This is a genomic window from uncultured Nitrospira sp. (genome assembly GCA_902500695.1).
Lineage (GTDB): Bacteria > Nitrospirota > Nitrospiria > Nitrospirales > UBA8639 > Nitrospira_E.
Window position 1 is genome coordinate 1 of record CABVRQ010000033.1, and the last position, 44,211, is coordinate 44,211.

Consider the following 44,211-nt stretch of genomic DNA (forward strand, 5'->3'; position numbering starts at 1 on the left):
ACAAGAGATTGTGACGCTTAAAGCCGGAACTTTTACCGTTGTTCAGCCGGAAATTCATTCCTACTTTCCCAAAGAAGCCGGCTTGGATGAGGTCGTGACTATTACCGGCAAAGGATTCGGTGAATTCCTCAAAATTTCAGAAGCAACTCGCTTATCACTCAACCAGGATGCTCATGACTGGAAAATCTACGACCTAGGGCAAGATGTATCTCGTAGTGAGGTTTTGGTGAGCGGCGTTGCCACGCACATCGAGACATGGACCGATACCCAGATCACGATCCGTGTCCCTCGCCGGCCGGCTTATGGTTTTGGAAATCCAAAGGGTTTTAACGACGATCTGAGCAAAGGGGAACTGATTCTGAAACGAGGGTCATGGGATATGCTCGATACCGGCGAATGTTGTACGCCTAAAAAGTATATTTCGATCGTTGCTGGGCCATTTTCGATTTTGCAGAGAGGCCTTCCTAACAAGGATTATTGGAAGGAAAAGGGCGAGCGCAGAAATGACTAATGGCATAACTTGGAATCATGATCTTATGAAAACTTTCCATTCGTGGGACCACAAGGTGAAAGGTCTGTGTGTGTTGGGAGCCCTTGCGAGTTTAGGCTTTTTTGTAAATCCTCAACCAGCCTTTCCTCAAGCAACTCCGTCTGCTCTCTCACTTCAAGCCAGTCCTACCAAGGTGACGTTTCTTGGTGTGCATTTCCTGAACGCCCGCAAGGGCTGGATCGTTGGAGCAGGTGGGACCGTTCTCGATACCGACGATGGCGGAGCCTCATGGAAGTCGAGCCCACGCCGGACCAACGCATTATTGACGGCGGTGACATTTGCGGATGTGATGCATGGATGGATTCTTGGACAAAACGGAACGGTGTTGCATACTGTCGACGGTGGCAAGCAGTGGGTTCCACAGGATAGTGGGACAAATGGAACGCTTTACGCGGCTGATTTTCTTACAACCGATCATGGGTGGGTCGTTGGTTCCCGCGGGGTAATTCTGCACACGGAAGACGGGGGAGAGAGCTGGGCTGATCAAGTCAGTGGGACGACAGCAGATCTCTTCGGCGTCCATTTTCTGAATGAAAAACGGGGATGGGCCGTGGGTGCCCTTGGTGTCATATTGGCAACTACTGACGGGGGAAAGAGTTGGGGGCTCCAGACCACCAATAATCCCGCAACATTCTTTGATATTGTGTTTACAGATAATGTGGCGGGATGGGCTGTTGGGACGCAGGGAGCTATCTTCCAAACGTTGAATGGAGGGGAAGTATGGGTGGATCACACTCGATCCTGTGGAAGTCCATGCATTAAGCCGGCTGATTTGGTCAATATTCAGTTTTTGAATTCACTGGTTGGTCGCATTGTTGGTGAGCGTGGGACGATTTTAGAGACTCAAGATGCTGGATTTACCTGGCAGGAAATCGAACCATTAAACTCTGAAACCCTTTATGCCCAATCGTTTCCTGACCCTTCTCATGGGTTTGCGGTGGGAGACCATGGGACGATAATTCATTTTGAAACCGCCACACCACAACCCTAAATGTGGGCCCATCCGTCGTTGGTATCAGAGATAATTGAGTCTGGCCTGGAGAATGGCCAATGAAGCCAGGCTAGCAGTTTCTGCTCTCAAAACTCCCTTCCCTAACGTGGCAAAAACTACATTTAGAGATTGTGCCGCATGCCGTTCCTCTTTCGTCCAACCGCCTTCTGGGCCGATGAAAACAGTGATTCCGCCTTGAATCTCCGATGGTAATGGTATTTTTGAAAGAGAAACGTTCTCCTGCCGTTCAGCTAACATGATTGGTAACCCTCCATTTTCCCGCTGCAAAAATTTCTGAAATGTTTGAATGGGAAGTATGGTTGGCATGCTCCATCGCTCACTTTGTTGCGCTGCTTCCAAGGCAATTCGATCCCATCTTTCCTGAAATTTGGCTGCGTGTATTGGCGACACTCGAGGAATGATCCTCTCTGTCACGAGTGGCGCAATCGTATTGACTCCGAGTTCCGTCGCTTTTTGGATAACCCAGGCCATTTTCTCTCCTTTTAAAAGAGCTTGAGCCAAGGTAATGGGCGGAGTAGAAGATGGTGGGGATTTTTCAATGCTCCGAACATTGGCATAGATAGCCTGTTTGGTTATCTGATGGATGATTGTATGGTACCGTCGACCTCTATCATCATTGAGAATCAGCAGGTCTCCAGGTCTCGTTCGTAAACTTTTTGATAGATGAGTGAATAAAGGGTCGCCTATCATGACCATTTCATCCTCAACCTGTGTTGAATGGATGAAGTAAACTGGCATATGTTTTAGTCGTAATGGGGGGAGGAAAAGGGCAGGAAGGTTAATCGAACATATTCTTAACTTTATCGAACAGGCCTTCTCCTTGTGCGTCCGTAGAAATCCCGCACTCCTCCGCATAGGCGGTAAGGAGTTCGTGTTGCTTTGGAGTCAGTTTGGTAGGAATTTCAATTTTAGTCCGAATCAGTTGATCCCCACGATTTTGGGATTTAAGCCCAGGGGCGCCTAAACCTTTAAGGCGGAGAATTTGATCATGTTGGGTTCCTCCAGGAATCTTCACCATAGTGGTTCCATTTAATGTTGGGACTTCAACTTTTCCTCCAAGAGTCGCTGTGACGAAATCCAAGCGTAAGTCATAAAGGATCTCTTGGCCTTTCCGTTGAAAGTGTGGATGTGGCCTTACATTGAGTGCCACATACAAATCCCCAGGGGGGCCGCCATTCATCCCATGCTCCCCTTCGTGGGAAAGGCGAAGTCTCATGCCTGTTTCGACCCCAGCTGGAATGGTCACCGCCAAGAGCCGTTCCTTGTGAACGCGTCTTTGCCCCCTACAGGTTTTGCATGGGTCGGCAATAACCTGTCCTGATCCTTGGCATTGCCCACAGGTCCGATTGATGGTGAAAAATCCTTGTTGCAAGCGAATTTGTCCAGCCCCACGGCATGCAGAACAGGGTTTGACGGCTTGATCAGATTTCGCGCCGGTTCCATGGCAGGTTTCACAGACTTCCCAACGAGGAATCTTGAGTTTGGCTTCCTTGCCATTGATGGCCTCTTCAAAAGAGATCTCTAGGTTATATTGAAGATCATTGCCTTGTTCGGCACGATTTTGACCTCTGCCACCACCGAAGAAATCTTCAAAAATATCTCCAAACACATCTCCAAAGCCGCCTCCCCCAAACCCGAATCCGTCGGCTCCTCCTCCTTGGCCAGCCGCTGCGTGTCCGAACATGTCGTACTTTTTTCGGCGATCCGAATCGCTGAGCACTTCATAGGCCTCTCCGGCTTCCTTGAACTTTTCTTCGGCTGTTTTTTTATGATTTGGGTCGGCATGCAAATCCGGGTGGTGTTGCCTGGCCAGCTTTCTAAAGCCTTTTTTAATCTCCTCTTCCGAGGCATTGCGGTCCACCCCGAGAATTTCGTAATAATCTCGTTTTCCGGTCTGTGCCATCAGCGTTATCCAACCAAGGATGGAAAAATTTGCCAGTAATGTATGAGCATGCGCATCAGTCTGCTCGAAGAATTTTTAATTCTTGCCTTTATCAACTTCTTCAAATTCGGCATCTACAACTTTTTCCTCATTACCAGCGCCTTCACCACCAGAGGTTCCAGGGCCGTCTTCCGGCCCGGTTCCACCTGACGAGGCGTCAGTGGAGGCCTTCTTATACATTTCTTCGGCTAATTTATGTGAGGCTGTGGTGAGGCTTTGCATGGCGGTTTTAATCGCTTCCAGGTCGGTTTCCTCCATGGCTTTACGGAGTGCGTCCACTGCCCCTGTGATGTTTGATTTCTCCGACTCCTCAATCTTGTCTCCATGTTCACTTAAATTCTTTTCTGTACTATAAATAAGAGTATCGGCCTGATTTTTGACTTCGACCAATTCCCGTTTCTTTTTGTCTTCTTCGGTATGACTTTGAGCTTCCTTAACGAGACGCTCAACTTCTTCCTTACTTAATCCACTAGATGCCGTGATCTTGATCGATTGTTCTTTCTGTGTCGCCATATCTTTGGCTGAGACATGCACAATTCCATTTGCGTCAATGTCAAAGGTGACTTCAACTTGCGGAACACCTCTTGGAGCCATAGGAAGCCCCACTAAATCAAACTGTCCCAATAGCTTATTGTCATTGGCCATTTCCCGCTCACCTTGGAAGACTCTTATGGTCACAGCAGTTTGGTTGTCGGCTGCGGTGGAAAAAATTTGGCTTTTTTTGGTGGGTATTGTGGTATTGCGTTCGATGAGTTTCGTGAAGATTCCACCTAATGTTTCAATGCCGAGTGAAAGCGGGGTGACATCCAGCAACAGGACATCTTTGACATCTCCTTTCAAGACACCACCTTGAATGGCCGCACCGATTGCGACCACTTCATCGGGATTCACACCACGATGGGGTTCTTTCCCGAAAAATTGCTTGACCCGTTCAATGACTTTTGGCATCCGAGTCATCCCACCCACCAAGACGATTTCATTGATGTCGCTGGTGGTCATGTCAGCATCGGCAAGAGCTTTTTTGCAGGGTTCCATTGTCCGCTCAATTAAATCATTCACCAGTTGCTCGTATTTTGATCTGGTGAGTTTAAGCACCAAGTGTTTTGGTCCACTGGCATCCGCGGTAATGAAGGGTAAATTGATTTCGGTTTCTTGGGAAGAGGAGAGTTCAATTTTTGCCCGTTCGGCTGCTTCTTTAAGTCGTTGAAGGGCCATTCGATCATTGCGTAAATCTATTCCCTGATCTTTTTTGAATTCTTCAACCAACCAATCCATCACGCGAAGGTCAAAGTCGTCTCCGCCCAAAAATGTATCACCATTAGTGGATTTGACTTCAAAGACGCCTTCTCCGATTTCTAGGATTGAAACGTCAAAGGTTCCACCACCTAGATCGTAGACAGCAATACGTTCATCTTTTTTCTTATCGAGTCCATAGGCGAGTGACGCTGCCGTCGGCTCATTAATGATGCGCAAGACATTTAATCCCGCGATCTTTCCTGCGTCCTTGGTGGCTTGCCGTTGGCTATCATCAAAATAGGCGGGAACCGTTATGACAGCATCTGTCACCTTTTCCCCTAAATAATCTTCAGCCGTTTGTTTCATTTTTTGGAGGATCATGGCTGAAACTTCTGCTGGACTATAGCTTTTTCCTCTGATGATGACGTGGGCATCCCCATTAGGGCCTTCCGCTGTTTTATAGGAGAGCCGTGTTGCTGCATTTTTGACTTCAGGGGAAGAATGCTTTCTCCCCATCAGGCGCTTTACCGAGTAAATAGTGTTTTCTGGGTTGGTAATGGCTTGCCGTTTGGCAATCTGTCCGACCAATCGTTCGTCTTTGTCGGTCAAGGCCACGACCGATGGTGTGGTCCGTCCGCCTTCTGAGTTGGCGATGACCGTTGGGTCTCCCCCACTCATCACCGCAACGCAAGAATTTGTTGTTCCTAAGTCAATCCCAATAATTTTGCTCATACGTGTATTCCTCCCTCTTCACCAGATTCTTCAGTAGAACACGGTTCTGCCATTTCTGATTTTTCTTTCGCTACGCTTACCATTGCCGGGCGTAAAATGCGGTCGTGCAATAAATATCCTTTTTGAAATTCTTCGATGACCGTGTTTGGATCCACACCTTCAGATTCCACCTGGGCCACTGCTTGATGGATAGCAGGATCAAAAGAGTTTCCCGTGGTGGATAGTTGTCGAACGCCAACTTTACCCACGGTTTCCAGGAATTGTTTATGGGTAAGCTCTACCCCCTCCAGTAATGGGCCGCTGGTTCCTGCATCTTTTGCGCACTGTATGGCTCGCTCAAGATTATCTATAATAGGAAGCAAATTTTTTAGTAACGATTCACTGCCAAATCGAATAGAATCGCTCTGATCCCGCTGGGCGCGACGTTTGTAGTTTTCAAATTCTGCAGCCAGACGCAGGTATTTATCTTGGGAAATTTGGAGTTCTTCTTCTGGCGTTCCGTCACACTCAGAAGTATTTCCTGTTGTGTCCTCTGTTGAATGTTCTTGAGGACCGACTTCTTCTGCAGTCGCTTCTTCAGTAGTTTCCTCATTGGAGAACATGGATTTACCTTTTCCCGTTTGTTGCGTCATGAATGACCAATAAGAAGAGAGAGACATTTCAAGTTACTTATCAAAGTTAGATAGTCACTTCCTCTGGCAAGTCAACCCATCCTCTTAAATTTCTTATGATTTTTGGTTAACAAAAAAAATAGACGATATCGAAAAAAGTTATCCACAGGAAAGGGTCATGCGATCATAAAGGAGCTTTAACCCCTCTAATGTCAGGTTTGGTCTAACCTCCTGAATTGTGCGAGAAATTGGAACAATCGTTTGAGCCAGTCCACCTGTTGCGATGACAAGTGCCGAATCTCCGATTTCCTGTTGTATTCTCCTCACGATTTCATCAACCAATCCAGCATATCCATACATGATTCCTGCCTGCATGCTGGAGGTTGTGTCTTTGCCAATTACGGAGGTCGGAACAGCCAGATCAACTTTCGGAAGCTTGGCTGTTTTTGTGTGAAGAGTATCTGCTGCGCTTTTTAAGCCAGGGGCAATGGTTCCACCTAGGTACTCGCCAAGTTTGGTGACGATACAAAATGTGGTGGCGGTCCCAAAGTCTACAATAATCAGATATCGTCGATAGCGGGCAAAGGCCGCAGCCGCATTGACGAGACGGTCTGTCCCAATTTCATCGGGATTACTGTATTGGAGGATGAGCCCATGAGGACATGCGCTCGTGACGATAAGGGGTTGTTGGCCGAGTAATGATTGGGCCAACATGTCAAAAATATGCGTGAGAGGGGGGACCACACTCGTGACAATACAGCCTGAAATATTTTCTGGCAGGATTTTATGAAATTGAAGGAGCGAGCGAAGAACAATGCTGTATTCATCAGGGGTCTTGGAATGGTCGGTGGATAAGCGCCAGTGTGAGATCAGCATGCTGTCTTGAAAAATGCCACAGACAATATGTGAGTTACCAATGTCGATGGCTAAAAGCATAAAAAAGGCACTCCTCTTAAGCCATCCTTCAGAGATGGGTCATTTTGGGGCGGTTGTGCGTAGATGAAAGATTTCCCCTGAATGAATATCTCGCATCCTAGTCGATTGTTTGTTTGGGTCGGAAGGGGATGGGATGACTTGAAGTTGGCCATGTTCTCCTATGGAATGGGCCAGTCCCTGTAGTTGGCTTCCATCGGGGAACTGAACCTGAATCGTCTGTCCAATGGTGGCACACCAATGTGTGTATTCTACAAGTAAAGATTGAGGACCATTGGAACTCAGGTTTTCCCAATTTTCTTCCAAGGATGTGATCACTTTGATGATCAGTGCTTCTCTATCCAGAGGGCAATGACATTGGATATGCAGAGAAGTCGCGCTGGCTTGAAGCGCTGATGGGAATTCGGATTGAGTAATGTTAACGTTAATCCCGAATCCGATCACCACGCATGTCTGGTGCCCTGAATTCCGAAAGGAATCACATAACACGCCCCCAAGTTTACGTCCTCCTATTAATAAGTCATTGGGCCACTTGAGATCGATACGAATTCCTGTCTGTTGTTCAAGTGCCTGGGCAATGGCCACCCCGGCCATGTGGGGAATCCATCCTAAATATTGAATAGTTGTTTCAGGAACCAAAAGGAGAGATCCGTAAATATTGGCCTTGCCTGGTGAAAACCAAGACCGATCTAGTCGACCTCGCCCCGCGGTTTGTCTGTCGGCCAGAACGACGGTTCCAGAAAGTGCCTGGTCCTTGGCCCTTTCCATGGCAAACGCATTGGTTGAGCCTAACTCGTCAAAAATATACAGGGTCTCGCCAATTTTTTTTAAGGGAAGAAGGGCGGCTAGTTTTTTGGAGGATAACACGGATAAGGCAGGGGGTTAGAGTAAAAGTCAGGCTCGGTATTTTCGCTTTTGAGGACCTGTTTTGGTTTGGAGCGGAGCGATGTCCATCGATAGGTCCATGGACGGGGCGGAATGTGTGAGTGCCCCAATCGAGATGAAATCCGGTCCGGCTTCTGCCATATCTCGAACATTGTCCAAGGTCATGCCTCCTGATACTTCCACCAAGGCCTGCTTTTGAATGATGTCTATGGCCTGTCTGACATGATCGGGGGTCATGTTATCCAATAAAAGGACATCGGCTTTTCCCTTCAAGGCCTGTCGGACCTGAGCAATCGTTTCGACTTCCACGCAAATTCGAAGGCCATGCGGGGCATGTTGCCTGGCCCATAGACAAGTCTGGGTGATGTTCATCCGTTGGGATGCCATAACCATCAAGTGGTTATCTTTAATGAGCATGCCATCATGGAGGGAGAAGCGATGATTTTTTCCCCCGCCAAGGCGGACGGCCCATTTTTCTAAGGCCCGGAGTCCCGGGGTGGTTTTCCGTGTGTCCACTATTGCGACCGGATAATCGCGAACAGCCTCGCAGAACTGATGGGTGAGCGTGCTGATCCCCGAAAGCCGTTGGAGGAAGTTCAAGGCGATACGTTCGCCCTGAAGGAGGGATTGCGCCTTCCCTTTTATGCTGAGGATCGTGGTTGACGGGCGCACCATGGTTCCATCGTCAGTATGAGTGGTAAGTTCAATGGAGGAATCGACTGCATGAAATACCTGTCTGGCAACGGCCACGCCTGCCACGATCATGTGGCCTTTCGCTTTGATTTCGGCGCGAGCTAACAGGGTTGGTGGAATGAGAAGGGTCGAGGTCAGGTCTCCGTAGGCAAGGTCTTCTTCCAGGGCAGCGCTGATTACGCGCCGCATAGCGGAAAGAGGAGGAGGCGAGGCGAAAGCAGGTACACCCATCAGGTCGTCATGGAAACCAGTTGTTGTTCGGTCATATTCAGAATTCCCAGCTCATCGATTAGTTTGGTACGACGGTCTTCTGATTCCTGGATCACGGAAGACTCCGCCTTCTCCCTGAATTCAGGAGAGGATAACCGACTGCCAAGGCGTTGCACTTCCTTCTCTTTTTCTCCAATTTGTTTCTGGATTTTTTTGACAACTTCATGGAGGTCAATCTCATTGGGAACAGGAATGCCAATGGTACTGAAATGACCTGAAGGTAATTGTAATGTGCGGAGAGGTGGAATCGCCTGGTCTGTGATGACCGATGAGCGAAGAATCGACTCGATATAGGGGGTGAGGAAGCCCATGGTTGCCGTGTCGTGGGCATGGGCACACACTCCATAAATTGAAGGTGCTTGAGATGGGGAAATATTCAGGAAAGCTCGTCCGGTTCTCGCCGTGTTGACAAACGCTTGGAGAAGTGAAAAAGCCTGTTCGGCTTCAGCATTGGTCCATTCCGGTTTTTCAGTGGGAAAGTTTTGCGTCATGATTGATGGCCCTTCATGCGGGAAGGATTGCCATATCTCTTCTGTAATAAACGGCATCACGGGGTGTAACAGCCGTTGGATGATTTCAAATGATTCCAAAAGCGTCTGGCGGGTGGCGGGCGCATCAGGATGGTTTTCCTGTTGGAGACAGGCTTTGGCGAGTTCTATGAACCAATCACAATATTCATGCCATATGAATTGATAGAGCGCGGAGGCGGCTTGGTCAAAGCGATAGTCTTCAAACGCTTTGGTTACTTCATGGATCGTATGGTTCAGTCGGCTAAGAATCCACCGATCCGGAAAAGGACGGAGTTCTACGGAGAGTGATACGCGTGGTCCGTCCGCGTACAGATGAATGAAGCGCGCCGCATTCCAAAGTTTTGTGACAAAATTTCGATATCCTTCGATGCGTTCTTCGGCCAGCTTAATGTCTCGTCCCGGTGAGGCCATTGAGGCCAGGGTAAACCTCAGCGCATCCGTTCCATATTGGCGCATTTTGGTCAAGGGATCAATCACATTTCCTTTCGATTTGCTCATCTTCTGGCCCTCAGCGTCCCGAACCAAGGCATGGATGTACACATCGCGGAATGGGACTTTCCCTGTAAATTTCAGGCCCATCATGATCATTCTGGCAACCCAAAAGAACAGGATGTCCAATCCAGTGACTAGAGTCGCTGTTGGATAAAAGGTTTTCAGGTCTTCTGTATTTTCTGGCCACCCGAGTGTAGAAAATGGCCAGAGAGCGGAGGAAAACCAGGTATCCAATACATCAGGATCTTGAAAAAGGTTGGTCCCTCCACATGTGGGACATGATTGTGGTGGAGTTCTTGATACGATGGGTTGAGCATCTGAGGCTATAAAGCAGCTTCTTGTGAGCTGGGCGGAAGGAATACCCTTCTGGTCAGGTGCTTCGCCAGCCTGGCTGGTTTTGGGCAAATGGTCCTTGTTGCAGTTTCGACAATACCAGGCGGGGATTTGATGCCCCCACCAGATTTGGCGAGAAATACACCAATCTTTGATCTGGCGCATCCAGCCCAGATAATTATTTTTCCATCCATCGGGAATAATACGAATGTCACCCGCTTCAACCGCTTGGATAGCTGGAGTCGCCAAGGGTTGTATTTTGACGAACCATTGAGGTGAAAGGTATGGCTCAGTAACAGTTTTGCATCGGTAGCATTTGCCAATGGCCATGGCGTGATCTTCGACCTTGGAGAGTAATTCCTGCCTTTCCAGGGCTTCTATCACAATGGCTCTGGCTTCCTGGACGGACTTGAAGTTGAGTTCCGCTTGAAGTGTGGGATCGGCCTGGGCCTCCTGGAGTCCCATTGGGCTCATACGAGCTTGAAAGTCGAGTATACCCAGGCGTGGAAGGCCGTGTCGCTCGCCTGCTTCAAAATCATTGAAGTCATGCGCAGGGGTAATTTTTACGGCCCCGGTTCCAAATTCCCGGTCAACTAATATCGGATCAGCCACAACCGGAATGGTCCGTGTCGTCAAAGGGACCTGAACTTCTTGCCCAATGTACTTCTGGTAGCGAGGGTCCTCAGGGTGGACGGCCACTGCGGTATCTCCCAGAATGGTCTCTGGTCTGGTTGTGGCCACTATGAGAAATTCCGTGGGATCGTCCACGAGGAAGTACGGAATGTGATAGAGCTTTCCCTTTGTTGGTTCATGTTCAACTTCAATGTCAGAAAGGGCTGTCAGGCAGCGAGAGCACCAATTAATTAAACGTTCCCCACGGTAAATGAGGCCTTCCTCGTACAGCCGAACAAACACTTCTCGAACCGCCAGGGAAAGTCCTTCATCCATGGTAAATCGAAGGCGAGTCCAATCACAGGATGCCCCCAACTGTTTGAGTTGTTCGATAATGGTATCTCCGGATTGATGCCTCCACTTCCACACCCGGTCGATGAAGGCCGGGCGCCCAAGGTGTTCTCGTGTTTGACCTTCTTGCGCGAGTTGCCGTTCAACCACATTTTGGGTCGCAATCCCTGCATGGTCTGTCCCGGGGATCCATAAGGTGTTCAATCCCTGCATGCGTCGCCAACGAACGATAATGTCCTGGATAGTTGTATTGAGTGCATGTCCTATGTGGAGGGATCCCGTCACGTTGGGCGGGGGAATGACCAGACTAAAGGAAGGAGCAAGGTTGGTTGGGTCAGGCTGGAAGAATTGGTGTTCAATCCAGTATGACCCCCATCGGTTCTCGACTTCACCGGGATTGTACGTTTTTTCTAATTGTGAAGAGGCCATATTGGTATTTTTGAATTGGCGAAAAAAGTCCGATGTTATCACGGGTCCTATGGCCCTGCAAATACAACCTCTTGTTCCCCTCATGTTGCCTATGGTAAAAGTGGGGTCACTGGAGTTTTAACAATCTCATTTAACTCAGGAGAATCGCTCATGCCACGTGGTCGGCAAAAAGATCGTGATTTGCGAAGAAAACATCGAAAAAATCAACAACGGGTAAAAGGATTGGAAGTTGCCCGGCGCGAAAAAGGCAAAAAGAAATAATAGACTAATTTCTTGCGGTGGTCCTTGTCGTGTTACAAAATGATCGCTTCACCTCCTAATTCTCCTTCCTTGCGTTCGTTCTGATTGAACAACTCAATTAAACCTTTGGTTCGAGGTAAGGGTCCGGCCACTAACCTTTTGGCCTTGATGCTCTGTTCACTCAACTTTCTTCTATGACATCTCCCATAAAAGTCATTTTTTTTGATGCTGTAGGGACCTTATTTGATGTGAAGGGATCAGTAGGGGAGGTGTATTTAACCTATGCCAAAAAATACGGGGTTCCAGACACAGAACAGACCCTTCAGGCCTTAAATGCAGCTTTTAAGCAAACGATGAAAGACATGCCTCCCCCTGTTTTCTCAGTGGAGCGGCCGGAAAAACTCAAACAATGCGAGCGGTTGTGGTGGTTTGATGTTGTACATGCCGTTTTTTATCGGGTGGGTATGTTCGAGGGGTTCGATGATTTTTTCGAAGAGGTATTTGAGGCGTTTGGGCAGTCTATCCATTGGGAACTGTTCCCTGATACATACGAAGTCTTAGGTCATCTCAAGCGGCAGGGATTTGAACTCGGAATCATTTCCAATTTTGATAGCCGGTTTTTTCAGGTTTCCCGGGCGCTTGGTCTCAACACATTTTTTGATTCTGTGACCATTTCCAGCTTGGTCGGAGCTGCCAAGCCAGCTCAAAAGATTTTTTGTCATGCACTTGATGAACACATGGTGGTTCCTCAAGAAGCTCTTCATGTGGGAGATCACCCTATTGAGGATTTGGAGGGGGCTCTACAAGCTGGTCTTCATGCTCTCCTGATTGATCGTTCTACGCCTAGCCTCCCTCATCCAAGAACACTTTCAAGTTTGACCCAACTGGCTTCGTCTGACCTCTTGTATCCCTAGGATACCTATCCCTTCCTTTAGGATTTCTTTCCCAATCACTCCCTATTGAGAGTCCGAGACTGGGCTTTCGGGGATTTCCCAAACTGACGGGTAAAAATGGACTCCCAATAGTTCAAGGGCCGACCGGTGGGTGGGCACCCCGAACGCAGAGATGTCCTGCATGATCCTGAGGGACCTAGGAGCCCCCAGTAATTCAAAAGTGGGCATACTTGACCATTTTGACCATTCAGGGTACGGTTTAAAATCAAATTAGACCCCTCTAGGCTGGTGCGGCCTTTTTTTGACATGGTGACTTTTTCCCAGGTTCCGAACCTTAAGTTAATACTCCTCCGTCGATAACACGAAACTCGTGGAATTTTTTGCCATCAGTGGATTGTTGAATGGATTGGCCGCTAGCGGGCTGGCCTCCTTTGTCTACTTTCGCGCTCCCAAGGATCCCAGACATTGGACATTTGGGTTATTTGGTATTGCCACTGCCTTATGGAGTTTTGGGTATTTTGCTTGGCAAGTCTCCGATACTGATTTTTTTGCGCTTCTCAATCTTCGCATCTTAATGGCAGGAGCCATCTTTATTCCCATTACCTTTTTGCATCATATTCTGTATTTACTTGGGAAGGAGAATACTTTTAGCGCGACTATTAAGTGGAATTACCTCGTCGGTGGGGTTTTTCTACTTGCCGATTTTACTCCTTTATTTATTCAAGGTGTCCGCCAGATCTCTGTCTTTCCGTTTTGGGGTGTGCCGGGCTTGGTTTTTCATTTTTGTTTGATTTGGTGGGCCGGTCTTGTAATCTTTGCTCATCTTCTTCTCATCCAGGCCTATACGAAGGAAAGGGGATTGCGTCGAAGGCAATTTTTGTATCTGCTCATAGGCTCTGGAATTGGATACATAGGTGGGGCGACTAATTATCCCCTGTGGTATGGGATTGAAATATTACCCTACGGGACTATTGGCTTTGCGGTATATATTTCAATCGTAGCCTATACCTTGTTGCGATTCCACTGGTTGGAATTTTCAGTGTATGTTGAAAAAGGATTGTCCTATTTTGCTATTTTATTGTTTGTGTCACAGCCTGTTTACCCGATGCTGCTCCTTGCGCAGAAATCCCTTCTTGGTGGCATTAATGTCAGGTTTTCCGTCGTGCAACTTGTGCTTCACCTCTTGACGGTTGTGGGTGTTTATCAAATGAGAGTCGGAACGAAGGGCGCGGTGGCGAGAACCATACTTAAAGGCAGGGAATTGAGGACTCAAGCTCTCTCCAGATTTTCTTCGAAAGTCGCTAACATGCAAAATATTGAAGATTTGGGGCAGGCCATTCTAGAAACGGTAGGAAGAAGCGCTGGAGCATCAAAAGCCGCTATCTTTGTTTTGCAGGTTGAAGAAAATCGGTATAGGGCTGTTTCAAGTTTCGGGTTTTCTCATGATCATCCTGTTATCCAAAATGGATGGGCAATCTCCGATAATCTGCCACAATTATTACTATTCACCCAGTCAAGGGTCTCTATTAAGGACTTAAAGGGGGTAGACTCCAATGAAGGCGAGATGCGCATTGCTGAAATCTTAGAAGAAGCCGGATTAGAGTTGTTTTATCCGATTTTTGGGAATAACCAGTTATTGGGTGTTTTGGCGCTTGGCCCTACGTCTAGTAAAGCTATTCGGATGATGGGTGGGCAAACATTTTGGAATACCATTATTCAGGAATCTGCTCTAGCATTAGAAAATGCTATTTTGCGAGAAGAAATTCACCGTTCTCAAAATTTGCTTTGCCAAGTGGATCGCCTACGGTCCCTTGAGGCCATGGCCAATGGATTGACTCAGGAACTACATAGCCCATTAGTCTCAATTAAAGCTTTTGTTCAAGTGGCTGAATTACGACGTCATGACGGGGAATTTATGGATAGGCTTCATCGTATAGTTGGAGAAGATCTTGCAAAAATAGAAGCCTTAACAAAAGAGATCAGAGAATATGTCAAGCCCTTATCGGGATCATTGAATACAAAAACCCATGTCCATGAAATCATTGATTCCTGTCTGTTGTTTGTGGCAAGCAATCCTTCTTATTATAAAACAATGATTGAGAAGATATTTAGTCCGGATGTCCCGATGATCTCTGTAGATCGACAAGGGCTCATGCAAGCCATTTTTAATGGCCTGCTATTTCTCTTAAAGGATCAATCGCAATTGTCTGGAACTTTGCGAATTGAAACAAAAGCCGATCGACATGCCATGGGACAAAATTGGCTTCAAGTATCAGTGTCGTGGAAAGCTCCAATAGCGTCAATGAATTCCGAGCTGGTTTCAATAGAGGAATGGGATTTTGATGATGTACTTATTGATGAGCCTGATCCGTCCGCTGCGCAAGGGTTAATCCTTGCTCATCAAATTATTCAACGCCATTCTGGATATTTTCATCTTTTGACCAATGAGCGTGGTATTCTTGGATTTCAAATCCAACTGCCCCTCAGTCTCCCTTATGCCAATGAGTACTCCTTGACTTCCTTTCGTAATCCCGCCATTGCTCTTAAGCAAGTGAAGGTAACACCAGACCCTGGCCGTCTTTTTTCGTAGAAAAAATTGGTAGAATTCTTTTTTTAGGTGCTGACTCTTGCTGAGTCAGATCGTTAGTTGCATTGGGTTGTACTTCATTTATGAATAGCTTCTCGCGAAATGAGGATTCCGTTTTTGACCATGTACCATTGGTTGTTTATCGGTGTACTCAACGGGGGATTGATCGAAAGTTTGAATTTGTGACTCCGTTCGTCCATTCCTTGCTAGACCTAACTCCTGAGCAACTAACCCAAGATTCAAAAGCGTTTTTCTCTCGAATACATCCGGAAGATCGGAATATGTGTTTGAGAGGTTGGGAGAATCACACTCATCTGCCCGTGACCATTCGGTTAGAGTATCGAATGTTCGGTGAAGGAAATCGTGTGGTTTGGGTTCAAGAAAATAGTGTGGTGTCTGCTGGGAGCCTCGAAAATGAAATGGTCTGCCACGGGGTGTTAATAGAAATCCCTAATCACCAACAGATCAAAGAGGAATTGCATCGGTGGGACCGAGAGCTTCAATCCTTGACCAGCAATCTTCCCGATATTATTGGACGCTTTGATCGCAAAAATCGTGTGATGTATTTAAATCGGTGGTGGGATAGTGTTGACCCCTTTCCCCCGGAAAAATATTTAGGTAAGCAACTCATAGAGTTGGGAGTCTCCAAAAAGGTCGCAGATATTTTTGAGGAGAAAATTCAATCAGTTTGGAGTAAAGGCATCTCAGAATCTTTGGAAATTTCCCATCCTACTGGACAAGGGCTTAAAAATTTTGAAATTCGATTTTGCCCCGAGCCAACTATTGGTGGACAAATTTTAACTGTATTGTTGATCTGTCGTGATGTAACAAACGTTCGTATGGCTGAGTTGGCTTTTAGGGACAGTGATGAAAAATTTCGCCAATTAGCTGAAACTGTGGATAGTGTATTTTGGATATGGGAGGTAGACCTACAACAAATAGTCTATGTAAGTCCCGCTTACAAACGCCTTTGGGGCGGGGATCCCCAAAAACTCATGAATAATCCCTTTGATTGGCTGACCATCGTTTTTCAAGAAGATCAGTCCAAGGTTGAAAATTTGTTCTTGAAGAGAATTGATGCGAAAGGCCTTGATATTGAATACCGAATTGTTACTCGTCACCATGAGCTACGCTGGGTTCATAACCGAACCTTTCCGGTGAAGGATGCATCAGGGATGATTCACCGGGTCATTGGGATTGCTCAGGATGTGACGGAAAGAAAAAAATGGGAGGAGGAAAGGTTGAGGGGGGCCAAGCTCGAGTCACTTGGTCTTTTGGCTGGAGGACTTGCCCATGATTTCAATAACTTGCTCACGGCAATTTTAGGGCAACTGTCGCTAGCGAAATTTACACTGGACTCATCCAGTCCTCTGTTTAATCGGATTTCTGAGGCTGAACACGCTTCTTTAAGAGCGCAAGATATTGCACGGCAACTTCTAACCTTTTCTAAGGGCGGGGCTCCGGTAAAAAAGACTGTCCTTTTGCAAGAGATAATAAAAGAGAATGTCCAGTTGGTATTGTCCGGATCTAATGTCCGTCCAATCTTTAATGTTGCTGATGATCTGTGGCCAGTCACGATCGATGCAGGCCAAATTTGCCAAGTGATTCATAACCTTGTGATCAATGCCCGGCAGGCGATGGAAGACGGAGGGGAATGTATCATTCAAGCTCACAATGTTAAGGGAGATATGGTCGAACATTCGGATTTTGGACAAATGACTTTGCATGCTCAAGATTGGGTTGAAATCCGATTCAAGGACAAAGGGGTTGGGATTTCTAAGGAAAATCTAGAGAAAATATTTGATCCATATTTTACGACAAAGTCCACAGGGTCAGGGCTCGGCCTTGCAACGTCCTACTCCATCGTTAGGAATCATGGAGGAGTGTTGACTGTGAATTCAGCGCTCGGGGAGGGTAGTACTTTTTCTTTATTTCTCCCAGCTATCCCCATTCAAGAAATGGCTTATGAAGTGCAGGAAAGGCGCGTAAAAATGGGGCATGGCAAAATTCTGATTATGGATGATGAAATTCAAATCCGGAAAGTTCTAGGTGAGATGGTGGAAACGTGTGGATACAGTTACGAGACAGCGAAAGACGGTGAAGAAGCTTTGAGGAATTTTTTCGAGGCATGGGAGGTTGGTTCTCCATTTTCAGCGGTCATTCTTGATTTAACCGTACCTGGAGGACTAGGAGGGAAGGAAGTCCTCAGTCGGCTGTTAACTATAGACCCCCAAGTCAAAGCTATTGTGGTGAGTGGTTATTCAAATGACCCTGTCCTTGCCAATTATCAAGAATATGGTTTCAAGGGTAGAGTGGCAAAGCCCTTTAATCTTGTGGACCTCAGTGTTGTGCTGCAATCCGTTTTAGAGTAAACGACCTCATGCGCCTCGGCCTAGGTGAAGTCCAGGGTATTTGAATAGTTGTTCCTCAAAAAAGGGGAATCCTCATTGGTGATGGATTCCCCCTTTTTTTGTGGCCACTGATTTTAGCAATGCCCTGCCTACGGTTTTTGAAGATAGGTAATGAGCTTCGCTTGCTGATTAATTCTTTATGACAACCAAAAATAAGTTGACACCTTCAGGCTCCTGTTCAATGCGGATTTGATTCTCTGTAAACCCGCATTCCTGGGCAAGCCTGCGAAGGTGCATTTTGCTCCGATGAAATAAATCCCATTTGAAAAGTTCCATGTAGCCGCGACTGGGATTTTCAATAGTAAAATTTCCAATTACCATTTTTCCATTTGGTTTGAGAAGACCGAAGAACCTTTTTAAGGTTCGCTTGAAGATCTCGTCATTGAAATAATCAAATAAACCAGCCGACCAAATCAGGTGGTATGTTTTATTCGGTGAAAAACGAAACACATTCTTGTGCGTAAATTGAATGTGAGCAAGGAAGTCACGACAAAGGTCCTTGGCATAATTGATGGCATTCGCGTCCTGATCAACGCAATCGATCTCAATTTTTGATGTCCCAAGAACCTTGAGGGCTTCATACATATCCCGACCAGGGCCGGAGGCTAGGTTGAGAATATGGCTGGTGGAGGGGGTTTCCATTTTTGTTTTCCATAATTGGTCAAGGAAAAATGACAATCGATTTCTGACTGCCTTAGGTGCTTTTTGGGCATGAAAATACTGATCCCACTTTATTAAAGATGGGTTCGATGATGTGTAGTAATTGTATATTTTTTCAATGATTTGATAATCGCCTGCATATCCTAACGGTTTATGGTACGCCCAACCTTGAATGGTTTCGGGCGAAAGGGCTTCTCCGAAAGCAGCTCGAATTGAATTTAATTGATCAGCGGAAAATATCTTGTGTATGTTTCCACCAGAAAACTGTTGCAGGAGTGTATTCAGCATGGGATAGTCTGTTGGGTCTGGCCCTCCTTTTTTTGAGAATCTGGAAATGAGTTCAGACGTGCCTTGGGCAAGTTTTTGAATTTCTGTGGCACTGTTTGGGAAAAACTGGGAAAGTGGGATAGTGTGTGGAAACATAGGAAACCTCCTTTTGGTGTTTAAAGGAAACAGATGGTTGAAAATGTCCCGGAACGTCAAAGACGGTAGGGATGGGGATGCACAGCGTGAGAATGGGAAAAGATTGTGAACGAAAGAATATCTTAATGTTCCCCTGATGGGGGGACTGGGGAAGGGTAATTCCTGGTCCGGAATTCGTCCGCATAGTTGGACAAAGACCCGGGATTCCTGAAGGTTGACCGCTAAAAGAGGTTTGGAGATTTCATCGGACTGTGTCTATTCCTCCAAATCTTATAAAATGAAGGGACATGTGGAGGGGGAGCACATGAAAAGGAATAAAACGGTCCTGCTTAGTGGACGGGACATTACCCGATCTTAAAGACGCGTGTCTAGAAAAACTAATGTGACGTTTCCGTAGAATTTCATGTAATGGATTACATTCTTGCGACTGCTAGATTAAATTGATCTTTTGGTTTATCTTTTAATTGGTTCGTAGCATGGAAAGATTGTCGTGATTGGGATGGAGGCTTGCGCTATGGTGGCTAGGATTCAATCTTTAAAAATTATTCTTGTCGATGACAAAGATGAAAAAAACTCCAGGTAAAAAAAAATCTAAGCCTTCTGCCAAGGTTGTGCATGGCATTCCAAAAAATAAAAAAGAAAAGTTTCAGAAACGCCTACTGGCATGGTATGGGGAATTCGGTCGGGATCTTCCATGGAGGAGAACATCCGATCCATATAAGATTCTGGTTTCTGAGGTCATGTTGCAACAAACGCAAGTGGATAGGGTTATTCCTAAATTCCACGAGTTTCTTGGAAAATATCCCACTCTGAAGGATCTGGCGGAAGCTCAGCCAGATGATGTTCGAAAGACGTGGTATCCCCTAGGGTACAACATTCGACCATACCGTCTTCATGGCATTGCCTGTGAGACGATTGAGCGGTATGGCGGAGCTATTCCCAATAAACCTGAAGAACTCCTCTCCCTAAAAGGCATTGGTCGGTATACCGCAGGAGCCATCAGGTCATTTGCCTTTAATAAAGATGCGGCTATTTTAGACACCAATGTGATGCGGGTATTGCATCGGATATTTATTGGGAAAGGGGAGGCCAAGAAGCAAAAGGCGGAGTTATGGTTACTCTCTGAAAAACTTATTCCTAGGGGCAAAGGATATGACTTCAACCAGGCGTTAATGGACTTTGGGGCCATGATGTGTACGGCCAGAAAGCCCATTTGTTTATTGTGTCCCATGCGGAATATCTGCCTTACCGTTTCTTCTGATGAAAAGTAATGAGGCTCAGGAGTCGCCACCTATTGTTGTGGCGGCCGCAATTATCTGGCAGAAGGATAGGATTCTCTTGTCAAGGAGAAAGCCGGAGTCCTATCTAGGGGGGCTTTGGGAATTTCCTGGAGGAAAAAAGGAATTTGGAGAAACTCTGGAAGATTGCTTGCGCAGAGAGGTGAAAGAGGAGTTAGGGGTGGAGATAAGTGAACCCGTTTGGTTCCATGCTCTTCATTACCAGTATCCGGAAAAAATGGTGGAGTTGTATTTTTATACCTGTTCCATCATTCTGGGGATTCCTCAAGCGTTAGAGTGCGCTGAAGTCGCCTGGGTTCACAAGCATGATTTGATTTCCTATGAGTTTCCTCCTGCAGATATTCCGGTCATACGCAAAATCATTCAAGTTTGAAATTCGGAGGAGTCAGTATATAGCAGTTCATAATATGGTTTTATCAGGACATGAAGATTATCATTCCTATCGAACCTGCTCGCGCTATTCAGCCGGAATGAACGAAATTGTTAGGGATTGACTTCGTTCCCCCACCCGTGGCCGCTCCTTACCCTGTGCTTGCCCTGTCTGTCTATTCGAAATACAGAGAAGAATGCATCCAGAAGGAAAAGGAGCTGTGAACGTTCAATATTTGCTGAAACCTTCATTCTAATTGTGGTCATTGCCATCTGAGTATTCTTAGATGGCATGGTTCCTCATGTGGGGAGGGTCTGGAATGGCAACAATGACCTGAAGGTGATTCGCCAGTTTTGGGACCGCATGGGTCAGCCTCATCCGCTCATATCATTACTCACAATGGACTGGGCTTTGATTTGTCGCTTTAAGAAAAAAACGGTCCATGATTCATCAAGTAATACCACCCTTTGATGTCAAACTTGCAGAATTTCGACTGAACTCGTGTGCGAAATGATGCCCAGGCCGGAATGAATTCATTCATCGCAGTAAATAAAGTGATGCAGACAAATATTTATTCTATGGAGAGGAGCTGTCCTGAAGTCGTCGAATTTCTTCAGCTTGTTGGTCTACTATTTTTTGAAGATCTCGTAACTGGGAATTCAGTGAATCCATTGTCACGGGTGGTTCAGCTTTTTTATTAGGGGTTGTCTGTGGGCCAGGTTGAGTTAGTTGATTCTTTTTGCTGTTTGGATTTGAAGGGTCGAGACTTTGATAATCGATGCCAATCCAATGATAGGTTGATGGAACTGTCATGAAGGCTTGGACTTCTTCAGTCCTTATGACAGCTTCCTGGTGGAAAAAAGTCAAAGAGGTTGCCTGGCTCTTACGAGAGGAACGTTGCATTTTGGGAGATTCCGCAGGGTAGGGTGTCAAATTTTTTAAAGTCAGCAGTAGAAAGGATGGAGGAAAAACGGCGAGCGTTCCCTGGGCAGAAAAGAAAGGCTCATCAGTCGGTGAACACTTGAAATGGATAATTTCCTCCGGTGTGACCTGAGAAAATGCCATGGATATATGATGTGCCAAAAAATCTATTTGTGAGGGAGAGAATGGTGAAACGGGGTGGTGAGTTGAAAGCAGTAATTGTTGGAGTATGCCTTCCTCTTGATTTATGGCTATTCCCTTTAAAATTTTGGCGATAAGAGATTCTGAAAGAAGTACTGGATGTCTGGGGGTCTTCTTAAGAGTGTGGGAGGTTTTTAGGGAAATAATGCACTCAGGCCCATCCTGGAGAACTGTTTCTACTTCAGGAGTCCAAGAGCACTGCAGGTTGAAGGTCGTCAGGGTAGCGACAATCAGGCATCGTCCGGTAAATCCTATCGGTTTGAAATGACGTAAAGACGGAGTGAATGAATGTAGAAGTGCTTGGATCACTTCGCCAGTTGTTCAGGAGTCAAGAGCCAGAATTTTCCGGACAGCAATGGAGAAGGTAAATTGATGGTGATTAAATCTGTCGAATTCCACAGGCACGGGCAATTCCCTCCTGATAGCGTGACCACAAGTTCAGCGTCTCTTCTAGGAGAGAGAGAACCTTGATCTGATCACTGCTTTCATCTGTGTGATGGGTAACCATGTCATAGACAGTTTTGCGGGATCCTGCGGAAAACATATGTTGTGCGCGAATATAATCCATAAATGCTGGTGATAAGCCTTGGTGCTGACTTAAATAATGTTTCCGGACGATATCTTCGATCTCCTCCTGGTTTTGTGCCGGCTTCGGGTAGAGCACTTCTTCCGGATCGTTGGCAGTTCCTTTAATGAAAATTGAGAGCACCGCCGCTCCCACCGACCAGTCTTCATCCTGGCATATTTGATTTAACCATTCTCGATATCCCCGGCTCGATGCCAACAGTTCCACATCCCGAAACCCCGCCCGATCAAATCCAAGTCCATTCATCATGTGGAGAAAAAGTTCTTGGTGAGGTTGCCCAAGTGAAAACCCACCGGTTTCTTCTTCATAAATTATTGTGGCGAGCAGCCGGCGAGCTTCCCATGGAGGATTTTTCCCGAGAATTTGAGCGAGAAGCACAGAGAAATCTCTAACATAGACGACGTATTCCTGATGAAAGTAAATATTCAATTTTTCTTTGGTAATTGTGCTTCCTTCCAAAAATGGAGTGGCCCAATGGTGTTTTCGGCGAAGCACATCAAATATGCGGTCACGAAATTGTTCTGGTGAAAGTTTTCTCATATAGAGGGGTTATCCCTTATCTCGGTCTATTTTCATGAAAAGAAAAGGTAGGGTTTTGAAAAGGTATGAGATTATGATAGACAGTGTAAGTGCCTATGTAATGAAATTATATTATCACATATTAAAGGAGTCAGTAACAATGCAACCCATTAACCTTGCCGATCCTGCGGCCATTTTAGAATTTTTAGCGGACGTGACTCTGCGTGGCGAAGGGGTCACTGCAGAAAATCTAATGGAATATGTGATGGACGAAGGATTTACCGAGCCAACCTACTTGAGTGCCAAAGGGGAAGATCCTCTGGCATTCTACCAGGGGCAACCGAATGCTTGGGGAATTTATCAAATCCGTGAATGGAAACGAGTCTTAGTTATTTCTGGAGGAGCAGGAAAGGAAAGGCGAGCTCAAATTACAGAAACTCCTTAAGCAAATCCCAATTATGAGTCATGATAGCATGGGGAGTGTCTTATCCTTTTCTGATGAGGCGTGCTTGCCTACATCATCTGGTTGCCAGGAATCTATCTCAATACCAGCCTCCTATTAATTTTCCTTCTTCAAAATAGAGATATCTGTGCTTAATTGTGCTTGAATCAATCCAGTCTTCATAGACCCATTCTTCTCGTCGTATCCCTTTTTCTGTATAGCTGACATTCATTTGATAGGGGGAGCCCCAGGCATCCATCACTTGTTCACGACTCATGCCAGCCATAACCGATTTGTCTTGTAGGTGTTGTTCAAAGGTTGGGTCGAGTAATCGAGGTACGACCCCCCACCAGAGCATCCACAGTGCAAAGGCTACTAAAAACCCATATATTGTCAGCCGAACTGGGCGTCGACAGATCCATGGCGTAATTTGAGATTCGCTGCTTGTCGGCTGAGAGAGGTCTTCAGCCTCCTGGCGGGAATTGCTTCTTTCCTCAGAGAGAGAAGGAGGAGATATTTTTAGATTTTCGTGTGTTAACATAATTAAGGTAATTTACTCATCACTCTAGCAGTGGATTTCAAGGCGGGTCAAGGCAAAGCCGTATGTTTCTTGAAGTTGAACAGAACCCCAATTTTGATGGTTCGTATTTCATGCGGTTTAAGGAGTTGGGGCCTCCTCGGAGGGTTTCACATGTGAAATCCTATGATCGGAATTCCCAGGGAGAATGGTGTGTGGTGACCGGGTGGTGTGAGGATGCTGATCAACCATTTCAGCCTGCTTATGCCCAAATGGTAGAAGATTCCGGTTCCGGATCAACGTTTATTGTTTTTGGAGGAAGCTGGGGTATTCGATTGAAACTCGAAAGCGATACAAATGATTGGAATATCGAAGATGCCAATCAATGGGGCGAAGGTTATTTATCAATCGGAGAAGAACGGGATCTTCGATATGAGTAACGTCGAGGAGAGGTCAAGTTTCAAGCAAAAATCCTGGAAGCAGATTACTCATCGTAGTGAGGCTGAGGAACGGATTTGACCGGTGGCGAAGGAGGAGGAAGACGTTCCTGAAATTCAGGTGAATAGGGATTGAGTGTGGATTCATGGGTTAATCGTTGCTGAGTCTTCACGATTTGAAGGCTTTGGGTGGTGATTTCCAATCGGTCAATCGGAGTGTCAATTGAAAGAATGTTGGGAATTCCATTAATGGCAAACAATTGATAGGCTAGAGACCATGCGAGATTTCTTTTTCCCTGTTCCTTGACGATGAAATCTGCCTCCCGTGACGGCTCACCCTTAAAAATCAGGATCCAGAGATTGGATCGAAAGGTTGGGGCTGATTGTTCTATTGGGGGGATAAATTCAGGGACGAGCGAAGGAATGCTTCTTATGGGAACCGCAGGGGAAAATTCCACTTCACATCGTTGCACATACAGGGTTGGAAGGTTCTTGCCTTCATTTAAATCGGGAATGTACGCGAAAGAATACCGAACTTGAATACCATTTCGAACGTAGGTGTACACGTCCTCGCCATTTCCTGGTGAAACCAAATTTTTGAAATATTTTTCCCAATCGGGGAATGTATAATAGCTAAAAACACGGAGGGCGGCCTTTCGTGATCGGACTGCCTTCGGCATTCCTAATGTTTGGCGTAGTTCTTCCTGGGTTAAACCCAAATAGCCATCTTCGAAGTAGGGTTTGGCTACGGCAGGGGTAGGCCATAAGAATCCTCCTGTGTTACAAAGTAGGGAGGCCAAAACAGCAAAGGCAATCCATGCAGTAGGCCTTTTACAAAGTGAGAAGGAAAATGTCATAAAAAGATGACTTGCAGTTTTGTCATCCTATTTCTTGAAATTCCTGGAAGTCAAGATAATGATGCTTGAGGATGGGGAAATAAGGTTGAGTTGTTGCCCGCGAGTTGAGATGTATTTTGATTGATGAGGGGGGGGTAAGAATGAACACACTGGAAGCGGCGTTAGAATCTCGGATCCTTGTGCTGGATGGTGCCATGGGAACCATGATTCAAGCCCATAATCTGAGTGAAGTTGATTTTCGCGGGACGCGTTATGTCGACCACGTCTGTGATGTTAAAGGCAATAATGACCTGCTGACTCTGACGCAACCCAAAATTATTGAAGATATCCACGTGCAATATCTTCAAGCCGGAGCCGATATCATTGAAACAAATACCTTCAATTCCAATGCGATATCTCTGGCCGATTATCAGATGGAGGGGTTGGCGCACGAATTGAATTTGGCGGCGGGACAGGTGGCTAAGCGGGCTGTTGCTCGGGTGCAAGCTGAGCAACCTGGGCGGACGTGTTGGGTCGCCGGAGCATTTGGCCCGACAAATCGAACGGCTTCGATGTCACCTGATGTGAATAATCCAGCATTTCGAGCCGTCACCTTCGATGATTTAGCCGAAGCTTACTATGAGCAGGTACGGGGTTTGGTCGAAGGGGGTGTCGATCTTCTTATCGTTGAAACCATTTTTGATACCCTCAATGCCAAGGCCGCCTTTTATGCAATTGCCCGGTACTGCGATGAAGTACAGCGTCAATTGCCCATAATGGCATCGGTGACCATTACGGACCTGAGTGGCCGTACGTTATCAGGACAACTTATCGAAGCCTTTTGGAATTCTATTTCTCATGTCAATCTTTTGAGTGTGGGGATTAATTGCGCATTAGGGGCCAAACAAATGCGGCCCTATATTGAAGAACTTTCCAAGGTCGCGCCCATCTATATTAGTTGCTATCCCAATGCGGGTTTACCCAATGCCTTCGGCGGGTTCGATGAGACACCAGAACGCATGGGCGCAGATCTCAGAGATTTTGCCAGCCAAGGATGGGTCAATATTGTCGGCGGGTGTTGCGGGAGCACACCCGAGCATATTCGGGCCATAGCGGAAGGGGTCAAGGATTGCGCCCCGCACAAAAAAACGCATGTTCCCCGTATGACTCGGTTAAGTGGATTTGAACCTTTAACGATCAGGCCGGAATCCAATTTTGTCAATATTGGAGAACGTACGAATGTGACGGGTTCGCCCAAGTTTTCCAAATTAATTTTAAACGGGAAACTTGAAGAAGCCCTGGCCATAGCGCGCCAGCAAGTCGACGGGGGTGCGCAAATTATCGATGTGAATATGGATGAAGGCCTCTTGGATTCAGAAAAAGCAATGGTGGAATTTTTGAATTTAATCGGATCCGAACCCGATATCGCTCGTGTGCCCATCATGATTGATAGCTCCAAATGGTCCGTCATTGAAGCTGGTCTGAAGTGTATTCAGGGAAAAGGTGTGGTGAATTCCATTAGTCTCAAGGAAGGGGAAGCCCAATTCCTCGAGCAGGCTCACCTGATTCGTCGGTATGGGGCCGCTGTTGTCGTCATGGCATTCGATGAAACCGGGCAAGCCGATACGCTTGATCGAAAGGTGGAAATCTGTACGAGGGTCTATCGTCTCTTGACCGAAAAGCTCAACTTTCCGCCGGAGGACATTATTTTTGATCCGAATATTTTGACTGTCGCGACTGGCATGGAAGAGCATAACGCCTATGCTGTGAATTTCATTGAAGCCACTAGACAAATAAAAGCCACATTGCCTTTCTGCAAAGTCAGTGGGGGAGTCAGTAATATTTCGTTTTCATTCCGTGGAAATAATACGGTGCGCGAAGCCATTCATTCCGCGTTCCTCTACCATGCGATCAAAGCGGGAATGGACATGGGGATTGTGAATGCCGGTCAGTTAGGAGTCTACGAAGAATTACCCAAAGATCTACTTAACTTAGTAGAAGATGTCCTGTTGAATAGACGGCCAGAAGCCACGGAGGAATTAGTGACCTTTGCCGAGACCGTCAAGCAACAGGGTAAAACGATTGTGAAAGATGATGCGTGGCGGCAGGGGACAGTAGAAGAACGTCTGGCGCATGCGTTGATAAAAGGGATTGTCGAATTCATTGATGCCGATGCGGAGGAAGCCCGTCAGAAACTCAATAAGCCTCTAGATGTCATTGAGGGGCCATTAATGGCTGGGATGAATGTGATCGGAGAGCTATTTGGTGCGGGGAAAATGTTTTTGCCGCAAGTGGTCAAAAGTGCGCGGGTCATGAAAAAGGCTGTGGCGTATTTATTGCCGTTTATGGATGCGGAAAAAGTTGAAGGCGAGAGCAGAAGTCAGGGTAAAATCTTGCTTGCAACAGTAAAGGGCGATGTGCATGACATTGGGAAGAACATCGTTGGAGTTGTGTTGGCCTGCAATAATTATGAAATTCTTGATCTGGGAGTGATGGTGCCTTGTGACAAAATTTTGCAGACAGCTCGGCAAGAAAAAGTTGATCTGATTGGGCTTAGTGGACTGATTACACCTTCGTTGGATGAAATGGTTCATAATGCACGAGAAATGACTCGAGAAGGTTTCTCTATCCCTCTATTAATTGGGGGAGCTACCACCAGCAAGGCCCACACTGCCGTAAAAATTGCGCCAGGATATACCAGCCCGGTTGTACATGTTTTAGATGCGTCTCTAGCGGTCAATGTCGTGCGCAAGTTAATGAGCCAGGACGATAAGGACGCTTTTGTGCAGGAAGTTCAAGAAAAACAACGGAAAACGCGAGAAGCTTATCTGTCCAAAAACACCGCCAAAAAGTTCGTATCATTGGAGGAAGCAAGAAAACAGCATTTCGTCATAAATTGGGAAGTGACGAGCATTGCTAAGCCAAGTTTCCTTGGGGTTAAAGTCCTTGAGGATGTTTCCCTCGAGACCCTTGTCCCCCTAATTGACTGGTCTCCATTTTTTCGCGCCTGGCAATTACGTGGGAAATATCCAATGATTTTTGAAGACTCGGTAGTTGGGCCAAAAGCCAAAGAACTCTTTGATGATGCTCAAAAGCTTTTACAGGAAATCATGGACCGAAAGCTCCTTACGGCAAAAGGCGTCTATGGATTATTTCCAGCTAACAGTCAGGACGATGACATCATCATCTATTCTAATGAAACCCGTTCGGAAGCGGTATCGGTCTTTCATACCTTGCGACAACAAGTAGAAAAACCCAGAGGGGACTCGTACTTTGCGTTGGCCGATTTTGTGGCCCCACAGTCCAGCGGTATCGCTGATTATATTGGTGGGTTTGCGGTTACGGCGGGAATCGGCATCGAAGCCATTTGTCAGCGGTTTGAAAAAGACCATGATGATTATAATGCCATCATGACAAAAGCCCTGGCTGATCGTTTAGCCGAGGCCTTTGCCGAATGGCTCCATCGCGAAGTCCGACAGGAATGGGGATTTGGCCAAGATGAGCAATTGACAAATGAGGAACTCATTCAAGAAAAATATCGTGGGATTCGCCCAGCACCCGGGTACCCGGCCTGTCCCGATCATACTGAGAAACAGCATCTGTTTGAATGGCTGCAGGTAGAAAAATCGGTAGGTATTCAATTGACTGAGTCGTACGCAATGTATCCCACTGCATCCGTCAGTGGTTTCTACTTTGCTCACCCTCAAGCCAAATTCTTTTCTGTTGGAAAATTGCAGAAAGATCAGATCGAGGATTATGGTAAGCGGAAAGGGATGGATTTACCGGAGGTAGAACGGTGGCTCTCCTCAAATTTGGGCTACGACCCTACTTGAGGGTTTGGGAGTGCCTCATTTGACTATCAAATTTTTAGGTTGACGGGGTTGTTCTATTAAAACCTCAAGGAGAAGGCGAAAAGAAAAGTGCGATGAAGCTGGGCTGAAAGCTACGAGTGCTAATCTGGATCAGAATATCGTTGGCCACGTTCTCCCGACCATTTGGTAATTCCGACCTCTTGTGATTCCCATAAGGCCTGAGTTTCTTGAGCTGCCAACTCGGCTTCCTTGGCCCGCCTTTCCACTTCTGGTAGTTTCTGGAGTTCTTTTGAGCGGGCTTGGTCTGGTTCCGGGCCCCTTCCTCGCGGTGAATTTTTGAGTAACACATTGATTGGCATATTTACCTCATGTTTTACCGTAAGTCTTCATGGATAGCGCCTCGTCACGTGGACTGTCAAGTCTGATGGAGGGAAAGACTGCCTGGCTAGAATAGCCGGTAATGACAGTCCATCTAAGTGAGACTTTTGCTCGTATTTTTGGCGCATTCCTTTCAACGAATTCCAGAGGAAAGTTGTTCTTTGATGGATCCCTTCTAATCAAGGCTTCCTTCTTGGCCCAATCGCTGGGATAGTTGCGCCCTACTTGGCTTTTCAGTCTGCGTCCTTATTCGCACGTTTATTATTAGACCAGGATTGGTTGGAGGGTGTCGGGGCATTCAAGCATAGAAGATTCAACGGGGTGTCCAATGCTCTGAAGGGCTTTCACAATCCATTGATATCGTTCTTCAGCCCAGCTATCGAAAGCGGAGGAATTTTCAAATACCAAGTCCCAGGCGGGCACCGAGTCTAAGAGCAACAATTGGTGCGGAGCGTTTTGTCCTGGAAAATACACGACCAAAACTGCCGATTTTCCCATGAGACTGATATCCGTAAACATATGAATCATGGCTTGGTCTGGAATCTCAACCGTGCGGGAGGCGGCTTCAACGATCGGTCCATAAATACGGTGGAGGAATTGTTGTATGGTTTCATAAGGGGATTTGCTTTGATGAAGGTGGGGATTTGGCGTCTCACCCAACAGGTTAGTCACTAGGTATTGGAGGGCTTCCCATGAGGGCATCGTTCCAGCATTGACTAACGAATCCATTAAGTACGACATCCAGTTCCGACATGCAGGCATGATTCTATTGCTCATGGTCATTTCCTCACAGCTAATTCCTAGGGATCCTAAGAAATTTAAGAGTTGTTGATGAAGAGTACGCTACCAGACAAGGAAGGAATTCCTAGGGCAGATGAGTGATTTTAATACGAAGATATTATTGGGTCAAATATTTAAAATTTTTCTAATCTAATACTGTTATCCTGTGCAATTGCCCTTGACCATGGTTTTTTCAAGGACTTAGAATGGGGAATCTATTTAATGAAAAATTTATTTAAAATCAATGAGTTACTTTTAATGTGATTATAGATGGATAGGTTTCTTATCATTTTGGTTTGATTGACCTAAATGGGAATAAATAATTTTACCTAGGGTGCAAACATGAGGATAAATTATGATAAAGGTGGGTTGATTCGCCCTGATAAGATTCAATTACCAAGAACGACCAATTTCAAAAATTCACCCAGCAAGGCAAAAATCTTGTTGGTTTTTCCGCCTGACTGGTACCCCTCAGAACCCTATTTGAGCCTTCCGACTTTAACAGCTTTTCTTCGATCTGCCGGCCATGACGTCGTTCAAAAAGATGTCAATTTAGAAATGTACGACTGGTATTTTAGCCGGGATTTCCTCCGTCGCATTCTTAAAAAAGTTCCTCAGCAACTTGATCGCCTCAAAAAGATTGGGAAGAGTCGTGAGTTAACTGATGTGGAAGTGGACCTTCAGTTAGCTCTCTGCAATTGTACCCGAGGCTACATGAGCGATTTAGCTGAAAGAGCTGAGAAAGCGAAGGAAATTGTTCGAAGCCAAGAGTTTTACGAGAGTGAGAAGCTGGAATGGGTGATGAACACCTTCAGGGAAGTGACCGCCACGATATCCTTGGTGTATGCCCCGGCAAGAATTTGCATGCCTCCTATGGAAACTGATTTATCCTATAAGCTGTTTATGTCGTCTGAAGTGCTTGAAGCCGTTGAAGATACCCAAGTAAATGTCTATCGGGACGTGTTTGAGGAAATTCTGAAGCCTGCCATTCTAGCCGAAAAGCCCGATGTCATTGGGATTTCAATAGTTCTTCGACAGCAATTGTTTTCCTCTATGACCTTTTGTGCACTCATTAAGGAGCAATTCCCCGATATTCATGTAACGATTGGAGGCAATACCGTAACCCGTCTGAGAGAAGTGCTTCCAGATATTCCGAAGTTATTCGCCTTATTTGACAGCGCGATTGTCTATGAAGGGGAAACTGCCCTGTTGCGATTGGTGGAAGCCATAGGCTCGGATGGGGATTTATCACATGTTCCTAATTTATTATTCCGAGATGCAGAGGGTATTCATGTGAATTCCGAATCCTACGCCGAAAATATGGGCGAGTTGCCTCCCCCGGATTTCGACGGATTGCCATTAGAGAAATACTTTGTACCTGAGCCGATTCTTCCCTATTTAGCCACTCGCGGATGTTATTGGGGGCGGTGTGAGTTCTGTGATCATGGTGAGGGTTATACGGCAGGGTACCGGACCAAAAGGGATTGGCAGATTATTGATGAACTCACCCATTTGAAAAATAAGTATCATGCCCGGAGTTTTCATTTTACGGATGAATCTTATCCCCCTGCCTTATTTCGGAAGCTCACGAAGAAATTGATTGAGTCGAACTTAGATATTGCCTGGACCACACATATCCGTTTTGAAAAGAGTCTCCTTGAGGACCAAGTCTGGGCGGATGCCCAGACATCTGGATGCAAATTTCTCCATATGGGCTATGAATCTGGAAGTGAACGTGTGCTTCAACTCATGGACAAAGCAACCACGACGGAGGTTATCCAGCGAAGTTTAGAGTTGTCCTCCCAACATGGGGTTTGGAATCATGTCATGGGATTTTTTGGGTTCCCAGGGGAAACCTACCAAGATGCGAAATTCTCTATTCAATTTTTAGAAGATAATCGAGAACATGTCCATTCAATTGGATTTGGGACCTTTGATTTGAGCAAGCATACCCCCGTCGCGAAGAATCCTGAAAAGTTTGGCATTACCTATTATAAAAATCCGGAATGGGATTTGGCCTTGGATTATTATTTTACGGTGAAAGAAGGGTTAAGTGTTGAGGATGCCGAACGGGTATTCGAAGAATTTGAGCAAAATCATTATGCGGGGTGGGATTTGAAAATCTTCATCCGAGAATATGTGTTTTTATACGTGGCCCACTTCGGAACCAATAAATTACCTTCCCTGCAATTTCGCCTCGACTCACAAGATTCCTCATCGAAATTAGCCTCTGTCTAATGTCAGGAGCGTTGATCATATGACTGAATCCTTAATTGAAATCGAGCGTAGTGGTTCAACCGATAAATCCAGGCGTATTTTTAAAACGATGTTGCTCTTTCCTCCGGAATGGGTTCCCACCGCTCCGTATCTTGCCCTGCCCAGTCTGACTGCAGTTCTTCGCTCATATGGCCATGAGGTGATACAGAAAGATGTCAACATCGAAATGTATGACTGGTTTTTTAGTGATACCTTTTTAATCTGGGTCAAGCTTCGAATAGATCAGCAGCGACGAGGTTTGAACGAACGGGAAGCCCGAAATGAATTGACTGATTTTGAACGGGACCGACTGGCCTGTTTGGCATCGCAAGACGCTATAGATGTGATGGAATTGGCTGAACGAGCGATTGAAGCCAAAGTCATCGTGAGAGGCGAGGCATTTTATGATGCAGAAAAATTGGAATGGGCCTTGAAAACGTTTAGAGATGTCATGCAATTTATTTCTGCAGCCTATTTTCCTGCTTCCCTCGTGTTCTATCCCATGGAAAGTAATCTGGGGTATCGCTCGGGAGTCTCGACTGAAGTGTTAGCATGCCTGGATGACGACCTTGTCAACGTGTATCGGGATGTGTGCCGTCAGTTAGTGCTCCCTGCTATTCAGAAAGAACAACCGGAAGTGATAGGCGTTTCCGTCGGAACTCAAATGCAACTCTTGGCGGGCATGACCTTTTGCAAAATGATTAAAGAGGAATTCCCTGACATTCATGTGACGGTGGGTGGCAACGTGATTACCCGATTAAAAGATGATCTTCCCAAACGGAAGGAATTTTTTACGCAAGTCTTTGACTCGGCCATTTTGTATGAAGGCGAACATGCGCTGGTTTGGTTGCTGGAAGCTCTGGCGGGGGAACGAGACTGGGAAAAGGTCCCTAACTTGATGTGGCATCAAGGGGGGGAGGTTCGTGTGAATGATGAAATATATACCGAAAAGACGACGGCCCTGCCTCTTCCGGATTTTGAGGGGTTGCCGTTGGATACCTATTTCGTCCCGGTTCGAATTTTACCCTACTTGGCTACACGAGGGTGTTACTGGGGACGATGTACCTTTTGTGATCATGGGCAGGGATATTTCGATCAATATCGTGGAAAACCCGCGCATGATGTTGTCCGAGAAATCAAAGCATTGAAAGAGAAATATCAGGCAGAGCACTTTTTGTTTTCAGATGAATCCTATCCTCCCGCGTTATTAAAGAAAGTATCGCAATTGTTAATTGAGGAGCAGGTGGGGATAAAATGGACGACCTTAATCCGGTTTGAAGAATCATTGCAGGATCCTGAAATATGGAAGCAAGCCGTTCAAGCGGGTTGTTGCACGCTGTATTATGGAATGGAATCGGCAAATGAGCGTGTTTTGGAGCTCATGGATAAGCATGCGAAAAAGGCTGTGATTGAAAATAATCTACGGGAGGCCGCCAAAGCTGGGATCTGGAATCATGTCATGGCTTTTTATGGATTTCCAGGTGAAACACGGGATGAAGCGGAGGAGACACGAGAATTTCTCCTTGAAAATAAACGGTATATTCATTCGGTGGAATTATTCTATTTTGTGGCCTACCGGCATACACCAATGGTTCGGAATCCTGATAAGTTTGGTATCACCATTCATAAGCAGGAAGAGTATGATATGCCTCTCGATTACTATTATACGCTTAAAGAACCTGGTGGAATCACGTGTTTGGAGGCGATGCAATTGGCAGAGGAGTTTTATCAGAAGGACTTTGAGCCATGGGCTGTTAGAGTCAATGCTCGTGAACATGTATTTCTCTATATTTCTAAATTCGGTACGAATTACTTGCCTCAGATCTATGCGATGAAAGCCGGGCAGGATGAACCGCGAACTGATGGTGTGCAAGGTCTCATTACCTGGCCTGTGTCTCATGCGCCTTCAGATAAAAATTCAAAAGGTGAGCCTGGAATGTCCCGGGTGGTCAGTCATGCTGCTCCGTGATCATCTTTTTGTGGAGAGGAACGGCTATTCAGCAGATGATCGGATAAAATTTGATAGGCTGCATGAATTTCCTTAGTTTTGGTCTCTCCCTTTTTGTACATTTCCATATATTTCGCTGGATTATTGGTGAGACCTGCGTAACGTGAGGGGAACCAGACTCGCCTGCCTTCTTCATACCGTTGCTGTAAGGCATCATGAGAAAATGGCTCGGTTAGATTCAAGAGAAGCAGTGCGTGTTCTACGGTCATAGAATTTGAATCACTTGAGGAGATCATGAATTTTCCATCAGAAGGTTTTATAATGCCCAGCTGCCTGATTGATATTCTCAAGTGTTTCAAATGAGCAGTGGTACTGTCAATTGGATTTCAGGCTAACCCATGGTCGGTTTTTTCTTAGAAAGTGTTGACGATGCTGCGTGAACTCCCAATATTAGAAGCTCCGAAGTTATTTGCCGGCCACGATTACCGCGATGTGTTGAAGCGGGAAATGGATGCAGGGAAAATTCCATTGAGCCTAGGGAAAGAATGTCCTGTTAAATGTGCATTTTGTTATGAATTAGACCATTCCTACCGAGAAACGCTGGACCCACCAAAAACGTCCCAGGAGGACTGGCAGTTCATTTTGAATTATATTAGCTCCATGCCAACGGATCCTCTTCAGTTCTGGTGCCTCGGTGGTAATGAATACATGGAATGGACCGATTTGTTTCTTCATCCAAAAGCCATGGAGTGGATCGAAGATTTTTTGAAATTTACCGATAAAAATATTCAATTTTTCACGGTTGGTTTTGTCCATGTTCCCAAGATTCATCGGTTGGTCGAGCAATACCCCGGGAGAATTAATTTTGAGTTATCCGTCATTACCCTTGGGGAGTATCGACAAAAACTGATGCCGCATGCTCCATCTGTTAAGCATCTGATGAAGGTCTTGGATGGTCCTGCGGTTTCTTCCGCAAACTTTTATGCCTTTGATGAAAATACGATGTCCGAAGATGCGAAAACAATTTCCCGGATCAATTCTCGGTGTGTACTGTGGATGGGATGTTTGACGCCGGTGGGCGGGATTCAAGAGGAAACAGGTCGGGTGATGCGTCAAGGTAGAAAATATCTTGCTGTTGAGGCGGAAAAAATATACGATGCGGGCCTTCCAAATTTTACGACAATTCATACGGAAGCCTATGTGACGGCTTTTTTGAATCGAAAGCGTATTATTAGTCTCTTTGATTCTTTGGAATTAGAGAAGCGTGATCCAATTGTCATGGCTGGTAGTGTGTATCGGATTTTAGCCATGTTCAGGAAAAATCGAGCCAAGTTCCTTTCTGTTCCGAATGCCACGCTTGGAGGAGATTCTGATTGTACGGTATTGCTGACGCTGAATGACATTGCCAAACGATTGACAAATGAGAAATATATCTATGTTCCTCAATGTATTGTGGAGTCAGGAAGAGGTCCGGGTCGCGATATTGCCGGAGTTCACATTGACGACTTTGTAAGTAAGACCGGAGTGAAAGTGAGAGTTCTGCCAAAAATTAGCACTAAGTTTGCCAATAATCGATTGTATCGAAACGGGTCATTACAAAACTATGTGGAAGACTATGTGCGTAATCCCTTGGTTCGTTCATATGAAGCGATCGCGTCCATAGTGTAAATTGTCTTAAAGTTTTGTAAAGGGAATTGATGGGAGGGTAGGTGTTCAGAACTTACCGGACAAATCAAAATTTCTGAGGTTATGCCGATGAAAATTGAAAGAGGAGTTTTCTTTTTTTTGTTGCTATTTGAGGCTATAGGGTGTTCCGGAAGTCTGGAAAGCCAAGAGACATTCAATCTGCAGAAAAATGAAAATGATTCCTTTAGATGTGAAGAAATGACGAATGCGAGACTAGGGGGAAGAGGCGTTCCTGACTGGCAACGAGTGTATGAAGAATGCATGGTCACGGGAGGACAGTAGAAGTGCCCTGTAAGATGTAATGCCATGTTTGGCTTTGTGGATTTGAAATTCGTGTGACATGTTTCTAATCTGTCCTGAAACGTTTCTCTAGTTTATTATGGATTCTTCCAAAAACGGGCTCAAATTTTTTCAGGTTGATGTATTCACAAGTGAGCCGTTTGGCGGGAATCCTTTAGCGGTGTTTCCCTCCGCCGGAGAGCTTAGTGAACGGGAGTTTCAACAAATTGCCCGTGAAATGAATTTATCTGAAACGGTATTTGTCTTACCGCCTACCGATCCCAAAGCTGCCGCCAAGGTCAGAATATTTACCCCTCTTCAAGAAATTCCGTTTGCCGGCCATCCTATTCTGGGGACATTCTATGTTCTCGGAACAATAAAGCATCTTGCCTTGCAGGAGCCCGTGACGAAAGTTTTCTATGAATGTACCCTAGGCTTGTATGCGCTTGACCTTATTGTCCTAAAGGGACAAATTGAACAGGTCATCATGTCGCAACCCTCTCCGCAATTTATAGATGTCATCACACAGGCGGAAGCTCTGTATGATATTGCCAAGGCTTTGGGAATTCACAGATCGCTCATTGCTGACACAATTTTCCCTGTTGAAGTGGTCTCGACAGGATTGCCTGTGCTCATTGTGCCTATTCGAAGCCTGACGGCCGCAAAATCCATGGAGGTTGATCATTCTGAAGTTCTTGAGATTTGTGCTCGCTTTGGGGCTAATGGAATTATGATCTTTACGACGATGACAGTGGAGGAAAGTGCCACTGTTCACACTAGAATGTTCGCCGATCCAATAGGTATTTCCGAGGACCCTGCAACCGGCAGCGCAAGTGGCGCCCTTGGTGCCTATTTAGTCAAGAATGGAGTCGTGGAAGTTGGTCCAACCACCGAAGTGGTTATGGAGCAGGGGTATGAAATTGACCGGCCGTCCCGTATTTTGGTGCAGATTTTTTCTGACGATGATGTGATTAAAGAAATTAAAGTGGGAGGACAAGTGGTGATGGTGGCGGAAGGAAAGATGGTTTACTAGAGTTTAAATTTCCTCCTCGCTCGCTCTGAAATCTTGATAAGAGGTGCTCTAAATGTGGCCTAGTGGGGATTGAAGAGGAATTTCCAGAAAGATGCCTACTTCGTCAGCTCTCCTGCTATGTGCCCAATTTCAGGTAAAATAAGTCGCTCCATTGCCAGGCGGACCGCCCCTTGAGAACCTGGAATAGAAAAAATCACAAGCTTCCCATGTATGCCCGCAACAGCCCGACTTAACATGGCGGACGATCCAATATCTTGATAGCTCAAAAACCGAAATAGTTCTCCAAATCCATCAAGTCGTTTTTCCAAAAAGTCATCAACGGCTTCAAATGTGGAGTCTCGCTGTGAAATACCAGTCCCGCCATTGATAATGATAACCTGAAGCGCCTCTTGACCAATGGCTTGGAGAAGAAGGGCCTTAATATCGGTCGGTTCATCTTTAATGATCCGATATTCTGCAATGGTGTGTCCCTGCTCTTTTAAAAGATGACAGATTAACTTTCCACTGGTATCGGAATCTGGCGTTCGGGTATCACTACAGGTGACCACCACGCAGGATAAAGAGGGAGCTCCCTGTGTTTTGTGTGTGAGGTGGGAAGGGGCGGTATGGGATGCATGCCCTTCATGATTTTGGTGGTCACCCATGGTTTACTAAGTGGATAAACCTGACACTTAAGCCCAAACGGAATCCGGTTTGAGCTGGGCAGCAGGCTCTCCTTTTTTGATGTGCTCATCCAAAATAACTGCTACATCAGAGTCTTTGACCTGAGAGTACCAAGTTCCTGTTGGATAGACGACAACGTTAGGGCCACTTTCGCAAGGCCCGAGGCAAGTTGTCCCAGTGACTAATACCTCGCCAGGCTGGACCCCACGTTCAATCAAGCCCATATTAAGTGCCATTAATAAATTTTGAGCTCCTGCGGCTCCACAAGAAGGCTTGGGATGCCCGGGAGGACGGGAATTCGTGCACACTAGAATATGATACTTCGGTTTTGGCATAGGAACTCCTTCTTAACGAATAGGTAAAAGGGAATGAAAATTCGATGATATAAGGACGAAAGGCTCATTTCGAGCGAAGCAGATCCCACATGTCCACGCATTCATCCGGTAATTTCCAATGGTTGACTCCCGCAAGAATCCAATCAAAATAATGATCTTTGGCCTTAAACTTTCCAATGCTTTGGGCTACATGTGTGCTTACGAACTCCTTTTCTCCATCCTCAGTGAACACATGTATCTCAACATGACGAAACGCTCCTTCGGGAAGATCGCCCTCGAACTTGTCCATTTCCTGGACATCCTCCTGGGTAAGCTCAAAGACCCCTCCCCACACTCGCTCACCAGCAGAAGGGGCAATCGTGGCTAATCCACAGCGCCATTGGTTAGACCAGCGCCCAAATTTGATGGTGTGGTCTGGCACATATGCCTTAAATAAAAATTGTGCTTCAGGAGCACGCCGTTTGAGCTGCGTAGGATTTAGATTGTCCGCATAAATGAAAAATCGCATGGGTTACGTCCTGTCTGTTTAGGGGAAAGGTAGTATTACCATACTGCCTTCGCGAACTGTCAAGGACTGATTTTTGGTTTCCTAAGGGCGGTAACTTTATTTTGAAGAGTGGGGAAGGATCTGAAGGAAAGTTTATGCCCTGAGCCTAAAATTCTCAATCAAAGGATTGGGGATGGGATCTAGCTCAAGATTGATAGCAAAAGGAGATCGAAGGTAGAGCTGGAAGGGACTCCGAAGCCTAAGACCTTGGCGAAAGATATAACTGTTGGTTGGAATGGTCCAGACGTACAAGAAAACGATCAAAGAAACTGAGACCGAGTAGGCCATCAATCCCGTCAGCGAGGTTCGGGATGGTATATATGACCACTTGGACATCATCCCGTCCCGCATTTCCCACCCGAATTTTTCGTGCGATGCCTAGCTCGGCCTGAACTTTTCCCCCTACAGTAATGAGGTTAACCCGCGAATTGACCGAATCTGCCCGAATTCCCGCATCAAATGCCAAATTTTCTGAAATGGTCGTATATGTTGCCCCCGTATCAACAATGAGTCTGGCTTCATGGAAGTCATTCAACTCCACTCGTGCCACCCAAACACCTCCTAAATGTTCAAGGGGAATCACAGAATCCTCGGATCCAGCAGTTATTGGCCCTGAGTTGGGTGGGGGAACGTGAATGGGGAGAGGAGTTTGGTCATAAGATAGTCGACTGAAAATAGCTTGACCACCCATCACTGTAAAGACCGCTAGTGTCATAAAGGTAATAAAAAGTTTGTTGGCAGTCCCCAATGCTTAAATTCCTTGATGAAGGAGTAGGTGTTAATGATTCTTTCCTTAGGATAAACCTCAGGACGCTTTTCGGTTGGGATTGGGCAGGCCTTGAAGGCTGAGGTGAGCAGTGGAAATGGGTTCAGTTTTTCTTGATGGAGTGGTGTAGTTAATTCTATTGGTTTTATTATCGGTTGTCGGAATTTGCTCAAAGGCCTTTGATGCAAGGAAATGCTTTAGTAACCGTATGCTCAGATAGTCTTTCTTGCAATTTAGTTGCATTTACTGTTGACACTACTAGAGCCCTTTGGTACTTTTGGCCGCAAGGCTTTTATTGACCGAAAATTTTCATGATTCGAATCCCGGCATCTCTCATCTCTCGATGTAATATTAGCTTAGTTCTAGCACTTGGTCTGGTGTTGCTGAGTTCAATCCCGTTTGCGCAGGCCTTAGAAATCCATCATGTATTTGCTGAGGTGGATTATGATGGGCACCAACATTCTGATGATGATTTGTGCCAATGGGTACAGCATCATACGTCCAATTCCATAGTTTGGGATGCCTCGGGTTTATCTCATTGGTCTATTGTTGCCGGTTTCCTTTCCCTTGATCGAGAAGAGACGTATACGTCTCTCACCATTCCCCTCGGTAACCCTCGCGGTCCTCCAGCTTCCTTCTTCTCCTAATCTTCTTTTTTTACAACTGTCTTTCACCGTCGATTCATCCTTGCGCGGCTTTCCAAAATGGAAGGTTGCTTGTGGATGACGCAAGGGGAGAAATACGGCTAATCGATTATTAGATGCTGGAGGTTTCTGGATGTTGATTGGATATGATAAATGGGTGGAGTGGTGTGCTCTTGTTTTCTGGATTTTCGGATTGGGGACGGTTTTGAGTGTTGGCCTTGTCCAAGCTGCGGAAAAAGACGATGACAAAAAAGTCTGGATTGTAACCGGTGTCGTGCAATACGAGGATTTTCGCCGAGTTCCTCAGGTAACAGTGGAATTGCGGGATCAGGAAGGCACCATCATTGATACCCAGGTGTCGAATGAAGGGGGTGAGTTTATTTTTGCTCCTCCTGAGTCCGGTATTTATTCAATTCAAGCAACCCAGTCAGACTTATCGAGCGAATCAACTATTCTAAAGATTGAAAATGATCCTTTCCTTGAGGTCAAGTTAACCCTGGCACATCGCCAGGAACTCACTCTTGAGGTTGTGGCTTCTGTGCCTCCCATTCAGCGTCGTCTCTCCGGAGAATCCTATTCGGTGAGTCGCAAGGATATCGAGGAATTACCCCGAGGGAATAATATTGCTCTTAATGATCTGCTTTTAACACTTCCTAGTGCTGTAGACGGGGGACTGAAGCAAGTGCACATTCGTCAGGATCACGCTAATTTCCAATTCCGGATTGATGGGGTCCCCGTTCCGGATACAGTTTCTTCTGTCTTTATGGATGTCATTTCTCCACGTACCTGGGAGCGTGCAGACATTATTTTGGGGGGGCCGGAAGCGCAATTCGGGAATAAAACCGCTGCGGTCATTGATGTAACGACGAAAAGCGGGACACAACCCGACTCTGGCTCAGTGCAATTCTTTGGTGGCTCCAACGAAACACTGAATCCTGCTTTTGAATATGGGGGAACGGTTGGCTCGGAATTTCGGTATTACCTCATGAATAGCTTTCTCTCGACAAACAGGGGAATTAATCCGCCCACTTTAGGAAAAACCGCATTTCACGATCAAAGTAACCAAAATCAATCCCTGTTCCGTGGAGATTGGCAGATTGATAATCAGAACAGTGTCACGTTGTTGTTCCTGAATTCGATCGCCAAATTTCAGATTCCCACTCAACCTGGGCTAGCGGTCAATCCTACGTTAGTTGGACTAATCCAAGGAGAGAATCCAGGTTTTGAGCCGGTTAATTCTCAAAATATAGATGAATACCAAAAGGAGAATAATCAATATTCCCAGCTCGTCTGGCGGCAGGATTGGAGTCATGATCGGTATTTCAGTCTGGCCGGGTTTTTTCAGCATTCCCGAGCCACATTCAAAACCGACCCCTTCAATGCCTTATCATATACAGCAGATGCTGACGAACCTTTTTCGGCAGGAGATCAGGACCGATGGGCCTATACTGGAGGGATACGGTTTGACTACAGTCATCGATTAAATTCGAATCATTTAGTGAAAACGGGATTTCAGGTTCAAAGGACCCAGGCTGTGAATAAAACCCGGCTATCGGCTTTTTTGAGGGATGGAGCAGGCGATCCGATAGGGGATGTCATTTCTCGAAATGGCGATAACCGCACCATTGGATGGCGCGAGGAATTCTGGATTCAGGATCAATGGACTCCCTGGGCTCAATGGACCTTTAATCTTGGTGTTCGCTTCGATCAAATCCAGGCGTTAACCAATGATGGGCAAGTGAGCCCGAGGATAGGAGCCACATATGCCATGACTCCCAATCATGTCTTTCATGCCTTCTACGGGAGAATGTTTACTCCGCCAAATTTAGAAAGTGTGCCTTTTCTTCAATTGAACACGGTGGGAACTACGGCGCAGCCGGAGAATTTGACTAATACCACCGTGAAACCTGAACGGGCTCATTATTTTGAGGTTGGTTCTGCTCATGCCTTGGGGGATTCATTGTCAATAGAATTGACCGGTTATTATAAATTGAGTAAAAATTTATCTGATGCCGGACAATTCGGCTCAACCCCGCTTCTTAATTATTTTGCGTTTAAACGCGGTTGGCAGCGGGGAATCGACGTGGCTGTGAAAGCCAAGTTTTTAGATAATCTGTATGGGCGTGGTAATGTCGCATGGGGCCAGTGTCGAGGGAAAAAACTTCAATCAGGTTTTATGTTGTTAGAGCAGGATGAAATTAATGATATCAATTCCAGCAGTGGAGTCTATTGTGATCATATGCAACTGGTCACCAGTTCGGCTGTCCTAACTTATCGTCCGTTCACGAAAACAACCATCACTGGGCAAATGTTATTTGGGTCCGGGATGCGGACAACAGACGAGGGAGGAAAGACTAATGGCACCCATAGCCCGTCATATACCACCTATAATCTTTCCATTGAGCATCTACTTCCTCTTTGGGATAAGTACAAACTGTTGCTTGGGTTTGATGTCATTAATCTGCTCGACCAACGGGTGTTTTTAAATGATGGAGAGGGGAGTATTGGGCTTGGTGTGGCACATGCTAATATGCCCCGATCATTTTTCTTTCGTGGACAATTTTTCTTTGGTGCGTAATTCTATGAGCGTTTTCCGGAACCTTGGTTTCTGCATGTCCGTGCTCTGGCTTCTGAGTGGTCCGTCGCTTTCCTATCCGGCCCAATCGGATTTCGCGACGCATCAATCTGACCATGAGGAAGACGTACAGGTGGAAACCCTCGACACCATCCATGTCCATGGGCTACGACTCAATAAAGATCAGCAAATTGGGCCGGTTCCTCAACTGACGCCCTGGCCGACGGTTCCGTCCACTTTAGATGGGCAGGTCCTAGATGATTGGCTCAAAGTTCGAATTTTGGTTAGTAAAAATTCCGAGGTGAACGTTGTGATCCTTCAACCTGCCACGCATCGAGAACTCACTCAATCCTCATTGGCAGCTCTCAAACAATGGACGTTCTTACCTCAAATGAATGGAGATGAACCAATCGATGGTGAAGTCTCACTCCGTATTCACTTCCGCTCTCAGTAAACCATTTCTGTTCCATATAAGTGCAGGACGAGTGGCAGACCAGTTTCCCCCAGAAGGTTAGAAGCCAATTTGCGGTGGTCCTGAAGCGCTGCTGTCTTTCAGGAAGTATATTGATTAATTTGATGTGTTGGTGGCGGATCAAGCCCTGCCTGGGATGATGGCCGAATTGCTGGCTCATCAAGTCAGGAGCAAATGTCCAGGCTTCTCTGCCATTTTGTGGTTAGGGTTTAGTTCCACGATGAATAAATAAAAAGCCTTTGCGATGGCCCTCCGAGCGTATTTGTTCAAGCCGTTGTTTATGGGCAACATGGGACAGACGCTTCAAGTTGGATCGCCTCGCTCTTATCCTCTTCAAGCCACGTGTAGGTTTGTCTTCCTACTCTAAGGAGTTGGGATGCAGTCCTAGCCAATCATCGAAGTGGTTTGACGATTGATTCAGATTACTGGGCCAGAAAGCCTCTCTGAAAAAACAGGCCACGGTTAATATCTCCAATGCTGATCATTCCCAGAAGCTTCCCATTTTCTGCAACCGGCATACGACGAAAATGTTTTCTTCCCATGAATGAGGCGGCTTCTAAAATGGGGGTATTGGGGGAAACGGTAAGAGGGTTTTTGCTCATAATTGATTCAATTTTTTTCCGAAGGATGTCCGGGTATCCCTCCTCCATTTCTGTGAAATCGCGGCTATGAACATTGTCATGTATATAATCCCCAAAATTGGGGAAGAGGGGGAGCATGACATCCCGAAGGGCAACGAGTCCGATCAAGTTTTGATGCTCGTCAATGACAGGCACTGCTCCGCAATGGCGGCTGAGCATTTTAATGACGACCGATCGAACTGAATCTGTTGGGAACGCGGTTACAACTCCAGTGGACATGACTTCTTGAACTAACATGGCATCCTCCTTCGGTGAACATGGTAGAGGGATATCCCTAGCCGAAACCACAGTTTCATGAGTGAATTTCTGTTCTCCTCCTGATGCATCCCGTCGTGAAGTCAGTTTTTTCTATATAAGTGCAATTTAAACAACAATATTGGGGGTGTTTTTTACTCTTGAATTTTACGTTGTTCTTTTCATTTTACGCAATGACAAGGTCTGAAG

General features: G+C 46.0%; 38 protein-coding genes. 17 read left to right on the forward strand and 21 right to left on the reverse strand.

The window, feature by feature from the left end; all coding sequences use genetic code 11:
* Together AAH187_RS09975 and AAH187_RS09980 are read left to right on the forward strand one after the other, a co-directional pair.
* The coding region (locus AAH187_RS09975) for an IPT/TIG domain-containing protein (RefSeq protein ID WP_342348309.1) at positions 1-511 on the forward strand (511 nt) is incomplete at its 5' end.
* Between the two features lie 25 nt (positions 512-536).
* On the forward strand, positions 537-1,541 hold the full coding sequence (locus AAH187_RS09980) for a YCF48-related protein (protein WP_342348310.1): 1,005 nt from the start codon (positions 537-539) through the stop codon (positions 1,539-1,541).
* A 24-nt stretch (positions 1,542-1,565) separates the two neighbouring features.
* On the opposite strand, the gene AAH187_RS09985 is transcribed toward AAH187_RS09980, so the two are convergent.
* The 8 genes from AAH187_RS09985 to AAH187_RS10020 all read right to left on the reverse strand — a co-directional run bounded on the left by AAH187_RS09985 (position 1,566) and on the right by AAH187_RS10020 (position 11,611).
* Positions 1,566-2,417, reverse strand: a complete 852-nt coding sequence (locus AAH187_RS09985) for an RsmE family RNA methyltransferase (protein ID WP_342348311.1) — start codon at positions 2,415-2,417, stop codon at positions 1,566-1,568.
* The gene (dnaJ, locus tag AAH187_RS09990; RefSeq protein ID WP_342348312.1) at positions 2,341-3,465 is read right to left on the reverse strand and encodes a molecular chaperone DnaJ; all 1,125 of its coding nucleotides are present in this window, start codon (positions 3,463-3,465) and stop codon (positions 2,341-2,343) included. The genes AAH187_RS09985 and dnaJ overlap by 77 nt, the downstream gene beginning before the upstream one ends.
* A 75-nt stretch (positions 3,466-3,540) precedes the next feature.
* Positions 3,541-5,472 (reverse strand): molecular chaperone DnaK, encoded by a 1,932-nt coding sequence (dnaK, locus tag AAH187_RS09995; protein WP_342348313.1) that lies wholly within the window; start codon positions 5,470-5,472, stop codon positions 3,541-3,543.
* Entirely contained in the window at positions 5,469-6,131 is a 663-nt protein-coding gene (grpE, locus tag AAH187_RS10000; protein ID WP_342348314.1) for a nucleotide exchange factor GrpE, read from the reverse strand. Before grpE ends, dnaK begins: the two co-directional genes overlap by 4 nt.
* Positions 6,132-6,242: 111 nt before the next feature.
* On the reverse strand, positions 6,243-7,019 hold the full coding sequence (locus AAH187_RS10005) for a type III pantothenate kinase (protein ID WP_342348315.1): 777 nt from the start codon (positions 7,017-7,019) through the stop codon (positions 6,243-6,245).
* Between the two features lie 39 nt (positions 7,020-7,058).
* The gene (locus tag AAH187_RS10010; protein WP_342348316.1) at positions 7,059-7,883 is read right to left on the reverse strand and encodes a biotin--[acetyl-CoA-carboxylase] ligase; all 825 of its coding nucleotides are present in this window, start codon (positions 7,881-7,883) and stop codon (positions 7,059-7,061) included.
* Between the two features lie 27 nt (positions 7,884-7,910).
* Positions 7,911-8,825, reverse strand: coding sequence for a carboxylating nicotinate-nucleotide diphosphorylase (nadC, locus tag AAH187_RS10015; RefSeq protein ID WP_342348317.1), 915 nt, complete (start codon positions 8,823-8,825; stop codon positions 7,911-7,913).
* Entirely contained in the window at positions 8,825-11,611 is a 2,787-nt protein-coding gene (locus tag AAH187_RS10020) for a valine--tRNA ligase (protein WP_342348318.1), read from the reverse strand. Before AAH187_RS10020 ends, nadC begins: the two co-directional genes overlap by 1 nt.
* Before the next feature lie 434 nt (positions 11,612-12,045).
* Between AAH187_RS10020 and AAH187_RS10025 the strand changes: the two genes are divergently transcribed.
* The 3 genes from AAH187_RS10025 to AAH187_RS10035 all read left to right on the forward strand — a co-directional run bounded on the left by AAH187_RS10025 (position 12,046) and on the right by AAH187_RS10035 (position 17,703).
* Complete coding sequence (locus AAH187_RS10025; protein ID WP_342348319.1) at positions 12,046-12,765, forward strand: HAD-IA family hydrolase; 720 nt, start codon at positions 12,046-12,048, stop codon at positions 12,763-12,765.
* A 1,018-nt stretch (positions 12,766-13,783) separates the two neighbouring features.
* A complete protein-coding gene (locus AAH187_RS10030; protein WP_342348320.1) occupies positions 13,784-15,334 on the forward strand; it encodes a hypothetical protein in 1,551 nt (516 codons plus the stop codon).
* An 80-nt stretch (positions 15,335-15,414) separates the two neighbouring features.
* A complete protein-coding gene (locus tag AAH187_RS10035; protein ID WP_342348321.1) occupies positions 15,415-17,703 on the forward strand; it encodes a PAS domain-containing protein in 2,289 nt (762 codons plus the stop codon).
* A gap of 168 nt (positions 17,704-17,871) precedes the next feature.
* Here AAH187_RS10035 and AAH187_RS10040 read toward each other — a convergent pair whose 3' ends face one another.
* A complete protein-coding gene (locus tag AAH187_RS10040; RefSeq protein WP_342348322.1) occupies positions 17,872-18,690 on the reverse strand; it encodes a class I SAM-dependent methyltransferase in 819 nt (272 codons plus the stop codon).
* A gap of 698 nt (positions 18,691-19,388) precedes the next feature.
* On the opposite strand from AAH187_RS10040, the gene AAH187_RS10045 reads away from it, so the two are divergent.
* Positions 19,389-20,096: an A/G-specific adenine glycosylase gene (locus tag AAH187_RS10045; RefSeq protein WP_342348323.1), complete on the forward strand. Its 708-nt coding sequence runs from the start codon at positions 19,389-19,391 to the stop codon at positions 20,094-20,096.
* Positions 20,086-20,496 carry an 8-oxo-dGTP diphosphatase MutT gene (mutT, locus tag AAH187_RS10050; protein ID WP_342348324.1) on the forward strand — a complete coding sequence of 137 codons (411 nt, stop codon included), beginning with the start codon at positions 20,086-20,088 and terminating at the stop codon, positions 20,494-20,496. The genes AAH187_RS10045 and mutT overlap by 11 nt, the downstream gene beginning before the upstream one ends.
* A gap of 573 nt (positions 20,497-21,069) precedes the next feature.
* Here the strand turns inward: mutT and AAH187_RS10055 are convergent.
* Together AAH187_RS10055 and AAH187_RS10060 are read right to left on the reverse strand one after the other, a co-directional pair.
* Positions 21,070-21,306: a hypothetical protein gene (locus AAH187_RS10055; protein WP_342348325.1), complete on the reverse strand. Its 237-nt coding sequence runs from the start codon at positions 21,304-21,306 to the stop codon at positions 21,070-21,072.
* A gap of 688 nt (positions 21,307-21,994) precedes the next feature.
* Positions 21,995-22,741 carry an iron-containing redox enzyme family protein gene (locus tag AAH187_RS10060; RefSeq protein WP_342348326.1) on the reverse strand — a complete coding sequence of 249 codons (747 nt, stop codon included), beginning with the start codon at positions 22,739-22,741 and terminating at the stop codon, positions 21,995-21,997.
* Between the two features lie 139 nt (positions 22,742-22,880).
* Here AAH187_RS10060 and AAH187_RS10065 point away from each other — a divergent pair, with 139 nt between their 5' ends.
* Complete coding sequence (locus AAH187_RS10065) at positions 22,881-23,165, forward strand: hypothetical protein (protein ID WP_342348327.1); 285 nt, start codon at positions 22,881-22,883, stop codon at positions 23,163-23,165.
* A 97-nt stretch (positions 23,166-23,262) separates the two neighbouring features.
* On the opposite strand, the gene AAH187_RS10070 is transcribed toward AAH187_RS10065, so the two are convergent.
* Complete coding sequence (locus AAH187_RS10070; RefSeq protein ID WP_342348328.1) at positions 23,263-23,703, reverse strand: hypothetical protein; 441 nt, start codon at positions 23,701-23,703, stop codon at positions 23,263-23,265.
* 62 nt (positions 23,704-23,765) lie between these two features.
* On the opposite strand from AAH187_RS10070, the gene AAH187_RS10075 reads away from it, so the two are divergent.
* Positions 23,766-24,119, forward strand: a complete 354-nt coding sequence (locus AAH187_RS10075; protein WP_342348329.1) for a hypothetical protein — start codon at positions 23,766-23,768, stop codon at positions 24,117-24,119.
* 44 nt (positions 24,120-24,163) lie between these two features.
* On the opposite strand, the gene AAH187_RS10080 is transcribed toward AAH187_RS10075, so the two are convergent.
* Positions 24,164-24,916 carry a hypothetical protein gene (locus tag AAH187_RS10080; protein WP_342348330.1) on the reverse strand — a complete coding sequence of 251 codons (753 nt, stop codon included), beginning with the start codon at positions 24,914-24,916 and terminating at the stop codon, positions 24,164-24,166.
* Between the two features lie 197 nt (positions 24,917-25,113).
* Here AAH187_RS10080 and metH point away from each other — a divergent pair, with 197 nt between their 5' ends.
* Positions 25,114-28,785 carry a methionine synthase gene (gene metH / locus AAH187_RS10085; RefSeq protein WP_342348331.1) on the forward strand — a complete coding sequence of 1,224 codons (3,672 nt, stop codon included), beginning with the start codon at positions 25,114-25,116 and terminating at the stop codon, positions 28,783-28,785.
* A 119-nt stretch (positions 28,786-28,904) separates the two neighbouring features.
* Here the strand turns inward: metH and AAH187_RS10090 are convergent, their stop codons facing one another.
* Positions 28,905-29,123: a hypothetical protein gene (locus tag AAH187_RS10090; protein WP_342348332.1), complete on the reverse strand. Its 219-nt coding sequence runs from the start codon at positions 29,121-29,123 to the stop codon at positions 28,905-28,907.
* Between the two features lie 283 nt (positions 29,124-29,406).
* The gene (locus tag AAH187_RS10095; protein ID WP_342348333.1) at positions 29,407-29,919 is read right to left on the reverse strand and encodes a hypothetical protein; all 513 of its coding nucleotides are present in this window, start codon (positions 29,917-29,919) and stop codon (positions 29,407-29,409) included.
* Positions 29,920-30,264: 345 nt separating this feature from the next.
* On the opposite strand from AAH187_RS10095, the gene AAH187_RS10100 reads away from it, so the two are divergent.
* Both AAH187_RS10100 and AAH187_RS10105 read left to right on the forward strand, forming a co-directional pair.
* Positions 30,265-32,160 (forward strand): radical SAM protein, encoded by a 1,896-nt coding sequence (locus AAH187_RS10100; RefSeq protein ID WP_342348334.1) that lies wholly within the window; start codon positions 30,265-30,267, stop codon positions 32,158-32,160.
* A gap of 19 nt (positions 32,161-32,179) precedes the next feature.
* Positions 32,180-34,147 carry a radical SAM protein gene (locus tag AAH187_RS10105; protein WP_342348335.1) on the forward strand — a complete coding sequence of 656 codons (1,968 nt, stop codon included), beginning with the start codon at positions 32,180-32,182 and terminating at the stop codon, positions 34,145-34,147.
* Here the strand turns inward: AAH187_RS10105 and AAH187_RS10110 are convergent.
* A complete protein-coding gene (locus tag AAH187_RS10110) occupies positions 34,132-34,395 on the reverse strand; it encodes a hypothetical protein (protein WP_342348336.1) in 264 nt (87 codons plus the stop codon). The two genes, AAH187_RS10105 and AAH187_RS10110, sit on opposite strands and share 16 nt — an antisense overlap.
* Before the next feature lie 160 nt (positions 34,396-34,555).
* Between AAH187_RS10110 and AAH187_RS10115 the strand changes: the two genes are divergently transcribed.
* Both AAH187_RS10115 and AAH187_RS10120 read left to right on the forward strand, forming a co-directional pair.
* Positions 34,556-35,794: a hypothetical protein gene (locus AAH187_RS10115; protein ID WP_342348337.1), complete on the forward strand. Its 1,239-nt coding sequence runs from the start codon at positions 34,556-34,558 to the stop codon at positions 35,792-35,794.
* 397 nt (positions 35,795-36,191) lie between these two features.
* Entirely contained in the window at positions 36,192-37,124 is a 933-nt protein-coding gene (locus AAH187_RS10120; protein ID WP_342348338.1) for a PhzF family phenazine biosynthesis protein, read from the forward strand.
* A 95-nt stretch (positions 37,125-37,219) separates the two neighbouring features.
* Here AAH187_RS10120 and AAH187_RS10125 read toward each other — a convergent pair whose 3' ends face one another.
* The 4 genes from AAH187_RS10125 to AAH187_RS10140 form a co-directional block, all read right to left on the reverse strand.
* On the reverse strand, positions 37,220-37,768 hold the full coding sequence (locus AAH187_RS10125) for a MogA/MoaB family molybdenum cofactor biosynthesis protein (RefSeq protein WP_342348339.1): 549 nt from the start codon (positions 37,766-37,768) through the stop codon (positions 37,220-37,222).
* 27 nt (positions 37,769-37,795) lie between these two features.
* Positions 37,796-38,122: a (2Fe-2S) ferredoxin domain-containing protein gene (locus AAH187_RS10130; RefSeq protein WP_342348340.1), complete on the reverse strand. Its 327-nt coding sequence runs from the start codon at positions 38,120-38,122 to the stop codon at positions 37,796-37,798.
* A 64-nt stretch (positions 38,123-38,186) separates the two neighbouring features.
* Complete coding sequence (locus tag AAH187_RS10135; protein ID WP_342348341.1) at positions 38,187-38,630, reverse strand: gamma-glutamylcyclotransferase family protein; 444 nt, start codon at positions 38,628-38,630, stop codon at positions 38,187-38,189.
* 238 nt (positions 38,631-38,868) lie between these two features.
* The gene (locus tag AAH187_RS10140; protein WP_342348342.1) at positions 38,869-39,219 is read right to left on the reverse strand and encodes a retropepsin-like aspartic protease; all 351 of its coding nucleotides are present in this window, start codon (positions 39,217-39,219) and stop codon (positions 38,869-38,871) included.
* A gap of 527 nt (positions 39,220-39,746) precedes the next feature.
* Between AAH187_RS10140 and AAH187_RS10145 the strand changes: the two genes are divergently transcribed.
* From AAH187_RS10145 to AAH187_RS10155, 3 genes are all read left to right on the forward strand, one after another.
* Positions 39,747-40,082, forward strand: coding sequence for a hypothetical protein (locus AAH187_RS10145; protein ID WP_342348343.1), 336 nt, complete (start codon positions 39,747-39,749; stop codon positions 40,080-40,082).
* Between the two features lie 130 nt (positions 40,083-40,212).
* A complete protein-coding gene (locus tag AAH187_RS10150) occupies positions 40,213-42,657 on the forward strand; it encodes a TonB-dependent receptor (RefSeq protein WP_342348344.1) in 2,445 nt (814 codons plus the stop codon).
* Between the two features lie 4 nt (positions 42,658-42,661).
* A complete protein-coding gene (locus tag AAH187_RS10155; protein WP_342348345.1) occupies positions 42,662-43,108 on the forward strand; it encodes an energy transducer TonB in 447 nt (148 codons plus the stop codon).
* Positions 43,109-43,548: 440 nt separating this feature from the next.
* On the opposite strand, the gene AAH187_RS10160 is transcribed toward AAH187_RS10155, so the two are convergent.
* On the reverse strand, positions 43,549-44,004 hold the full coding sequence (locus AAH187_RS10160; RefSeq protein WP_342348346.1) for a CBS domain-containing protein: 456 nt from the start codon (positions 44,002-44,004) through the stop codon (positions 43,549-43,551).
* Positions 44,005-44,211 lie beyond the last annotated feature (207 nt).

What these genes read in the sequence shown, in the direction of transcription:
- AAH187_RS09980 (WP_342348310.1), top strand. Translation starts at nt 537, where the DNA reads ATGAAAACTTTCCATTCGTGGGACCACAAGGTGAAAGGTCTGTGTGTG.
- AAH187_RS09985 (WP_342348311.1), bottom strand. Translation starts at nt 2,417, where the DNA reads ATGCGGAGGAGTGCGGGATTTCTACGGACGCACAAGGAGAAGGCCTGT.
- dnaJ (WP_342348312.1), bottom strand. Translation starts at nt 3,465, where the DNA reads ATGGCACAGACCGGAAAACGAGATTATTACGAAATTCTCGGGGTGGAC.
- dnaK (WP_342348313.1), bottom strand. Translation starts at nt 5,472, where the DNA reads ATGAGCAAAATTATTGGGATTGACTTAGGAACAACAAATTCTTGCGTT.
- grpE (WP_342348314.1), bottom strand. Translation starts at nt 6,131, where the DNA reads ATGTCTCTCTCTTCTTATTGGTCATTCATGACGCAACAAACGGGAAAA.
- AAH187_RS10005 (WP_342348315.1), bottom strand. Translation starts at nt 7,019, where the DNA reads ATGCTTTTAGCCATCGACATTGGTAACTCACATATTGTCTGTGGCATT.
- nadC (WP_342348317.1), bottom strand. Translation starts at nt 8,825, where the DNA reads ATGGGTGTACCTGCTTTCGCCTCGCCTCCTCCTCTTTCCGCTATGCGG.
- AAH187_RS10020 (WP_342348318.1), bottom strand. Translation starts at nt 11,611, where the DNA reads ATGGCCTCTTCACAATTAGAAAAAACGTACAATCCCGGTGAAGTCGAG.
- AAH187_RS10025 (WP_342348319.1), top strand. Translation starts at nt 12,046, where the DNA reads ATGACATCTCCCATAAAAGTCATTTTTTTTGATGCTGTAGGGACCTTA.
- AAH187_RS10035 (WP_342348321.1), top strand. Translation starts at nt 15,415, where the DNA reads ATGAATAGCTTCTCGCGAAATGAGGATTCCGTTTTTGACCATGTACCA.
- AAH187_RS10040 (WP_342348322.1), bottom strand. Translation starts at nt 18,690, where the DNA reads ATGCTGAATACACTCCTGCAACAGTTTTCTGGTGGAAACATACACAAG.
- AAH187_RS10045 (WP_342348323.1), top strand. Translation starts at nt 19,389, where the DNA reads ATGAAAAAAACTCCAGGTAAAAAAAAATCTAAGCCTTCTGCCAAGGTT.
- mutT (WP_342348324.1), top strand. Translation starts at nt 20,086, where the DNA reads ATGAAAAGTAATGAGGCTCAGGAGTCGCCACCTATTGTTGTGGCGGCC.
- AAH187_RS10055 (WP_342348325.1), bottom strand. Translation starts at nt 21,306, where the DNA reads ATGACAGTTCCATCAACCTATCATTGGATTGGCATCGATTATCAAAGT.
- AAH187_RS10060 (WP_342348326.1), bottom strand. Translation starts at nt 22,741, where the DNA reads ATGAGAAAACTTTCACCAGAACAATTTCGTGACCGCATATTTGATGTG.
- AAH187_RS10065 (WP_342348327.1), top strand. Translation starts at nt 22,881, where the DNA reads ATGCAACCCATTAACCTTGCCGATCCTGCGGCCATTTTAGAATTTTTA.
- AAH187_RS10070 (WP_342348328.1), bottom strand. Translation starts at nt 23,703, where the DNA reads ATGTTAACACACGAAAATCTAAAAATATCTCCTCCTTCTCTCTCTGAG.
- AAH187_RS10075 (WP_342348329.1), top strand. Translation starts at nt 23,766, where the DNA reads ATGTTTCTTGAAGTTGAACAGAACCCCAATTTTGATGGTTCGTATTTC.
- metH (WP_342348331.1), top strand. Translation starts at nt 25,114, where the DNA reads ATGAACACACTGGAAGCGGCGTTAGAATCTCGGATCCTTGTGCTGGAT.
- AAH187_RS10090 (WP_342348332.1), bottom strand. Translation starts at nt 29,123, where the DNA reads ATGCCAATCAATGTGTTACTCAAAAATTCACCGCGAGGAAGGGGCCCG.
- AAH187_RS10095 (WP_342348333.1), bottom strand. Translation starts at nt 29,919, where the DNA reads ATGAGCAATAGAATCATGCCTGCATGTCGGAACTGGATGTCGTACTTA.
- AAH187_RS10100 (WP_342348334.1), top strand. Translation starts at nt 30,265, where the DNA reads ATGAGGATAAATTATGATAAAGGTGGGTTGATTCGCCCTGATAAGATT.
- AAH187_RS10105 (WP_342348335.1), top strand. Translation starts at nt 32,180, where the DNA reads ATGACTGAATCCTTAATTGAAATCGAGCGTAGTGGTTCAACCGATAAA.
- AAH187_RS10110 (WP_342348336.1), bottom strand. Translation starts at nt 34,395, where the DNA reads ATGACCGTAGAACACGCACTGCTTCTCTTGAATCTAACCGAGCCATTT.
- AAH187_RS10115 (WP_342348337.1), top strand. Translation starts at nt 34,556, where the DNA reads ATGCTGCGTGAACTCCCAATATTAGAAGCTCCGAAGTTATTTGCCGGC.
- AAH187_RS10120 (WP_342348338.1), top strand. Translation starts at nt 36,192, where the DNA reads ATGGATTCTTCCAAAAACGGGCTCAAATTTTTTCAGGTTGATGTATTC.
- AAH187_RS10125 (WP_342348339.1), bottom strand. Translation starts at nt 37,768, where the DNA reads ATGGGTGACCACCAAAATCATGAAGGGCATGCATCCCATACCGCCCCT.
- AAH187_RS10130 (WP_342348340.1), bottom strand. Translation starts at nt 38,122, where the DNA reads ATGCCAAAACCGAAGTATCATATTCTAGTGTGCACGAATTCCCGTCCT.
- AAH187_RS10135 (WP_342348341.1), bottom strand. Translation starts at nt 38,630, where the DNA reads ATGCGATTTTTCATTTATGCGGACAATCTAAATCCTACGCAGCTCAAA.
- AAH187_RS10145 (WP_342348343.1), top strand. Translation starts at nt 39,747, where the DNA reads ATGATTCGAATCCCGGCATCTCTCATCTCTCGATGTAATATTAGCTTA.
- AAH187_RS10150 (WP_342348344.1), top strand. Translation starts at nt 40,213, where the DNA reads ATGTTGATTGGATATGATAAATGGGTGGAGTGGTGTGCTCTTGTTTTC.
- AAH187_RS10155 (WP_342348345.1), top strand. Translation starts at nt 42,662, where the DNA reads ATGAGCGTTTTCCGGAACCTTGGTTTCTGCATGTCCGTGCTCTGGCTT.
- AAH187_RS10160 (WP_342348346.1), bottom strand. Translation starts at nt 44,004, where the DNA reads ATGTTAGTTCAAGAAGTCATGTCCACTGGAGTTGTAACCGCGTTCCCA.